Source organism: Rhizobium sp. 1399 (genome assembly GCF_031455475.1).
GTDB lineage: Bacteria > Pseudomonadota > Alphaproteobacteria > Rhizobiales > Rhizobiaceae > Rhizobium.
Genome location: NZ_JAVDSU010000009.1, coordinates 1 through 55,060, shown reverse-complemented (window position 1 = coordinate 55,060; position 55,060 = coordinate 1). Strand labels below are relative to the sequence as shown.

The window sequence follows — 55,060 nt, the reverse complement described above, 5'->3', positions numbered from 1 at the left end:
TTCGACGCCGGCGTCCTGCAGGGCGATCGAGGCTGGGGCCCCGGTATTCAATACAAGTGCGCGTACAGGCCGCTTCGCTTTCAGCAAGGCTTTGGCGACCGATCCGCCCTGACGACCGGTGGCGCCGAAAACGAGAATTGGATGTTTGTCATTGGTCATTGAGAACCCTCGCGTTGAACAACGACCGTCCATATATACGAGTAGAAAATCGCAGGAAGACGGCACATTTTTCAGCGTCAGGCACAAGGATGATACGCTTGGACAATGGTATCGGGCCCGGTTCCCTTCAGGGACCAGAGGACAAACCACAATTCAGGCCGATCCCGTCAAACGGGATTTGCACACGGCTGGGCGATAAGTGGACTGTGCATGTTCTATGGCGGCTGTCTCTGGCAGATGAGCAACGGCTGCGCTTTTCAGCGCTCAGGAAAGAGATCGACGGGATCACCCAGAGAATGCTGACGCTGACACTGCGCAACCTGGAGCGCGATGGCATGGTGATGCGTCATTATTTTCCAGAAGTGCCGCCGCGCGTCGAATATAAACTGACCGATATGGGCGCTGGCGTTCTGCACGCTCTTGAGAGCTTCAACCTGTGGGTCCGGGACAATCTGCCCGTCATCGAAGAGCATCGTCGCTCCTATGACGAAGCCCTGAAGTAATCTCTTGAGTATGTCGCGCAAAATGCGCAACCACTCCGCAGCGCCACCTAGCCATAGACATCATAATCCACCGCCGCCTTCACCCCGGTCCCCGGCCGGTGACGAATCTTCTTGACCACCGGTTGCGCGAATGTCAGCGCCAGCGCATCGCCTTCGTTGGGCGAGGGCAGACCGCGGTCCTTCATGTCTTCCTTGCTTTCCAGCTGAATCTTGCCATCCAGCCGCGCCACGGTCTCCGGCCCGACCAGATCCTGATAGAGAACCTCATTGGCGGGATCGATTGCGCCGCCGGCCTTCAGCCAGCGTTTCATCTGGCCCCAGATATAGGCGCGCATATTGTAATAGCCGGGGTCCAGAACCTTGGTGGAACCGAACCAGACGAGCTGCCAGGAGCGGCCCATGACCGTGCCGGCGCTGACGATGCCGGTGCCATAACCGGCGTCCACGAAGACCGCATCGGCCTCATATTCATCCTCCAGCCGCGCAATGAGATTGGCGACCTCGATATCATTGTCGTTGCGGGCAATGGTCGCGAGCCGCCTGGAATAAAGCCCCTGGCGCAGCATGATCACCGTCGGGTCATCGCCCGTCCAGGCCGGATCGACGCCCAATATGACAGGCGCGAAGGCATATTGCTCGGAGCGAAGATGGGTGCTGCGGGCCCTGTCGGCATCGTCGGCGGAGATGAACTGCATGGCGGACTGGCTCGGAAACTGGCCGCGCACGCGCACCTTGACGATATCGCTATCCTCGCCGTGATCGTCCACGAGACGTTGAAGGAACTGCTTGTTGGTGCCCGGCACCGAGCGGCTGTCGATCTGCCTTCCCACCCAGCGGTGGCGGAAGCGGCGGAAACATTCGCGGAAACGGCCGCTGTTTCTCGTCGGGTTGCCGAAGACGATCCAGATGATGACGGTGTCCTCATCCGTCAATGCGCCCTCGGCCACTTCCCAGACCTTGTCATGGATCTTCGAGGCCTCGTCGAAGAGCAGAAGGATGATCCTGCCCTTGTTGTGCAGGCCGGCGAAGGCTTCCGTATTGTGCTCGCTCCAGGAGATGAAATCCTGCCGCCAGCTTTCGCTGCGCTCCGGGTCGCGCGACTTGATCGACATGGCCTGCACATCGAACCAGTGGGCGGTGATGGAGAGGCGAAACCACTTGCCGATCTCGGGCGCCGTCTTGGTGCGCAGCTGGCCCTCGGTATTGGCTGTCGTGACCACCTTGCAATCGGCAAAGCAGGACATGGCCCAGTTCGAGAGCATGCCCATTTCCGCCGATTTGCCGATGCCGTGGCCGGAGGCGACTGATATCTGCAGCGGCTGGTAGCGGGTCTCGGGGTCGGCCAGATGGGCGCCGATCAGATCGTTGATCTCGTCCTGCCAGGGGCGCGGGCCATCGTAACCTGCGAGTTCGCCCACACCCCAGTCCCAGGCGAGCCGGCTCCAGCGCTTCGGGCTGAAGCGGCAGGCGGCGGCAAGCTCGATGATCTCGTCATTGGGATCGCGGTTTTCGCTGCCGGAGGGCAGGGGCTTTCGAGGCATCATCGGCCTATTCCGCCTCGCCATCATTGCCTTCAGTGCGCCTTTGCGCGCGCTCCAGTCGCTCGGCAAGCGCGCTCAGGCCCTTGTGCTCGACGATCTCCTTGAAGGCATTGATGCGGATATGCTTGCCGATCAGCTCCAGCCGGCGCAGCCGCTCGGCAAATTTCACCTTTTTCACATGGCCGATTTCGCGACGCTCCTTGCCCGTGCCCTCGTAGAGCGCGGAGATTTCCACATCCGTCACCAGCCCCTGGCGCCAGATGGCAGGCCATTCCCGGATCGGCTTGAGATCGCCATTCTCGTCATAGAGATCGCCGAGATCGGCCTCGGCTTCGGCCGCGAGCCGCGTCAGCAGCCAGTCCGCATCGATCCTCGTGCGCTCGGAGCGCTCCGCCTTCGCTCTTGCGATGGCTGCGGCGATATCAGGCTTCTTCAGCAGCTGATAGGCAGTCACCGCCGCTGCGCGCGCCGAATAACCCGCCCTTATCGCCGCCTGCGCGCCGATGGGATCGACGAGATATTCCTCCACAAAGCGCTGCTGCCGCGCCGTCAATTCGCTCATGCCATCACACCTCGGTTTGCCGAGGAGATAACCTGATAATGGTTGGTGCAATGAACGGAAAGGCAACGGAGAATTGTGAACGACAGGCGGGAACCTTTCCGGAGCCTATGCGTTTGGTGCCTCAGCCGCTTTTCGTGCCACGCCATTCCGGAGGAAAATGGATCGATCTGCCTACCTCAAAGCAAGAAATTCCCCGTGGAATACGCTCGTCACACATATCCAAATCTTAACGACCTGATCTTTTGAACGAAAAGCTATTCGTTACGCGAAGCATTGAATTGATTAGGGATTTATTAGAATAGAGGAGCTTGCTGATGCTTGAAAAACTTAAGAATGCTATCGGTGAAAAGGCGCGCCGAGACAGGGAAATCAGCAGAATTGGCTATAGCGAAGAGCCTTCGAGGCTCGTCGTCGAGTTTTCCGACGGCAGCTTGCACACGCATGTCGATGTCATCGAAGGGCACATTGTCGGCCTGCGCATTGCCGAGGACAAGCTGGATTTCTACGAATCCCAGATCGAGCCGTCGAACCGCCCGCTGGAAGCCGAAGGTGCAGGGCGCAGATGAGCCGAACCCATCACGGGCAAGGGGGCGAGCACGGGGGGCGGCATGACTACGCGGAAGGTGCTGCTGCCGCGCCCGGCCAACGCGGGGCTCAGTCTCAAGTGATCTCCGGAGATGCCGGCACCCGCCCGAGGGTGGCGACGCTTGAACTCGCATCGCATCTGATCAGGGAGATCACCTATGATCCTGCGACAAAGGTCCTCGAAGTCGAGCACCGCCTGAAAGGCCGCCGCCGATATTTCGACGTGCCTCCCGCCGTTGTCCTAAACCTGATCACCGCGCCATCGCCCGGCTGGTATTACACGCAGCACATCCGCGATGCCTTCCCCCGCGACGACGACGGAGCCCACAGGCACTTTTCCTTCCCCCGGCTTTTCTCCCGCGGGCATCATCACTGATGTCGATTGGTTAGGTTTTGAAGTTCAAAATATGTGTGGGGAGCCTCCATAACTTTGACTGTTATTGAGGTCGGCCGCATATTACTCCCTCAATAAATCCTTTCCGAGATAATCTCCACATTGTAGTGCGTATCTCACATATCATTGATATGCATCAAGAAATTTTCGTAGAATACAAATTTTATATGCTTTCCGACTGAATAGGGTTTCCTGCGCAATTTCTATCGAGAGCGTCTCTCGAAATGTTATTCTGGTGTGTTCACTGTGAATAAATCTTATTCACTCGACTTTTGCGTGAATTCTGATTTAATAATACAATCGCATTCGTGGAGGGGCAAATGCGGTTGCTATATATCTTTGCGACTTTCTCAGTTTTGCTTTCCGGCTGTGGAACATACACTCCGCGGCAGGTTGCCGAGCCTTCGAATATCTCTCTAAAGGAAGCCGTGTTCGAGGTCGCAGATGCTCTGAACGAAGTGCAGGATCGCGTTCCGCTAGAGCGACGGACTGGCTTGTTGGCAGACGAAGTCACAGTTGTTTTTAACGTCGCGGCGACATCAACCACCACCAATACGGCGGGACTTACGATCTCAAATGTTGCGTTGGCAGGCGTCGGCGGAACGTTGGGCGTCAACGGCCAAACTCAAAATGTCAGTCTGGGCAATCGCGGGAACACCGTCACGATCAAGTTCAAGAATATTGCGACGGCGGACATGAGCAAATCGAACTTCAAGCCAACGCGCGTATGCACGGGCAACGAGACTGTTGGGCCGTGCGTAAAAGCCACCTTGGATGAACCTTCTGGAGGTAGGAAGCGATGAGCAGAACGAGAATTTTTGTTGCCGTAGCTTGGTTCATAGGTCCATCTCTTTTCGGTTCGGAGGTCCAGGCGCAGGAACCTGGCGAGGCAGCCGCGATCACATTCGATTATCGAAGTGGGACTATCAGCCAGGAATTCCTGGGCTGGGTTGCAAAGTATGGGGCGAGGGCTCCCGTCAAGTATGACCCGAATGCGAAGATCAGCGATTACGTGAAAATACTCTGCAGCGATGTCGCCAGCGTGAACATTCAATTGTTCAAGCAAAGCCTTGCCGATCAGGGCGTGGTCGTGGACAGCAACGATCGCGTCCAGCAGGCGGAAGGCGGCAGGCTGCTCTTGCCGCCGTGTTTGCCGGTCCCGTCTACGACGACTGTCGCGCGTGTCGTACTGCGCGACGAAAGGTTCTGGGACTATTACAGACAGAGCGGCACCGCTCCTTCTTTCAAGATCGATGGCATCGATTCCCAGTCGCCGACGGCCGTTGCGGCCGACAAGGGCCTCTCCTCGGCGTTGAACGGGATTGCGGACGCGATTGCGGATGAGATTGCGAAGGGTGGGCTTACGGGCGAAACTACGGATGTCGGCTACTATGTCACGGAGCGGTATCTCAAGCAGCCGGGCAGTTCCGGCAAAGAACAGGGTGAGGTCGCCTGGGATGCGTTTCTTGCGGCGAACGCGTTGAAGCGCGCAGGCTTCGACGACGATCAGATCAAGAAAACGGTATACGCTTCTATCGACACGGCATCGCCAAAACTCAAGGAGGGCGTCGATGCGGCCTTAAAGCGATGGAGCGGTGCAAACCAGCTTTCGTCGGATGAGTGGACGACGCTTCTGGCGGACACCAGCTTCGATCAGAACGCGGATTTTTCAAAGCAGGTCACCTGGTTCGATCCCAGCCCGTCGCCCAAGAAGGATCCGGCTGCCCTGAAAACGGGCGACATCGTGGCGATACCAACCACCACCATGCAGAGCGTGCAGATCCCTGTCGACTACGCTTCACTGTCAATGTCGAATCCTTCGGAGGCCGCGGAATTCCTGAAGAACAATCCGCCGCCAAGCCCGACTAACGATGATTCTGAGAGCAAGGCGGAGGTCACGCTGCTGGATGCCCAGCCGATCGACGACATCAAGGCCGGCACCTGCGATAGCGCCACTTACAGATACTGGGGAACGCAGGCCTTCGCGCGCGAGTTTGCGGCAGCCGCGATGCGCACCCGATGGCTTGCCTTTCGTATGGGTGTCGAGAAATTTGAGGCGACCATCGTCGTGGTGGATTCCGGCTTCGTGCGTGCCAATGAAGAAGGCGCGTTCCGCGGCGCCTTAACGCAGGGGGGCTCACTTCTGCACGAGCAGAATCCGACGACAGCACTCGGCCCCAAGCGGGCGCACGGCACGATCGTTGCAGGCCTGGCATTGGGCGGACCGGATCTGTGGGGCATGGCCCCGGCGCTTGGGCTCGATGTGAGGATCACGCCTGCAACCATCTTCGATGTGCGCATGCAAAACAACGTCGCGACGCCCATTTTTCAAGTGCAATGGCTCAAGAATGCCATCGGCACGGGCGGCGATATTTTCAACATCAGTTTTGCCGGAAAACAACAGGCTCTGACCGACGCATTTCGGGATTATGTCGGCAAGACAAGCAGCAAGTTATTCATCGTCGCGGCCGGCAACAACAATCTGAACGACGACGTGAAAGGCGCCGATATCAACAATACGGAACTCTATCCGCAGAGGCTCGGCGGCAACGACCGCGGACCGAACGTGATTGCGGTCGCCGCCTATGATGGGAAGAAGCTCGCAACATTCTCGAATTACTCGGATCTTTACGTGTCGATCGCCGCCCCGGGATGTGCGGTCGCCAGCTGGGCTCCGAGTGACGACAACTCGAAATACGAGGAACGGCGGGTTACCGGCACGTCATTCTCGACGCCGATCGTAGCGCACGTCGCGGCGATCGTGAAAGCGCTGATGCCGCAGCAATTCTCCGAGCCTCGATATGTGCGGGCGCGGATATTGGCTGGCGCGGATCTTACCAAGGAAGTGACTGGTGTCGAGGACGGCCGGCTGCTCAATCCGATCAAGACGGTCTCGCTGTATGAGGATGTGGTCGAGGTAGAAACGGCGGGATCGCGCCAGCTGTTGATAGGCTCCCTTCAGAGCAACGTGACCATCAACGAACTTTGCGAAGAACTTGGGACGCCTGCGGGAGATGTGCAGCTGCTGAAGTTCGCGCGCGATCCGACGCCGGCAGGTGAGAAGGATTCCATCGTTTACATCATGCGGGACGGAATTCTCGACAATTCGAGAACCTGCAAACATAAGCCGGGCTTTCTGGCGTTCAGGACAGGGACCGGGGAAGATGTCGTGCTCAACCTCGACGACGTTGTCGACATGGTGCTGAAGGTGAAAAAACCATGAATAGAATCCTTGCAGCTTTGGCAATGGCGCTGATCGGCTGGGGCGCATGCCATGCCCAGTCAGCCAATGAACAGGCCGCGCGCCCCGAAGAGGGGGGCAGTCAGGATACCGATACCATCTCGCTGACTGTCGGTGGTATCGGGTACCGCATCAGCTTCCATGAGGGGGATGAGGGAGAGGCGCTTTACCAGGGCGACATAATCCTGGGGCCTATTGAAAAGCTTCGCGATTCCGACAACGTGGCACTCCAGGACCTGGGATCGGAGATCCTGTTCGGTCTTGCAATTCGCAATAAGGACACCCGCTGGCCAAATGGGGAAGTCCTGTATCGGATAAACAAGGATTTACCGGCTCCGGGGCGTGTTCAAAGTGCCATCGCTGCATGGGAGGCGGCGACCCCTATCCGGTTCAAGCAGATAACCACTGCCAAGGGAAATTTTGTCGATTTCGTTGCCGGAGGCGGCTGCAGTTCCGCCGTTGGCATGGTTGGTGGGCGACAAGTCGTCAGGCTCGCGAACGATTGCACTGTCGGCAATACCATTCACGAGATCGGCCATGTCCTTGGACTTCATCATGAGCAGGCAAGGGGGGACCGCAATCAGCATGTCATTGTCTACGGAAATAATATCATAGACGGGGCCGAGGGGAATTTTGAAACCGATCCAACGACTTATAAAGACATAGGCACCTATTGCTATGACTCGATCACGCACTATGGCAAGTATGCTTTTTCTAAGAATCCCGGTGTGTTGAAGACCATCGAAACTGTCCCGGCGAACCTTCCGATAGGCCAGCGTGTCAAGCTGGCACCCTGCGATATCGAAACAATCAGCAAGATATACGGTCTGGCCGCGGATGATCCGGCGAGTCCAGTATTCGAGGGCGAACTTGAGCTGATACCCGATGGATGCAAAGAGCAGGGTGAATGCTTCCTGAAAAATGATCTGACATTTACCGATGCCCGCGGTGTTCGCTGGCGTGCCGGCAAATGGATTCCGGGCTCGCCGGAAAGCATTGAAACCGGGAAGACGGACGGTGCCTCAATACCGGATTGGGCGCGGTTCATTGTCGGTGAACCGTTCAACGATGAATACTTGAAAGCCGCGGTAATACACGATCATTACTGCTACAAAGAAAATCACGTTCGGAGTTGGCGTGAAACTCACCGCATGTTCTACAACGCGATGATTTCACTGAACGTGCCTGATCCCAAAGCCAAATTGATGTATGCGGCCGTCTATCTCGGAGGACCGAGATGGACAAGGCTGGTCCCGGGTGAAAGCTGCGGACCTCTATGCCTTTACGATGCCGTCAAGGGGCTCTCGACTGTAAATAAGGTCGGAAGCGACTTGGTGCTCGTCGAGAAGGATCGGTACAATGATGTTACCTTCAAGAAAGATCTCGAGACAATCCAAGCGAGGCTCGAAGCGGACCCCACCGTTTCTCTTTCTCAAATAGAGGACATGGTAATTCGGATACGTCCCGATGACTCGTTCGACAGAGCCGGGGGCGAGCATGAAGTTTTGGGGCCGAGCGACGTGATTCTTTTCGGCCAATAAGCCCGCATCCTCAAAGGAGCATTTGAATAACCGTCGGTGGCATTCGTGCGGCGCCTTTGCCATACGGCCACCTGCTCCGTATCGAGATCAATAGGATGTTCGTAGACGAGCCCTGCCTGCGCTTTGCTCATCGAGTTGTCGGTTTGGGTGGGAGATTGGCGTCCGAAGGCTTGTCGGGAAGGCTTCGTTATGAGGCAGCGTCGGCCGGCATGACGGCGAGGATGGGCTAAGTCATTGATCCTGAATAAGTGATGCAGGAAAGCGAAAAAACTTTTGTATTTTTTTCCGTCGTCAGGTGCTCTCTCCTGATTTGAATCTCTTTACGCGTATTTTTGGAGGAAAGTGGATCACTTATTCAGGATCAATGACTTAGCGGCATTTTTGGGCGTTTTTGCCGCATTTTTCAAAATTCTTTTTCAGGATCAATGGGTTAGTGGTGGGAGGAAGAAGAATGCGAGCTGGTCGCGGCGCTTTCTGGGGTTCTGCGTGACGCCGAACCCGCCCTCCAGTCATGTCCGAAATGCGTGATATCTATAGTTACGAATGTGCTAATTCAATGATAGATAGCATTGTGTTAAAGTGAAAAGACAGGCTAACAAGGCCGTAAATCTTTATTTCACAGCGTCTTTCTTTGCGCTCGACTGTCGCTCACGGCAGGCGCTCTTTCCTCGTTATTTCAAATATGCTACTATAAAGTGAGTTAGGGAGGGTAACATGCGTATCTTCGTACTACTCATCGCTATCGGCCTCTGCATATCGACCGTCGCTGTCGTTCCGCCTGCTGCAGTGGCGGGCCCGTGCGATCCGAATGTCGGCAACTGCTAGCCAGAGAAATCCGGATACACCGGCACTGACTGCTCCCGCTTGAGAACCTGCGAACGCCACGATTTCTGGAGAGGCGGATGGATAATCCTTGGCCGGCGGATATCCCGTGGTCGCTCTGGAACTACCAGGGCCTGACCCTTAGCGACATGCCGCAACTGCCCATGATGGGCGTCCGGTTCGAGCCCTCTTTCCTTTACGCTTTCGCTTTCGGCTGCTTTTTCGTGGCCTTCTTTTCCTGGCCGCGGTTCAAGGCGAAGGGGCGGAATATCAATGCCACCTCGGAAGCGCTGCGCGATTTCGACCCGACGGATCTCGGCGGCCAGAATTCGCTGCACAGGGCCTATTTCATCTATGCCGGCGCGATGCTCATCCTCTATGTGTCGCTGACCTTTTTCGGCAAGCTGATCTTCCAGGCAACGCAGATGATCCCCGTTGCCGGCATTTCCGTCGATATTGCCGAATTGAAATTCGACAGTCCGCAATGGCCGCTGACCCTTGCCTTTGCCTTTGCGGGGCTTGCGGATCTGCTGCCACCGGTGCGGATCGCCGAGGAGTGGCTGCGCAATCGCGCCTACCGGGCAGCCGGCATCCCCGTGCGCATCGAACAGACCACCCGCAGCCTGATCGCCACACTGGAGGAACCGCCGGCGCGCAACGGCGAGCGCCGGGAGCATTTGCGCAACAGGGGCAGGGGCTCGCTTGCCGAAATGCTGGAGCGCTTTCGCAGGAACTGGTGGGACCAGATCGATGGCAATCCACCCGTCAAACGGCTGCTCGGAAAGCGGACGTCGCGAACCCGCGAGCTGCTCTCGCTGCTGTCGGAACTGGAGCTCTTGATCGTCTGGGCAAAGACCACGCGCGGCAGCTGGCCGGGCGCCGAGGTTTCAGCCCGCGTGCGGGAGGCGGAGACCAAATTCGTCGATAAGGCCGATGCCCTGCTGAACAGCTTTCAGCGCCGGCTACAGGAAACCGGCGATTCCAAGGCCACCGATCCGGCCAATGCCGCCAATCCCGATCTGCATGCAAGCGAAACCCGGTTCGACGATCATATCTCTGAGGTCATGAAGGACGCGACTGACGTCCGTTTCGAACTGGTGACGCTGCTTGCGATCTTCCTCGAGCGCGATCCGGATTTTCGCGGGCCGGCCAGGGCGCCGAAGCCCGGCCAGGCGCACCCGATCGATGCGCTTGCCGATCTGCTGCTGGAAACCGACCGGCCGGATGCCGTCGGCAGTGGGCCGGAGGCGGGCCTGCTGCTCTCGCTCATCCCGGTCTTCATCCTGTTTGCGGCCAGCGCCTGGCAGGGCGCGCAGGAGCTTGTCAGCCAATATGTGGAGACGACGAACCTCGCCGGCGTGTTGCTGACGGCACTGCTTGAAACCTTGAAGATCGCCTCGTTGACCTGGCTGCCGCTTCTGGCGGCCTTTTCGCTGCGTCAATACCGGTGGGATACGAAGGATTGGGTCGGCGCACAGCAGGATTGGGAATATAGAAGCTCCTCGCGCCTGTCGCAGATGATGGGCTGTCTTGCGCTTGCGCTCGCCGCCTCCGTCATCGGGTTGATCGGCGTTGCGATGCTGCGGGCCTTTTCCATCGCTCCGAATGCCAATTATTTCAACGCGCTGCTCTTCGGCGGATCAGCCCCCTTCATGCTCTATTATCCGACCCTTGCCGTCACCCTTCTCCCCATGGTGCCGATATGCCTGGCGGCGGCCGATGCGCGGGCGCATGGAAGGCCGGTCCTTAGTCATGCGGTGCTCTGCGCCGCTTCGGTGCTGGTGCTTTCCATCGCCCATAGCTGGTTCTGGGATCCCGGCTGGCCGGGCGACTGTTTCAGGGCGGAGACAATTGCGACCGCAGCATGCAGCCGGCGGTCGGATACGCTGAGCCGGCTTATCCTGACGGTCCTGGCATTCCTTGCAAGCTGGAACCTCGGCCAGCCCGGCTTCAGCCGAACGCGGCGACGGATCAACCGAAAGCAGGCAGAGCTTGCCTGCGCTGTCATCATGGCCGCCACCTTCGTGCTCAGCACGCCCGTTTTCGCTCGCGACGTGCGCGTCGGCTTCCGCGACAATATCGAGCCGTTTTCCTATCTGGTCGATGATTCCAACGGAAAGGCGCATCATATCGGCTATCTGGCGGACCTCTGCCACGAGATATTCTCGGTCGGCGGATTTACGATCGAGGAAGTGTCGGTCACGACGGCCGAACGCTTCAAGCTGGTGAACGGGGAGCCGGTCGGCGACAAGAAGCCCGTCGAGGTTCTTTGCGATACCGTGACCATGCGCTTTGCCGGGGCGTCACTCAGCGCCAACGGCGATTCAGGCGACGATGCCGATGGCCGGTCCAAACGCGACCGGAAAAGCATCTACTCGCCGATCGTCTTTGCCTCCGGCGTCTCCTATCTCGTCCGATACTCGCGAGATGCGACTGCGTATTCCGGCGATGTCGCGATCGGTTATGTTTCGGCAACGACGGCCGCAGATGTTGCCTTCAAGAGCTGCCAGGTCGACTTCTTCAGGGCGCTGGCGCCGACCCAGAGAAAGGCGATGTACGAGCGGTGCCGTTTCCTCGATGCGGCGGCGGCGGCCAGGAGCAGGATCGAGATGCTGCTGCCAGACAATCCCGGCCCGCGTGCTTCTGCCCCAGCATCGCCTGAAAAGGCGATGCCAAGTGATATCAGCGTATCGCCCGAAAACGCGCCACCAATTGATATCAGGCCATCGCTCGAAAAGGCGCTGCAAAGCGCGCAGACTCTCGCGGACCTTCCGATTCAGCCTGATACGACATCCTTTCGGCCGCTGCCGTCCCAGGAGATGGCGCGCAATCTCATCAGCACGCTGAAGGAATTTTGTCCGCCGGACCCGAAGAAGGCGGACGACCAGGCCGAGCAGCCGATTGTCCTGTGCGACAGGGCGCTGAAGGCTGATCCGGTCAAGCTGATAGCCGCCGTCACCGATCCGCTTTGCCCGTCAGCCAATCCTCCCGAGAAGAAGCCACTCAGCGAGGCTGACAAGAAAAAGAGATCCTGGCGTGAATATCATTTCTGCCCGATGAAGGACTACGGGGATCTCATCCGGTGGTTCTGCAGCCCGAATCCCGGCCTGAGGCCGATCTTCATGGGCGATCGGGAGCTGATCCTCGGCAAGCTCGACAGCTGGAACGCCCGCAATGCTCCCTGCGCGGTGGAACAGCTGATTGGCGCCGAATACCTGACCTACGAACCCTACGCGCTTCTCGTCAGTCGAGACGATCCCGAGCTGGTGAAGTTCGTGCAGACGCGCGTCTACCAGATCTTTTCCCACCGCTCGACGGCAACGGCGCGCTTCGCCTCCTATTTCCCCAAGCGCAGCATGTCTCCGGCGCTCGCCTATCTCTACCTTCTGAACGCGGTCGATCCGGAGGAGGGCTATCTCGTTCCCTGCAATACGCAGGACAAGGCGAAGAGCGACGGACCGGGCCCACCTTCAGCGGTGTCCGGCCAGGCTGACGACGTCAGGTCCTGCGCAGATGACGAGGCCGAAGAGAAGCCCGGTCCTGTCGCCGTGGGAGCCTGGCTGGCGGCTGCCGGTGACCGGGCACGGGCGATGCTGTCTTCGGTGCTGCGCGACACGGGGATCGTGGAGTGACCCGGCTCAAGGTTGCGGGGTTTTCGACCCCAAATAGGCGCGTTCCAATCCCTGCTGCAGAACATAGGGAAACTCGGCTCTGTCGAGCTTGTAATTGTCGGCAGGTGCGTCGGCGACGTTCGACATGATCAGCCGGACCTTCGCATAGGCATAATTGCAGCTGAGACTGTCCTCGATGCCCTGGAATTCCAGCTGCGAGAGGCACTCGATCATATCGAAGTCGGGATTATCGTCGCCGAGAATGGATGCGACCATGCGTGCGATGTTGCTGAGGCCCCTCTCGCGCCCGAGAGGCGTGAAGCGGGTCGGCCCGCTTTTCCTCGCGATATCCTCTATGATCGTCCAGGCGGCGGCGTCATCGATCTTTTGCGGCGGTTGTGTATCATTGCCTGCCATCTGGATGCGGAGGACAGCTCTCCAACAGCTATCGACTTTCTTTCCGACGATCCTGGCGGTGGTGGAACATAGGTAAATTGCTCCGCGATTGCCCGAATATTTATCCAGTGCCTGCTTGAAGGTCAGCGCTTCCTTGCTGAAGCCGACACCCGGAAGCAGGATGATGATCGCAAGAAAGAACAGACGCCACCGGCTGTTATGCATGAAAGCTCCCCAATGCTGGCATTCAGTCATTCGTGACCGCTTGTATATCCGAACTTGCCGCCCGCAATCCATTCATAGGCCTCGGTTGAGACCACGACAGGGCGAGAGCCACCCGTTCCGCGGTCTCAGCTTACTCGATCTGTCCGGCCGATCGTGCCGATGCCAGCGAGGATCAGGTCGATGCCGGCGAGGAATTGCTCGCGGTCGTCATGGTCGCTGAGCTTCGTCGCCAGGTGATGCACGAAGGGATAGCGTGCCGGGTCGAGCTCGGTCCAGCTTGCGGCAATAGTGCCGAGGGCGGCCGTCCTGTCCGTGCCTTGCGGCAGCAGGCGGGCATTGGCGGCATTCTGTCCGGCAACGCCGAGGATATAATTGACGAGCGCCGACCCGGCATTAAACAGCGCCTCTTCGGGAACACCGAGCGCCTGCAGCCTTCCGCCAATCGCTTCGAAGATCTCCAGCATTGCCGCCTGCCACGGCTCGCGAAAAAGATGGGTGCCGACCCAGGGATGGGCGTCGATGGCGTCAAACAGGCCGAGGGCAAAGGTGCGGATCGCCTGGCCCGGTTCGGCATCTTGCGCGACATCGGTCAGCACGCGGCCGATGATGGCGTCGGTGGCGGCGGTCAGCAATTCATTCTTGTCGGCGACATGCCAGTAGATCGCTCCGCTGCCCGTCGAGAGACGTGCTGCGAGGGCGCGGAAGGTCAGGGCATTTTCGCCCTCGGCATCGAGGATATGGATCGCCGCTTCGACGATCCTTTCCTTTGAGAGGGCGTCGGTGCGCCGCTCGCTGCGTTGGGTTCTGTTTGGGCGGGTTCTGGTCCGCCGAGTCTTGATTTGCTGATTCCTGATTTTCATGGGCCGCATCTTGACATGAATGGAACGACGTTCCAATTACTATCTATGGAACGTCGTTCCATTCATCTTCGGGAAGGAACATAATGACTGTAAAAGTCACGATCGTCGGGGCAGGCCTCGGCGGCCTCACGCTTGCCCGCGTCCTCGCCGTCAAAGGCATAGGAGCCACGATCTATGAGGCGGAGCCTTCGGCCGAGGCCCGCATGCAAGGCGGCCAGCTCGATATTCACCCGCATAACGGCCAGCGGGCGCTGGAGGATGCCGGCCTTACCGAGGCGTTCCGCGCCATCATCCATCACGGCGCCCAGGCCGCACGCGCGCTTGACCAGCATGGCGCGGTGCTGCTGGAGAAGGCCGATGACGGCGCGCTGTCGCGTCCGGAAGTGCTGCGCGGCGATCTGCGCCGCATCCTCGTCAGCTCCCTGCCTGCGGGCACGATCCAGTGGGGCAAGAAACTCACCGGCGTTGCGGCACTCGGCGCCGGCCGGCACGCGCTGAGCTTTGCCGACGGGACCAGCGTCGTCAGCGATCTGCTTGTCGGGGCAGATGGTGCGTGGTCGAAGGTGCGGCCGCTGCTTTCGGATGCCAAGCCCGCCTATGTCGGCACGGCCTTCATCGAAACTTATCTCCATGATGCCGATGTCCGCCACACGGGTGCGGCAGAAGTGGTCGGCAGCGGCGCGATGTTTGCGCTTTCGCCGGGCAAGGGCATCGTCGCCCATCGCGAGGCGGGCGGCGTGCTGCACGCCTATATCCAGATGAACCGCTCGCCCGAGTGGATCGCCGGCATCGACTTTTCTGACACCACTGCGGCAAAGGCCAGGATCGCCGCGGAATTTGCAGGCTGGGCGCCGGCGCTCACTGCACTGATCACCGAAAGCGATACGGCGCTCGCCCCGCGCCTGATCCATGCGCTGCCGGATGCGCACCGGTGGCCGCGTCGACCCGGCGTGACGCTTATCGGCGACGCCGCCCATCTGATGGCGCCATCGGGCGAGGGGGCAAACCTGGCTATGTTCGACGGCGCCGAGCTCGCAAAGGCAATCGCCGCACAGCCCGACAATATCGAAGCAGCGCTCGCCGCCTATGAAGAGCCGATGTTTACCCGCAGTGCAACGGAGGCGGAAGGCGCCCGCTTTATCCTGGATCTCTGCGTCGGCGACCGGGCGCCCTATGGGCTGGTGGATTTCTTCACCGGCAAGCTCGGGCAGGGATGAGGCGCCAAGCCTCGATCTTGCCGGCGGGGGTTCCTTCCGTAACGCGTCCGCACTCTTCCCGGCGAAGCGATGACTCTGTAAACTGGCCGGACGTGTGTCAGACCATCTCACCCGGAGGTTCCCTATGGCCGAGGTCTTGTTGTTCCACCACGCACAGGGGTTGACCCCGGGCGTGCGCGCCTTCGCCGACGACATCAGGGCCGCCGGTCACATCGTGCACACGCCTGACCTCTTCGACGGACGCACGTTCCAGAGCATCGATGCGGGTCTCGCCTATATCGGTGAGACCGGATTCGACGACATGCGGGAGCGGGGCGTCCGCTTGGCCGACAAACTGCCTGCCGGGATCGTCTATGCCGGGTTCTCGTTCGGCGTGCTGCCGGCGCAGAAGCTCGCGCAGACACGGCTAGGAGCCCGCGGAGCCCTGCTTTTCTACTCCTGCCTGCCGATCAGTGGCACGTGGGCCTTCGGGCCCTGGCCGGACGGCGTCCCGGTGCAGATTCACGGCATGGACAACGACCCGGTCTTCGTCGGCGAGGGCGACATCGACGCGGCCCGCGAGATCGTGGCGAAGGTCGAGGACGCGGAGCTTTTCCTGTATCCCGGCGACCAGCACTATTTCGCCGACAGTTCGCTCCCATCCTATGACGCGGATGCAACCGCGTTGCTCACTACCAGGGTGCTTAAGTTCCTGGATCGGGTTTGATCCATTCCGGCGTCCCGGCAACCGGAACGATCGGCCGGCCTTCGCGAGAGGGTGCATCTGGCCAATAGAGGCAGCGATTGACCTGCCAAGGCGAAGATGTAGCCTGTGTCCATGCATGACGCGCTGCTCGACTATGCCGATCTCATTTCGCTGCTGACGGCCGTCGGCACCTTCGTCGCGATCGTCGCCGGCGTCGTCGAGCTCATCAAGGCGCGCCGCGCCCATCTGAAGGAGAAGGAACAGGAGTTCAACAGCTCCTATCTGACGATCAGCGATGCCTATCACCGGCTGCTCGAACTCTCCGTCGAACATCCCCACCTCGGCATCTTCCCCTGGCAGGAGGAACCCGCCGACCTCTCACCCGACGACCTCGTCAGGCGCGACATTTTCTACGAGATGATGATCTCGATCTTCGAGCGCGCCTTTCTGGAACGGCACAAGACGCCTGAAATAACAGAGCATTTCTGGCCCGGCTGGGAGACGTTTCTCAAGCGGCAGATCGAGAAGCCGTCGTTCCGGAAATATTGGGGGATATTCGATGGGGAAGGGGCGTTCGGGGCTTATGATGCGCGGTTTGAGGCGTTTGCGCGGGGGCTGGATGGCGGGCAGGGCGCGGGTGGTCAGGATGGAGCGTGACGGCGGGGTGAGCTCGGCCTCTCGATGAGGAGGGCAAGTGGTGTGCCGCTCGCCGCTGGGTAAAAGTCTCAGATTAGATGACAAAGACCAGCGGTCTTGGCAGCTATCTCAACCGTGCACCAAGAGCAGCCATTGAAGCTGCCCGCCTTTAAAGTTGACTGTAAAAATCAACTAGCATAGCGAAGACGTCATCTTCCCAGGCTGGAGTCGATCATGACAGTCGCAAACTCTGCGATCGTGCCGATCTTGCGTTCGCTCATTGCTCAGTATTTCCGGCAGGCTCACACCACCACGGCGCTTGTCGTTCTCGCTACCATGATAGGGGCGGTCGCTTCTATCGCCTCTCCCTATCTCTTTTCCCGCGCCGTCGATGACCTGTTGAAAGTCGGGGATCATGGCGGTGCGCTTGGAACGTTGCTTCTGTACGCGCTCCATTTCGCCATCGCGACCGGGTTTGGCCAGGCGTCCCGTTTCCTGATTTTTCTTTGCGCCGAGCGGCTTTGCTTTATCGCGAATTCTACATTTTTTGCCCGCATCCTTCGGAAGAAACCTGCATTCTTCCTCGACCACAATGCAGCCGAGATCGGAAGGGCGCAGCAGCAAGGGGCCGAGACCCTCAACATCATCACGCAGTTGAGCATTGGCGGTTTGCTGCCCGGTTTCGTCCAGATTATTTTCAGTGCAGGCCTTCTCGGCCATTTCATAGGCTGGGAAATCGCTCTGATCGTCGTGATCTATGGAGCGGTGGTGATTGGCCTTGATTATGTCAGGGTCGGGCGGGTGACGCCGTTCCTCGACAAGGCAATGGAACGGAGCCAGCAGAACGCGCAGCTTATCGGCAATGCCGTTGCCATCGTCGACACGTTGCGTCAGACACGCGGCGAAAGGTGGATGGCGGAGCGGTTTGCCGCAAGCGCAAGCGATGCCTTCGCGAACTGGCGGCACTATGCGCTCGCAAGCAGCAGCTTCTCCGTCGTGCTTGGCATTGCGGCCGGGTTCCAGCTTGCAATCACGTTTCTGATCCTCGTTCCCCGCGTCGATGCCGGGCTGCTGTCTGTCGGCGCAGTGGTGCTTTTCAACACGCTGCTCATCCAGCTCAATGAACCCTTCCATCTCGTCGGAATGGCGATCAAGGAAACGGTGGAGGCTGCGGCCCGATTTCGCCCGCTTGCCGCCATGTGGCATGCGCCGGAAGAGGAAGACCCTGCAGATCCAATCTCCTATCGCCCATCGCAGGGGGTGGTCGCGTTCGACGATGTGACGTTCCGCTATGAGAATGGGCGTGGCGTTACGAAAACATCATTCGGCATACAAAGGGGAACACCAACTTTCATCGTAGGCGAGACGGGCTCGGGCAAGTCCACCATCCTTCGCCTGCTTCTCAAGGCGCTGCAACCTTCCGAGGGGCGCATTCTGGCTGACGGGATCGATCTGGCCCGGATTGCCAGCGAAGATTGGTTCGCGCATGTCGGCGTGGTGCCGCAGGACGTGGCGCTTCTCAACGATACGCTTCTGTCGAACATCGTTCTCGGTCGCCCCTTTGATGCCGAACGCCTGCGCGAGGCGGCGCGGCAAGCCTCTATCCTTGAACGGATCGAAGGCATGCCTGATGGTTTCGAAACGGTGGTTGGCGAGCGAGGGCTGAAATTATCGGGCGGCGAACGCCAGCGCATAGCAATCGCAAGGGCACTCTACGGCAAGCCGGCGATCCTCGTCCTCGACGAAGCAAGTTCTGCGCTCGACGAGGAGACTGAACGGCAAATCATGGATGGCCTGCGTGATCTTGCCGACGATCTTACCATCGTGGCCGTCACACATCGGATGTCATCCATTCGCCCAGGCGATCAGATCGTGCGTCTGCCTGTCGTGACGTCAGCGAAATAAAGTGCGCGTTGGGCCGCTTTCGGACCGGCGCGCTCAAACGCCGGCCACGCAGTTGGCTCATTGTAGACTTTGCCGGATAGCCATCCTGCAGGGATTTGACAGACACGGCAGTACGGCCCATACCCGAACCACCCTTCTGCGGAGCAGAATGCATGATGGACAGGATTTTCATTGTCGGGAATGGCGGAAGCGGCAAAACTTGGCTGTCCAAACAGTTAGCCGAAAGACTTCATGCCCCGCTTATTCATCTCGACGATCTCCACTGGTTGCCGAATTTTGCGGGAGAACGTCCGCGCCAGGAGCGTGATCGGCTGGTGACCGAGGCCGCGGACGGTAGCAATTGGATCATTGAAGGCCTCTACGGGTCGATCCTCAGGCAAGTCTTCTCGCGTGTAACCACGCTTATCTGGCTCGACGTCTCCGACGACGAGTGCATTTCTAACCTCGTGCAACGAGGCCAAACCGAGGGTGGAACACAGGAACAGTTCGAGGAACTGTTGGAATATACCCGTGGTTACCGCCTCAGAAAGAACCACTTAAATTCCTTCGAAGGCCATCAATGGTTCTTCGAGCAGCATCCGTTTCAAAAGTTTAGGCTGTCGAGCAGGCCAGATATCGCTGCCTTCTTGGCCGAGGTCTGAAGTCGTCGAAATTCAGGATTTTTGTAAATGTGCAAGCGGCGCACCGCTCTTACGATAGCAGCGAGCGTCCGCCGATCCAGAAGCAAACGCGGGCGGGAGGGTGACAGCAAGCTCAGTCCGCCATCTGCACAAAATGCCTCTCGGTCAAATAGCGCCCATCCGCCACCGCATCCCTCACCACCGATGGCCGCAGGTCTGCGCTTGCTAGCGTCGATATCGGCAGCCAATGCTGCTTCAGATGCGTCTCGCGGCTCACGACATCATGCCGGTCCAGCGACACGAGGAAATAATGTTCGGCCTGCTGGATGAGCTGGCCGCGATAGCGAAAATGGTTTTCGACGCAGAAGAGGTATCGCGCCTCTCTCACCCTGGCGTTCGTCTCTTCCTCGAATTCCTTGCGCAGCCGCGTCTCGAACGTATCGCCGGTCTCATATTCGCCGCCGATGAAGGCGTAGCAGGAGGATGGGTCGTCGGCGGGCTGCTGGACCAACACCTTTCCATCCTCCACCACGATGCCCGCAACCCTGATCCTCGGTATCTGCCTCATCGCTACGGCCTGAAAGAACCGGTCCTGACTGGTTTCCACGATTTCCCCTCCAGGCCGGTCGAGCCCATCTCAGCAGGCATCGCGCACCATCAAATCCATGACATAAATCCATTATAAGCTACTGTGCCATTCCCGCGCAGGCCAAGTTGCATACCAGTGAAACTCCCCGGCAGGATAGCCCGAATGATGGCATCCTCAAGATAAAATCTACCTGAACGGCTTAGCCCAATTCTTGCAATCATCAGGGGTGGTGCGGGCATTATTGTCGCGATAATATCAACCAGATCTGCGGGTGGGCCGGACCTGTAACCTCGACTTGGAACTTGTTGAAGGCCCAACGTATTGTTTAGCGTTGTTCTATCGATCGAGGAATAAAAAATGTCTTCTGAGTCCACGCGTCTCACATCCGAGGCAATGACACTATCGGCCGCCGCCGTTCTGAACTCACTCATCTCCGTGCTTGGCAATAAGGGTCTGCTTTCTCCCGAAGAAGAGCGGGAAGTCTATCGCACCGCCGCTGAGATGATCGACGAAGCCTCCGGCGACGACGAGGATGGAACCTACGAACTGGCGCGTGAGCTGATCGAACTCAGGCTTGCCGATACCTAGAGCAAGTCCGTTTTCTCCGGGCCGTGGAGATGCTCTACTCCTCCTGATCATGCGAGCGCTTGAGCAGTCGAAGCATTGCATGGTGAAAGACGGCGCGCTCCTCGGCCTTCCAGTCATTCGTCAGTTGCTCGAACACCTCTTCCGTAAACGCTGTGCGCTCACGCCTGGGCGGAATAACTTCGGATTCGGTAACAAATGCCATCCAGCCGTACAGCACTATGGCAACGATGCGCCAGCACCGGTCATTGAAAATCTGACGTCGTTACCGTTAGAAGGACTTTTGTATGGCAGGGACATCAAAAAGTACGGTTTTCAAATGGGTCGGCTTCGAATTGCGTTTCTTGCGTCAAACAACGGCTCTTCCTTCCGTGCCGTTAATGAGGCCATTCAATCGAAGCTTCTGGACGCAAAGCCGGTCGTATTGATTAGCAACAAGGCTGACACGTCCGCACTCGATTACGCCCAGGAGAACGGCATCCCATCCGTTTACATCCCGACGAAGGACATTGAAGACGCGGCCGACAGGCGACTTCGGGAAACGCTTCTTGAGCACCACGCTGAACTAATTGTTTTATCTGGCTATCTCAGAAAACTAGGCCCGCTCACGTTAGATGCCTTCGATGGAAGAATATTGAATGTCCATCCTGGTCTGCTGCCTAAATATGGCGGATTGGGAATGTACGGACGCAAGGTCCACCAAGCTGTTCTCGACAACGAAGAGGCTTCAACAGGTGCGACGATTCACCTTGTGGATGGCGAGTACGATCACGGTCGAACCATTGCCGCCACAATTGTTCCAATCGGTCCATCGGACGATGTGACCTCACTGGAGCGACGTGTTATGAGCGCGGAATGCGACCTCTTTATAGACATCGTACGTCGCATAATTCAGGGCGAACTGCATCTCCCGCTATAGCTCATTCCTCCACTTCGAACCGTCGGCAGTCATTGGTGACGTTTGCTGAGATATGGACCGGAAGTCCTATGGCATCGCGCTGAGATCAGGCTCCAGCGATCCCTGCGGCCCTGGAGTAAGGTTGATCGAGCGTTAGTGTTCATGCGCATTCCCGAAACCGATTGCGATTTAAAACCGGTCGAGCTATCCTTCCCCTGAATGCGCGATGCAACCAGAAGCACGCGCGCGGTGCCCAGGAGGAGGAAGAGGAAATGGCCAAGCTTGTATTCGGATTGAACGTGTCGCTGGACGGTTACATAGACCATGACGCATTCATGCCCGGTCCCGTGCTCTTCCGTCACTTCATCGAGAGCGTGCGCGGCGCGGCAGCCATCGTCTACGGTCGCCGCATGTACGAGCTCATGCGCTATTGGGACGAAGATCATGCGGACTGGGAGCCAGCGGGAGGTGAGTTCGCGGCGGCGTGGCGGGGCCAGCAGAAGTGGGTCGTATCGCGCTCGCTGACATCAGTCGGCCCCAATGCCACGCTTGTCGAGGGCGACCTCGAAACTGTCATACGCGGGCTGAAGGACACGCTTACCGGGGAGGTCGGCGTTGGCGGATCGGACCTGGCGCGTAGCCTGACGGAGCTTGGTCTCATCGATGAATATCAGCTCTACTTCCATCCCGTCGTGCTCGGCCACGGCACGCCATTCTTCACAGCGCCCCGGCCGCGGCTTCGCCTGGTGGCCAGCGATCGTATCGACGAGGACGTGATCAGGCTGACCTACGTTCCGGCCTGAGGCTAGGCGCGCGCCTGTCGCCGCAGTCTCCTGGCACGTCATCGAAAAGCCCGTCCTGTCGCTGAGGCGCTTTGCGCTGGCGGGCAGGGTGCCCGGCGCCGGGGAAGGCCGGGCGACGATGGCGTCGGCGGCGGCCCTGGAAGGGCGAGCCGGTAGCGGCGGCCACAGGGGCACGCTGGGCCTACGGGCATGCGGCTCCCGAGCGATTCCGCGCAACAGCCCTCCCGAACCTGTACCTCCTCTCAACCTTCACAGGCGAACCGGCTGCCATGCCAGTCGGGCATGCCGAGGGGTCATCATATGGGCGTAGGGGGCACCACCCGCATACCGCGGATTGCTGTCGTTCGTTCCCGTGCGAAAGCTGCCAGAATGCATGTCTTGAAATGCTGCTTCATGGGGCCGGTTGAGGGGCAGGTCCAGGAGGCGGGTGGACGGGAAGGGGGATGCCGCTTATGCGGAGAATTCGCGTTAGTAACCTTGAGTATCTGAGTACATTTGGTGGAGCGTTGAGTATCTGTCGTGCACCCTCAGCCTGGAGCGCAGTGCTGGGAACCGCGACGGTTGTGTCATCAGCGAGTACCGATGGTTCCCTAAGCTTTGCCAGTCAGCGCAGCTTCGCCACTCCCGACGGCGCCGCCGTCCCGTCCTCCTTCGCAAGTCCGTCTTCCTTTCTCGGGAATATCATGCAGCCTGCCGCGCTGATCTCATCGGGCGGCGTGCAGACTGCCTCGATACCGCCGACGGCGATATCAGCGCCTTCGGGCGACGGCGGCACGCAGGATACGTCCACCAAGACGGCGTCGATCCTCCCGGCGCTGCAGACGACGACCACGACAACAGAGCGGACCGTGCTCGGCCCGGACCCGTACCAGGAAGCCGCGACGCTGCCGTCGGCGCCCGTGCTGACGGGCATTACCAGCGATGCCGGCACGGCAGGCCCTACCACGTCTCCGACCGATCCTGCCGCCGGTTCCGGCACGACGTCGTTACTCCTTCAGACCTCGATAGCCTCCATCTCCGTGCAGCCGAGCGAGAGCGTTTCCGCCGAGACCCCCGTGGGATCGGTGGCGCTCGCAGCGCCGGCCGCTGCGGCTGCTGCTGCGCCGACGCTCAACAAGATCGCGCTCGAGAACATGAAGCAGGGCAACCCCATCAGCGAATGGGGACTGGAGGGCGATGGCAACGGCACCATCCAGGGCTTTGCCACCGAAATCAGCACCAATATCGGCCAGACGGTCGATTTCAAGATCGCCACGGATTCCACCCATTACCGCATCGATATCTATCGCATGGGCTATTATGGCGGGGCCGGCGCGCGCAAGGTGGACTCGATCGAGAATTCGCTGACCACGGCGCAGATCCAGCCGCACCCGATCGTCGACATGTCGCTCGGTCTCATCGATTGCGGCAACTGGTCGGTATCGGCCAGCTGGCAGATCCCTGGCGATGCCGTCTCGGGCGTCTATTTCGCCAAGCTGGTGCGCGAGGACGGCACCGAGGATGCAAGCATCATCCCGTTCGTCGTGCGCGACGATGCCTCGACCAGCAATATCGTCTTCCAGACCTCGGATACGACATGGCAGGCCTATAATGCCTGGGGCGGCGCCAGCCTCTATTATGGCGAAGTGCCGGTCGATCCCGCCGACATGATCGGCTACCTGCCGCCAAACTGCAGCTGCGGCCTGCAGGCCATCGGCCGCGCCTCGGCGGTCAGCTATAACAGGCCGATCATCACCAATACGAGCCCGATCGGCGGTTCGCACGATTACATTTTCGGCGTCGAATCCTCCGCCATCTCGTGGCTGGAGCAGAACGGCTACGACGTGTCCTATATCTCGGGCGTCGATGCGACGCGCAACGGCGCGCTGCTGCTCAACCACGATGCCTATCTCTCCGTCGGCCATGACGAATACTGGTCTGCCGAACAGCGCGCCAATGTCGAGGCAGCCCGCGACTCCGGCGTCAACCTCGCCTTCTGGAGCGGCAACGAATGCTACTGGAAGGTTCGCTGGGAGAGCAGCATCGACGGCAGCGGCCAAGCCTACCGCACCATGGTCTGCTACAAGGAAACCTGGGGCACGAGCTCGGATCCGAGCGGTGTCGGCACCGGCACCTGGCGCGATCCGCGCTATGCCGATCCGGGGCAGGAGCCGGAAAATTCGCTGACGGGCACGATGTTCCAGGTGGACAGCTACCGCCAGGATACGATCTCCATCCCCTACGACTATTCGAACCTGCGCTTCTGGCGCAATACCGATGTCTCGCAGCTGAATGAAGGCGATACCTACAATCTGGTGCAGAACCTGCTCGGCTACGAGTGGGATTCCGATGTCGAGAACGGTTTCCGGCCGGATGGTCTCGTCAACCTGTCGCTCTCGTCCATCTCGGTGGAAACCTATCTGCGCGATTACGGCGCGACGGTCGGTTCCGCCGTCGCCACCCACAGCCTCACCATGTACCGGGCCGCAAGCGGCGCGCTCGTCTTCGGCGCCGGCACCGTCTTCTGGTCCTGGGGGCTCAGTGACAACCACCAGGGCCCGACTACCTCGACCGATCGCAACGTCCAGCAGGCGATGGTCAACATGTTCGCCGACATGGGCATCCAGCCGACCACGCTCGATGCGAGCCTGATCCTCGCGACCCAATCGACCGACATACTGAAGCCGACCTCGTCGATCTCGTCGCCCATCATCGGAGCAAGCTTCCTCGAAGGCCAGCACGTCACGATCACGGGCACGGCGCAGGATTTCGGCGGCGGCATCATTGCCGGCGTGGAAGTCTCCACCGATGGCGGCCAGCACTGGTTCAAGGCCACCGGCCGGGAGAGCTGGAGCTATAACTGGGTCGTCCAGGCAAGCGGCACTTACACCGTCATGTCACGCGCCGTCGATGACAGCGTCAATCTGGAGGCGCCATCGGCCGGCAAGCAGGTCACCGTCACGCTGCCCGGCACGCAGGGCCTGTGGACGCTGGCGGAAAAGCCGGCGACCGAAGTGGCGATCGATCGCGATCCGGTCGAACTCGGCCTGCGCTTCCAGGCAACGACCGCAGGTTCCGTGCAGGGCATCCGCTTCTACAAGGGCTTCTACAATATCGGCGATCATGTCGTCAGCCTCTGGTCCAGCGACGGGACGCTGCTGGCAACGGGCGTATCGACGAATGAATCGCTCTCCGGCTGGCAGACGGTGATGTTCTCCTCGCCGATCCAGATTGCGGCCGGCACGACCTATGTGGCCTCCTATCACAGCAACGGCTTCTACTCCGTCACCGACAATTATTTCGGTAGCGGCAGCACCTATGCCAGCGGCGCGCTGAAAGCCGTCGATGGCGGCGGGGTCTATGCCTATAGCGACAATGCCGGCACATTCCCCGGCCTCAGCCCCGGCGGGTCCAACTATTGGGTGGACGTGGTCTTCGATGCCGGGCCGAACAGCATACCGGTTGCCGGCGACGACAGCGGCCTGACGATTTCGCGCAACGGCACGCTGACGATCTCCATCGCCACGCTTCTGGCAAACGATACCGATGCCAATGGCGATGCGCTGACGATCAACGCCGTCGGCAATGCGCTCAACGGCACTGTTACCCTCAACAAGCAGAACGGCACGATCATCTTCACGCCGGCTGCCAATTATTCCGGTCCGGCAAGCTTCAGCTATACGCTGTCGGATGGACGCGGCGGCACGGATCAGGCCAATGTCAGCCTCACCGTCGATCCGGGCCCGGCCGGCCAGTCGCTGTTTGCCGCCAATGAGGGGCCGACGGGCGGCAGCATCCAGGAAAATTCGCCGCTCGAACTCGGCATGAAATTCACGGCCTCGGTGAGCGGCACAATCACCGGTATCCGCTTCTACAAGGCTGCCGGCGATACCGGGCCGCATACCGGCTCGATCTGGTCGGCGAGCGGCACGCTGCTTGCGACGATCAGCTTTGCGGATGAATCGGCCTCCGGCTGGCAGACCGCGGCATTCTCCAACCCGCTGCAGATCACGGCTGGCACGACCTATGTCGCCTCCTACCACACGACCGGCAGCTATGTGGCGACATCGGGCTATTTCAACTCGGCCCATACCAACGGCGCGCTGACGGGCCTTGCAGGCGCCAACGGCGTCTATTCCTACGGATCGGGCACGACATTCCCGACGTCCAGCTACCAGTCGTCGAACTATTGGGTGGATGTTGTCTTCAATCAGTCGACGACCAACACGGCGCCGGTCGCCGCCAATGACAATGGCTATACGACCTATTCCAACACCGCGCTTTCGATTGCCGCAGCAAGCCTGCTTGCCAACGACCATGATGCCGATGGCGATCCACTCTCGATCACCGGTGCCAGCGGCGGGGTGAACGGCACGGTCACCTTCAACAGCCAGACGAACAGCGTCACCTTCACGCCTGTTACCGGCTATACGGGTGTCGCAAGCTTCACCTATTCGATCTCGGACGGGCATGGCGGCACGTCGTCCGCCACCGTCAACCTCACGGTCAATTCGCAGCCCGGCGGCGGCACGACGACGAGCCTGTTTACCGGCGCCGATACGTCGGGTGTTACTGCCGCCAATGACGCCAACTCGGTCGAACTCGGCGTCAAGTTCATCGCTTCCGCCAATGGCCAGATCACCGGGCTCACCTATTACAAGAGCGCCCAGGATACCGGCACGCATGTCGGCTCGCTCTGGACGGCGAGCGGCCAACTCCTTGGGCAGGCAACTTTCATCAACGAGACGGCGAGTGGCTGGCAGACGGTTTCCTTCACCCAGCCGATCAACATCACCGCCGGCACCACCTATGTGGCGAGCTACCATTCCAACGGCTTCTATTCGGCAACCGCGAACTACTTCACGACAGACTATACGAGCGGTGCTCTGACGGCGCCAGCAAGCACGGTCAGCGGCGGCAACGGCGTCTATGCCTATGGCACGGGCAGCCTGTTCCCGACCTCTTCCTACAATGCCAGCAATTACTGGGTCGACGTGCTTTATAAGCAGGGCGCGCAGAATACGGCTCCGGTCGCCGCCAATGACAGCGGCTTTACGACAAACACAGGCACGCCTGTTACCATCCAGGCCTCGGCACTCACTGCCAATGACAGCGATGCCGATGGCAATACGATCTCGATCACCGGGGTCAGCGGTGCGGTCAACGGCACGGTTTCCTTCGACAGCCAGGCGCAGACCGTCACTTTCACGCCGACGGCGGGATATTCGGGGCCGGCGAGCTTCAGCTATGCCATTGCCGACGGGCAGGGCGGCACGGCATCAGCTGAAGTTTCGCTCGCTGTCAACAACCCGGCTGCAGGACCGGAGCAGAACGTCTTTGCCGCCAATGCGACACCCTCGGTCATCTCTGTCAACGACAATCAGCCGGTCAATCTCGGCATGAAATTCCAGGCCGATACGGCAGGCTGGATCACCGGCATCCGCTTCTACAAGGGGGCCGACAATACAGGCCCGCACAACGGCTATCTGTGGACGGCATCGGGCACTCTGCTCGGCAGCGTCACCTTCAACAACGAGACGGCCAGCGGCTGGCAGACCGCGCAGCTTACCCAGCAGGTCGCGATCCAGGCGGATACGACCTACGTCGTTTCCTACTCGACCAACGGCAACTACTCGGCAACAGGCAATTACTTCGGCAGCGAGGTGACGAACGGCGACCTCAAGGCGCTTGCCGGCAATAACGGCGTCTATGCCTACGGATCGGGCGGGCTGTTCCCGACGAGCAGTTACAACAGCACAAACTACTATGTGGACGTGGCGTTCAAACCGCAGCTCGCGGCGTAAAGCCTGCGAGGATGTAAGGCCAAGCACCGTAAAGGATGATCATATCGATGATGCGTGCAGACAACAGATTGCCGGTTACGGTTCTCGCCGGGTTTCTCGGCGCCGGCAAGACGACTGTCCTCAATCATGTACTGAGTAATCGTGAGGGTCGTCGGGTTGCTGTCATCGTCAACGATATGAGCGAGGTCAACATCGATGCGGACCTCGTGCGCGAGGGGGGTGCAGACCTCTCGCGCACGGACGAGACGCTGGTGGAGCTCACCAATGGATGCATCTGTTGCACGCTCCGCGACGATCTCCTGAGCGAGGTACGCCGGCTCTCCGCCGCCGGCCGTTTCGATTATCTGATGATCGAGGGCACCGGCATTGCCGAGCCGCTGCCGGTCGCAGCCACCTTCTCCTTCCGCAACGAGAGCGGGGCAGCACTCTGCGACGTGGCAAGGCTCGACACGATGGTCTGCGTCGTCGATGCGGTCAATCTTCTCGCCGATTACCAGAGCGCCGAGTTCCTTGCCGATCGCGGCGAAAGGCGTGACGGGGACGATGAGCGCAAGCTCGTCGAACTTCTCGTCGAGCAGATCGAATTTTCCGACGTCGTCATCATCAACAAGGCAGGCGAGGTGCCGCCCGCAATGCTCGCCGAGGTTCGCCAGGTCGTGGCGGCGCTCAATCCGGATGCCCGCGTCATCGAGGCGGTCTTCGGCCAGGTGCCGCTTGGCGCGATCATGGATACCGGCCTCTTCAGCGAGGCGAAGGCTGCTCGCCATCCGCTCTGGCACAAGGAGCTCTTCGGCTGGGGCGACCATGTGCCGGAGACCGAGGAATACGGCATTGCAAGCTTCGTCTATCGCAGCCGCCGGCCTTTCGATCCCGCGCGGCTCAGCGATTTCCTCGACAGGAAATGGCCAGGCCTCATCCGCGCAAAGGGCCATTTCTGGCTGGCGACAAGGCCTGATGAGATCGGCCTGCTGTCCATTGCCGGCACGCAATGCCGCATCGATACCAGGGGTTTCTGGTGGGCATCCGTGCCGAGGGCGCAATGGCCGCGTTATCCGCAGTTCCGCCAGCTGATCGACCGGCATTGGGACGATGTCTGGGGCGACCGCCGCCAAGAGCTCGTGTTCATCGGTTCCGGCTTCGACAGGCACGCCATCTGCAGCGCGCTCGACGATTGCCTGGCCGGGGAGGAGACGGGTTTCGACCCGGAGATTGCCACCGGGCTTCGGGATCCGTTTCCGCCATGGCAGCACGCACATATGCATGCGCATTCAAAGAGTTAGAGCGTCCTAATGGACGTAAGACGCCCTAAGGTGAACGTGTTTTGATTATCAACCAGAGGAGAGAACAATGAGCAGCGAACTTTATGCAGACGGTATCGGCGAAATCACCATCACGGGCACGATCGTGCGCATCGACCTGATGTCGCTGTCGGCGACCGACCGCGATGCCAACAACAATCCGAAGCCGGTCTTCCGCCAGCGCATCATCATGCCGGTCGACGCCTTCGCCAATGCGGTCGATCTCATGCAGAAGGCGCTTGGCGGCCTGGTCGAGGCGGGTGCGGTTCGCCGGATCGGCGATATGTCGGCTGCCGCGGCCGCCGATATCCAGGCGGCGCAGGCCGGCGCTTCGAACGCTTCGCCGAACTTCAACTGATCAACAAATATCGCCTCGGTCTCGTATTGTTTCGGGTGGGCCATGAGTGGTTTTCTGCATACCAACCTGCATTGTCTTGCGCTCGTCGCACGTCATCACGGCGTCGATCTTTCTCCTGAGCGGCTGCAGCACGATTATGCTGTCGGCAACGATCCCGTTGCCGTGCGGCAGCTCTTGCGCATGGCAAAGGATGCGGGCCTGAGGGCCAAGCATCTCGATCTCAACTGGCGAAGCCTGTTCCAGCTCGGCGAGGCCTTCCCGGTGCTGGCCGAACTCAACAACGGCAACTGGGTGGTCATCGCCGGCGCTGTCGGGGAGGGCGAGGAGGAGAGAATCCGGGTTCTCGACCCACTTTCCTCGCGCGCCGAGGTGATCATGCTCAGCGAAGAGCAATTCGCCAGGGCCTGGCTCGGATCGGCGATCCTGCTGAAGCGTAATTATCGCATGTCCGATGAGGACCGGCCCTTCGGCTTCCGCTGGTTCGTCCCTGAGATCATCAAGCAGCGAAGCTTCTTCCGCGATGTCGCGCTCGCCGCCTTCGTGCTCTACGGCCTGGGGCTGATGACGCCGATCTTCTTCCAGCTCGTCATCGACAAGGTGCTCGTGCACCAGAGCTATGCGACGCTGACGGTTCTGACCGTCGGTATCGGGATCGCGCTGATCTTCGATGCGACCTTCAGCTTCCTGCGCCGCTATCTGCTGCTCTACGCCACGAACAGGATCGACATCCGCGTCGCCACCCGCACTTTCGGCCATCTGCTCAACCTGCCGATCGCGCTCTTCGAGCAGGCCTCGGCCGGCGTTCTCGTCAAGCATATGCAGCAGACGGGGCGCATCCGCGAATTCCTGACCGGCCGGCTGTTCCTGACGCTTCTCGATGGTGTCTCGCTCTTCGTCTTCGTGCCGATCCTGCTTCTCTACAGCGTCAAGCTGACGCTCGTGGTGCTCGGTTTCGCAGCCCTTGTCGGCATCGTGGTGATGATGCTCGTCGGGCCGTTCCAGCGCCGCCTGAAGGCGCTCTACCAGGCCGAAGGCGACCGGCAGGCCCTACTGGTGGAAACCGTGCATGGCATGCGCACCGTCAAGTCGTTGGCGCTGGAGCCGCGCCAGCGCAAGGTATGGGACGATTATTCGGCCCAGTCGATCTCCGTGCGTTTCCGCGTCGAGAAGATCTCGACCATCGCCCAGTCGCTGACGGGACTTCTGGAAAAGCTGATGAGCGTTGCGATCATCGGTCTTGGCGCGCTCGATGTCTTCAGCGGCGCGATGACGATCGGTGCGCTGGTTGCCTTCAACATGCTCGCCGGCCGCGTCTCGGGGCCGCTCGTGCAGATCGTCACCATGGTGCATGAATATCAGGAAGTGGCTCTCTCCGTGCGCATGCTCGGCGAGATCATGAACCAGCGGCCGGAGCAGGCGGGCCGCGGGCGTGGCGTCAGGCCGCATCTGCATGGCCGCATCGAATTCGACAGGGTCAGCTTCCGCTATGCGCCTGATGCGGCGCCGGCGCTCGACAATGTCTCCTTCGCCATTCCGGCAGGCTGCGTCTTCGGCGTGGTCGGCAAGAGCGGCTCGGGCAAGACGACGATCACAAGGCTCATCCAGGGGCTCTACCAGAGCCAGGAGGGGCTGGTGCGCATGGACGGCTATGACAGCCGCGAGATCGACCTCGTGCATCTTCGAACCAGCATCGGCGTCGTGCTGCAGGATAATTTCCTGTTCCGCGGCTCGGTACGCGACAATATTGCCGCCGCCAAGCCCGATGCCAGCATCGAGGAGATCATGGAGGTCGCCCGCATTGCCGGCGCCGAAGAGTTCATCGAGCGCCTGCCGCGCGGCTTCGACACGATGCTGGAGGAAAATGGCTCCAACCTCTCGGGCGGCCAGAAGCAGCGGCTTGCCATTGCCCGCGCGCTGATCACCGATCCGAGGCTGCTGATCTTCGATGAGGCCACAAGCGCGCTCGACCCGGACAGCGAGGCGATCATCCGCGACAATCTCAGCCGCATCGCTGCCGGCCGCACTGTTATCATCGTCTCGCACCGGCTTTCGACGCTCGTCGATGCCGATGCCATTCTCGTCATCGATCGCGGCAAGGTCGCCGATATCGGCCGGCACGATCAGCTCGTGTCGCGCTGCATGACCTACCGCCACCTCTGGGCACAGCAGATGAGGCAGGTCGCATGAACGCGCACGTCAGAAAATCCGACGAAAACATGCCAGTTCCTTCAGACAAGGGCCCTTCAGGCAAGGGGCCATCAGACAAGGGCCCGGAGAAGGGCAGGGAACTCACTGCTCGCCCGCCGCTGCCGCCGGCAATTGCCGAATTCCAGTCCGACGCCGTCGAGCTTGAAGAACGCGCGCCGCCGCGCGTTGCCCGCATGACGCTCTACTGCGTCACGGCGCTGCTTGCCGCAGCGATCACCTGGGCCTCGGTCTCCTCCATCGACGAGGTGGTGATTGCGCCGGGCAAGCTCGTCACCACGCAGCCGACCATCGTCGTCCAGCCGCTCGAAACCTCGATCATCCGCACGATCGACGTGAAGGCCGGCGAGGTGGTGCGTGCCGGCCAGACGCTGGCGACGCTCGACGCCACCTTCAGCCAGGCCGATGTCGGGCAGCTGAGGGCGAAATTTTCCGCCCTCGACGCCCAGGTGAAGCGCCTGGAGGCCGAGCTTGCCGGCGAGGATTATTCGAAGATTGCCGGCAACACGAAGGATGAGCAGCTGCAAGTGCAGCTCTTCGGCCAGCGGCGGGCCTTCTACATGGCGCAGCTGCAGAATTTCGAACAGCAGATCGCCGGCCAGTCGTCCGTGCTTGCGGCAAACCGCAATCAGGAGGCCGTGCTGAACGACCGGCGCGACAATCTCTCGCAGATCGAGGCCACGCGAAAGAAACTCTATGACAAGGAAAGCGGCTCGCTTCTCACCATGCTCGGCTCGCGCGACGCCCGCCTCGATGTCGAGGCCGATATCACCGCCGTGCGCGGCAAGGCCGACGAGGCAGTCCACGCCTATGCGAAACTGCGCGCCGACCGCCAGGCCTTCATCGAGGATTTCCGCCGCGCCGCGATGGAGCAGCTGGTGGACCTGCGCGGCCAGCGTGACATGGCGGGCGAAGAGCAGAAGAAGATGGAGCTTCGCCGCAACATGGTGGCGCTGACCGCACCGGCAGACGCCGTCGTGCTCGATCTCGCCCAGCGCTCGGTCGGTTCCGTCGTGCGCGAGGCCGAGCCGGTGGTGACGCTGGTGCCGATCAACGTGCCGCTCGAAGCCGAAGTCTCGATCAATACCCGCGACATCGGCCGCATCGCCGTCGGCAAGGAAGCCCGCATCAAGCTCGACGCCTATCCCTTCCAGAAATACGGCACAGCAACGGGCGAAGTGCGAACGATCAGCGAGGACACCTTCCTCACCGGCCAGCCGGAACAGACCGCCACCCCGAGCCAGCCATCCGCCCCCTTCTTCAAGGCGCGCATTCTGCTGGCCGATACAAGGCTGAATGCTGCCGGAGCGCCGGTAAGATTGCTGCCGGGCATGACCGTGTCGACGGAGATCAAGGTCGGCCAACGGACGGTGATCTCCTATTTCCTCTATCCGCTGCTGCGCGGGCTGGATGATGCGATACGCGAACCGAATTGAGGGGTCCGCCGGCGAGGTGTAGGCGAGGGGCCTCCTACGCACGCCAGGGGATGGGGGTGGCGCCGAGGCTTTCGGCGGCCGCCCCCAGACCTTTTTTGTGGGGGCCGGTATTTAGATCCGCGAGGTTGGAGGGAGAAGCGGCGTTATCCATCTCCGTCATCGCTGTGGGAATCTGTCACGACGACGTTTAAGGCGGGCTCGCCGACAGCCGTGGCCGCTTCTGCGCGCAAGCGGATATTGTCGAAGGATAAGGCTGCTTTGCGCCCCCAGAGTGTCATAGGGAGCTAGCTAGCCCAGCCCCGAAAGCGGACAAGCAGATCATCGCATGGGGCTTTATGCATCAGCAAACAGATCAATCTTGTCCGACACGGCGACGCCCGGTGAGAAGGGCGTCGTCATCTCATAGGTCTGTGCGGAAGCCGTCGTATCGGCGGATAAGATGACCAAGCCTGGCAATACCGCGGCGGTGGCGCAAAGTAGTTTCGTCGTGGTGGTCGTCGCTCTCTTCTCATTCACATCCGGTACCGCGCACCAGCATGGTCGGGACAATTACTGCGCCACGACGGCCGGCGGCTGCCACGTTCCTTCGCCGGCCGGCAATATGGACGGCGCTTCGGTCTTCGGCCAATACAGGCGCATGACGAGATAGATCGTGTCATTGGGCGCAGGCAGCCAGTTTGCTTCCTTGTCCGCGCCGGGGTTGTCCTTCTGGATATAAAGTGTGAGCGAACCATCCTCGTTCTTTTTCATGCCCGGCAACATTGGCGAGTTGATGAGGTAGCGATCGATCGGATTCTTGATCAGGAGCTGGCTCTTGCCGTCATACATCGTGACCGACCAGAAGGAGTTCACCGGCGGCAGTTGGCCGGAGGGGAAGGTCAGTATGTAATTGTGCTTGCTTCCGTCGAGCGTCTGGCCTTGGCTATCGACGCGCGTGAACGGATAGGTCGCTTCCTCCGGGTCATTGCCATAGATGCCGGCCTGAGCAGCGACGGCGCGTTTCAACCAGTCACCATTGTAGTGCGCACTGTCTCCTGCAAGACCGCTAACCCGCCAGCCATTGATCGCCTTGCCGGCATTGTCGACGGCCTCGTCGACCTTCCGCTGGCCCTCCTTCATGCCGAGGCCAATCTCCAGCTTGTGCTCCAGTGGCAGATCCTTGAAGTCAAAGGACTTACCCAGCCCGATGCCGAGGCGTGCCAGCTTGGCCCTTATCTCCTTCTCATTGCCCTGCGCCGGCGCGAATTGCAGAGCGAAGTCGAGATAGTCGAAGAAGTTGGTCTTCGCGAGTTCTTTGTCGATCTTGGGGAAGTCGATGGTTGGCGCGGCCGCTGGGGGCGTCTGCTTCAGAAAGGCCGACAGCATCTGCACCTTGTAGCCAGCCTGCACCTTCTTGACGTTGTCGAGATCATCCGGGCCAAAAAGCTGGGTGCGATAACCTGCGAGGGAAAACTGCGTGCTCGAACGAAAAACCTGCTTGATGCCCGCCGGGGTGTCACCCTCCCAGTCAGGTCCGACCACCATGTAGTCGCCGGCATCGCTCCCCGTGGCTCGGGTGCCGATATAGCCGTAATTGTAGGTATTGCCGTCACAGAGCATGACAGAGTAGTAGCGCTTCGGGTCGATCGCCGGCACCGAAAGCACCACCGGTTCAGCTCGCAAATCCAGCCAGACGAAGGAATACGGCGTGTCGCTGTTGGGCGTGACGATTGCCGTGTCCTTGTAAGTGTAAACGTTGGGCTCGTTCTTGATTTGGTTGAACGGCGCCTTGAACTGCCCTGAATTGCGGTCTACCGCGTACTCGTACATGATGGCATAGTTCATCACGAGCGGCAGGCCGTAGATCAAGCCTTCCTCGGCAATGTCTTTGGCCTCGACAATATCTGGATAGCTTTGCGCCATCAGCAGGCTTGGCTTCACAATCGCGGCGCCAGCAGCGATCGCCGCGGCCGAGCGAAGTAGATCTCGCTTCGTCAACATTTGCCTTACTCCTCTTAGGTCGTGTCGAAGTCGGTTGCCTCGCTTCAGGCTGAGGCTAGTAAAGAACAGCGCGTCGGAAGCCACGCCTTGCCACGCCCGCATATGAAAGCGGCGTCAGCGGCATGCCGATGATGTCGATGAACACGGAAACCTTCGAGCCCTTCTCCGGCATCTCGCCGCCAACCACCTTCAACGTGTAGGTCAAGTTCTGGCCGTTCAGTTCCGGATTCTCCAGGACGACGACGACCTGTTGGAGCTTGTTTGCTTCGAGGATGGACAGGTCTGCATTCGGCGGATCAGAGAGGAAGCTGTCCTTGCCCTTGCTCCAGAAAGGCACAAACGCTGTCGTATCCATATTCCCGGCAATGCGCTCGGGGCGGTCAGAGAAAAACAATGTTGTAGCGCCAATGCCTTCGAGCGTCAGCTTGTTCGCCGCTTTGTCGAAGATCATCGCGCTTGCGGTCTGGACGAACAGGAAGTCAGCTACGTCATCGGCTGCTCCCGCCAGTCGGGGCCTAAGCGGCACCGCTGTCGCCGCAACGGCTGTGGCTGCGATCAGCAAGTTTCGTCTGGTCGTCATGGTCTTCCCTCCGGTTGATACAGCAGAAATTCTTTCGGAAGCAGGCTTCTTTGCTTGCGCGACACGCACGTTTTACTGCACTAATCACTATTCCTAATTTTGAAACCACTCATTTTACGCCACGGTTGCAATATTTCTGGAGCAATGCATGCATGGCTGAGATTCCCGTTATCTCCAACCGCATATTGCATGGCATGCCGGCCTTCATACGCCATGAAATGGGACCAAAGGCACTACTCCAGGCCAATCGCGCCGTAGGCTTTGATCTCGAACTGATTGAGGGCGAGAACTGCTTCATCCCGCACGCGGCGGTGATCGGCTTTGTCGAAGCGGCTGCACGCGCTGCCGGTGAGGCCAACTTTGGGGTTCTGATTGCCCCGATGATGAACGTCGCTAACTACGGCAGCTACGGACGCTACGTGATGGGTGCCGGCACCCTGGGGAAGGCCATCGAGCGCGCCATCTCCGGTCTTTGCTTTCATAGTACGGATGACAGGATGTCGGTCGCGATCGTCGGCAACGAGGTACGATACAGCTATGTCTTTGCGCTAGCCGGCCGTACCGGGTGGGGCAACACCGCGTGCGCGGCGGCGGGCGTCCTGCTTAGCCTCTTCAGGGCTTATTTGCCCCCTGACTGGCGACCGCTGCGCGTCGAGCTTGATACCGATAGGCCAAGCCAGACGAGACTTTTTGAAGACGTCTTCCATTGCCCGGTCCATTTCAACGCACCCGCGGTGACCATCGTCACGGAACGCCATCATCTGTCCGCCATGGCGAGGAGCACTTCATGGCCGATCGTCACCATCGAGGATGTGGCGCGAGACCGGCGGGGCGGTGCTCCAAGGGATTTGCTCAACGTGATCTTGGAGCAGATCCGGACCCAGGTTCTCACCGGCAGCATATCGATCGATAGCACGGCACTATTGATGGACACCAGTGTCCGAACACTGCAACGTGAGCTGAATCGGGCCGGCACCGATTTTCGCAGCTTGGCGAACGTAGTCAGGGCACAGCGAGCCACGGAATTACTCCGGCATACAAACGATTCGATCACGCGCGTATCGGCGGAACTGGGATATTCGTCCCCAGCCAATTTCGCTCGCGCTTTCCGAAAGGCAACCGGCAATGGGCCGAGGGAATTTCGCTCCGAAGGAGAACTCAAATAGGTATTGCACAACACGATCCTGCAGTTACTAGGCCGTCCTGCATGGAACGCTGGCCGAAAGGTCAGCGTCAAGAAACCACTGAAGCAGCGCGAGATCTGGGCGATCCGCTTCTTCCTCGACCGAGAGGCGCCTGAGAGATCGCGCGCTGTTTGATCTCGCGATCGACAGTAAGCTCCGAGGCTGCGGTCTTGTTAAGGTCAAGATCGGAACCCTCGTCACAGGTCAAGAAATTCGAATCCGCGCCATGGTCGTCCAGCAAAAGGCTCATGTACTCTGATCCTCGGGGACTAAACCTGTGGAACTCGATTGCACACGGCACTCTTGAGCGCGGTATGATCAATGCAGTGATCTCGTGATCCATTCTTTGCTTGTACTTGGCCTGTGGGGATCAACTGGCCGACCACCGGAAGAAGAAGGCGGCTGGAGGCTGAGGGAGGTGGGAACCTGCCCGAACTGTCGTACGCGTTGTCGTCGAAGCTCCGTGACCAGTTGAAGGCGGCTTTTCCAGCGTGACTTCCCAGAGCCCGCCAGTCTGCTTCCGGCCCCAAAGCGGACAAACGCTCAAATCGAAATCACCACCACACCAACCAAGCCAACAAACACACCAAGCCCCGGCAGATGCCGATAGTCGCGGTGTGCCGAAGCCGATACGAGATCGGAACTACGAGCCGGTTTTGAGGCCTTGGCGGCAGCGGTATCCCCGTTTTGCGCCGATGCGGAAATCGTGACGGAAACCTTCTGGGCGGCCCTTCACGGGCTTGTCGCGCTCGAACGTTCCGGCCGCATCAGGCCCGGCATGCGCGACCAGCGTATCGCGCTCGTCATCAAGGCGATCGCGGACGAGGGAGGCAACCCAACCTGACCGACGCCGAGGTCCGCTGTGTAGGATGAAGGCGGCTGCGCGACACACTATCGCGCCTCCAGCAGCCCCCTCAAACTACGGCGAAATCCATGTCACAATCCTGTTGGAATTGACGACTAGACGGGCGAAAAATCGGCAGCGAGGATCAGCACATGGCAGAAGAGAAGCCCCTGGATTTAACAGGAGAAATCGTCGACTTCGATGCCGGGCACGGAGAGGCCGCCACCGTCGAGATGGACGACTATTCCAAGAGCCTGGCGCAGGCGAAGGCAAAGTCCGTCAAGCTGGTGGACGCGATCACAGGCCACACACTGAAGAAGAAGGACGCCTTCCATTTTGACGATCTGCGTCCCGCGCTTGCAGATTTCGTGCGGCAGAAACACCCTGGCATCCGCTCGGACGACTATATCAGCCGCAAGATGGTCGATGACTATCGCGGCCAGTACATTGCCGAATTGCTGCGCGACGAACGCGGCGAGCTCTCCAACCTCGAAGACGAGGTCGTCGAGAGCCTGAAGACCCACGACACGCTCGCCGAAAACATCGAAGAGGATTACGAGGAACACCGTTCGCTCGGCGATCGTGTCGCCGATGTCGTCGCGACCTTCGGCGGAAGCTGGACCTTCATCATCTCCTTCTGCTTCTTCCTCGCCGTCTGGATGGGCATCAACCTGCTGCTTGGCGAGAAGGCTGCCTTCGATGTCTATCCCTTCATCCTGCTGAACCTTATCCTTTCGACCATTGCCGCCCTGCAGGCGCCGATCATCATGATGAGCCAGCGCCGCCAGGAAGCGAAGGACCGGTTGCGGGCGCTCAACGACTACAAGGTCAATCTCAAGGCCGAGCTGGAAATCCGCCATCTGCATGAAAAGGTCGATCACCTGTTGAACCGGCAGTGGGAACGGCTGACGGAGATCCAGCAGATCCAGATCGAAATGATGCTGGAACAGGCCAAGGCCGCCAATCGGGCACTGAAGTTGAGCAAGGCGCAAAAATCCAAGACCAATGCGCTCAAGAGCCTCTTCAGCACCAAGCCCACGGCGGACGAGACCGACGAAAAGGGGGAATAGCCGGTCCAGCCGGTTCGGCGATCACCATGAGTTGAGGCCGAGATCGCGCTTGCCGTTCATGACGCGCACGGAGTTCGGGCCGGTCTTGTTCCAGGTCTCGCAGATTTCCTTTCCGGCGTCCCGGCCGCCCTTCCAGGTTCGGCAAAACTTGTTGCCGGCGATGTGCCAATTGCCTTCGATCGGGATCACATCGCCGTTGTCGAGCTTGACCTGACCCTTGGCGGTCCCGTCCTTCGATATGGACAGCGTGCCGCTATATCCTTCCTTCGACCCACCAAGGGTGAGTTCCTTGCCGTTTGACAACAGGGCCGTCAGTTCCTTGCCGGTCATCGCGGTCGCGGCGATTGCGGGGAATGCGCCGAAAACAAGGATCGTTGCGAGAGCTGCGATGAGCTTCATGGTTCTTCCTCCACCTGGATATTGATGATCTTCGACTGCGTGGCCCCAACCTGCCGGGGGAATGATGCACTCCAGGTGCCGATAACAACAATTAGCCATTGCTGATTATGGTATGAAAGATCATTGGCGCCCGGAAAATGTTCTAACAGATGTTGTGCTATCCTGAATTGTGCAACCATGTTAATCCCGTCAGGGTATATGCCCATGGTGCTCAGGATGAGATCGTGGCAAGAGCGATCAGGCTGACGAAGACACTCAGCGGCGGAAGGTGCTGAGTGTTGCGGTGGCGCAGAACAGTGAAGATCGCGGCTGCGATGACGACCGCCCCAAGCGCCAGGCCGGGAATGCGGCTGACGGGAAGCGCAATCAGGGCGGCGCTCGATATTTCAAGTCCGCCCGTCAAAATACCCCACCAGCGCGGATAGCCCCACCGGGCAAAATCGCTTCGCGTGCCTGATGTGCCGATCGCATTGACGATCCCCGCGCCTGACAATGCGACGGCCAGGAACCAGAGTGAGAGAACATGAACCATCTCAGTGCGCACCTGTGATCATGGGAATGGCAGCCAGGAGCATGATTGCGGCCGTGAGGCCATGAATGCCGAAGGCGCTCTTGGCGGAGCCTTTCGCTGCGAGAATGACCAGCATGTCGCCGACGGGGATCATTGCCTCGATCAGCAGGACTATGCCGATCTCGCGTTGGACACCCCACAGCATGAAGGCAAGCACGAGCAATCCCGCCACGATGTCGCGAACGCCCTTGAGGCGAAGCCACGAGGGGATGTCAGGGTCATCTCCAGGAAGCGGCAGGCCAAAACTGCGCACCATGGTCGTCGGGCTCGCAATATAGCCGGTGCCGATCGCGATAATTGCGAGGGCCACAAGCAGTCCGATCCCATTCAGAAGCCAATCCATCACGCCATCCTTCTAGCGGTTTGAAATAATCTAGCAGTGCTAGATGTAAGCTAGCGTTGCTAGATATTCAAGCCGTGATATGATCCTAATGTCGGCGGGCGGGGCATGGAGGTTGGGAATGGGTATCGCAGAGCGAAAAAGCCGGGAACGCGCCGATCGCGAAGATCGTATCGTCGCGGCAGCCCGTGCAATTGCGGAGACCGAGGGATGGGATGCCGTCACGATCCGCCGCCTGGCCAAGGAGATCGAATACAGCCAGCCGGTTCTCTATTCACATTTCGAGAACAGGGACGCGATCGTAGCGGCAGTCGCAGTCGAGGGCTTCAGGGAGCTCACGGCCGTTCTTCGGGCGGCAGTGGACGGGGCGAACGACCGACGAGATGTCCTCACGGATGTCGCCATGGCCTATTTTGCCTTCGCGCATAGCCGCCCGTCGCTCTACCAGGCCATGTTTATCCTCCCGACCCAATTGCGGTTCGCGGAAGCCGACACGCGAGTGGAACTTCGGGCCGGTTTCGAGGTGCTGGCAGCAGCGGTCTCTCCGTTTTGCGCCGATGCGGAGATCGTGACCGAGACCTTCTGGGCAGCCATTCACGGGCTTGCTGAGCTCGAACGGTCGGGCCGCATTCGGCCCGGCATGCGTGACGAACGCATCGCGCTCGTCGTTCGGGCGATCGTGGATGGAGGAGGCAACCCGCCGAGCCGTGGTCCACTTCATCAGGGCGAATGACTGCTGGTGCCGGCCAGGGCGGAGGAAGCTTGAACTACCCCTGCAATTCCCCCTTCAGATGATCCGCCAATCGCAGCGCCAGCGCCACCGCCGGCAAGGTCGGGTTGGCCTGTCCGGAGACCGGGAAGACCGAGCTGCCGGCGACATAGAGGTTTTCGAGGTCGTGGCAGCGGCAGTTGCCATCGACGACGCTCGAACGGGGCGAGGCGCCCATTCTGGTGAGCCCGATCTGGTGGTAGCCGTCGAGCGCCTGGCGGCGGACGGCGGTTTGCAGGCCGTCTTCGGGATGGAGCCATTCGAAGGTGCCGATCCGCCGTTTGCCGATCCATTCCGCCAGGGCATGGTGGCACCTGATCAGCGAGGCGAGATCTTCCTCGTCGAAGTCGAAACTGACGGCCAGGCGCTTGAGGCCGGTTTCATCGACCTCGGAGCTCAGCCGCACGCGGTTGGAGGCGACCGGTCGCTGTTCGCCATGATAGGCGAGCCAGTAGAGATGTTCGCCGTTCTTCACGAAGAAATTCGGCTGCCGTTCGGATTTCAGCGCTGCCGTCGTCAGCTGCAGGGCGGCGTTGAAGCTCTGCATGGGGTTTGCGACCATAGCGGACAGCGAAGCAGTGTCGGATACGCTCGCCTTGAAGGACAGCCGGCGCATCTTGCGCCTGCCGGTGATCGCCCTGAACATGTTCAGCGTGGCGCGGGCGCCCGCCGTCGCGTAGACCTCTTCCAGCGGCGGGCTGCGCAGCCAGAAGACGCTGTTTAAAAGATCGTGCTCGTTCTGCAGGGCGATGCTCGGTATCAGCCGCGAGCGGAACCAGGCGCCGGTGCCGTTGCGCCGGAAGAACATCTTTTCCATGAAGCTGCGATCGGTGAAGCGGATGCGGGCAAGCTCGCCGGCCAGATGCCCCATGTAATAGCGCCCGAGCGGGCCATCGACGCCGCCGAAAAGCCGCGGCGCGATTTCCTGTGCTGCCAGTAGCAGGCGGGCATTTTCGCGCCCGCCGCAGGCCAGCACGAAGATCGTTGCCCCCACGGAATGCAGCTTGCCGCGATGCCACACCATGAGCCGTTTCGTGCGGGCGCCTTCGCGATCGAGATCGAGCCCGATCACGGTAGCCTGGGTGACGAGGTGCAGGTTCGGCAGGCTTTCGATCAGCGCCCCATGCGCCTTGGCCATATCGGGCTCGCGGGCCCAGCTCTCGATCGAGGGTTCGAACTCACCTTCCATGTCAGGCATCTCGACGTCAGGTAGTTCGGCGCCGAGAAAGGTGCGGGCATCGTCATAATAGGCCCTGAAGGCGCTGTGCTCGATCGGCCAGCGGGCATCGCCGCGCGCCGGCCTGCCATCGAAATCGCTGTCGTCGAACTCCACGCACCGGCCGCCCCAGGCTTTCGAGGTGCCGCCGACTGCACGGCGGATCGTCAGGCTCGCTTCGGCATGGTGGGCGGTGCTGATGGAGGCCGCAGCCGCCAGCCGGTTCGTCTTTTCCGAGATGGCCTTGCCACCGGATTCCAGGAGCGCGACCGAAAGCCCCGACCGGGCAAGCGCGATGCCCAGCGCCAGACCGACAGGCCCGGAGCCGACGACGCAAACATCGACGCGCCCCGCGAGCAGGTTTTGAAGCGACGAAATCATTTCACCACCCCGGCTTATGATGGCGGGATCATAGCCGGATTTCACGAAGCGGTATAATGCAATCTTGCGAAATTCAGCCTTTGGTTGTCACGAGGCGCTGCCTGGGGGTGGGCGCGCCTTTCCGGGTGTGTTTGCGTTGCGCTTCAAGCGGCACTTTCCGTCATGCGGCCTTTTGCCCTGCGTTTTCAGCGGGAGAGAGGTACTCCCGGCACGGTGGCGCCGGGAGCAATATCGTCAGTTCGTGAGCGCGGCCTTTTCAATGACCGAAGCGACTTCCTCGGCATGGACGACGAGGGAGGCGTGGCTGCCAGCCACCTCCGTGGTCTCAGCCTTGATCCTGGCCGCGAACAGTTTCTGGGTCTCCGGTGCGATTACCTTGTCCTTCGTGCTGATCACATAGAACGTCGGCTTGTCGTGCCAAGCCGCGATATCGACCGGAGCCTCGTAGGCTGTGTGGTTCAGCGGAAGCTGCGAGTTTGCCAGGGATTCGGCAATCTTCAGCGGAAGGTCCGCCGCGACCGCCGTCGGAAACACTTTGGGATCGATATAGAGGTTGCCCTTGTCGTCGGGATGAATTGCATTGGTGCCTTCGGTTGCCGGGCCGTTCTTGGCCAGAGCCGCCAGAGATTCTCCAACGTCAGGCGCGAAGGCGGAGACATAGACGAGCGCGGAGACCTTGGGATCGTCACCGGCTTGCGTGATGACCACGCCGGCCCAGGAGTGACCAACGAGGACGGTCTTGCCGTTCTGCTTCGCCAGTGCCTGCTTGGTGGCATCGACATCCGCAGCCAGCGACGTGAGCGGATTTTCGACCAGCGTTACGTTATAGCCCTTCTTCGTGAGGATATCGGCAACGGGCTTCCAGCTTGTCTGGTCGACGAAAGCGCCATGGACGAGCACGATATTGTGCGCCGCCCCCTTGGGTAGACCAGCCGATTGGGCGGGCGCGGCAAACGCTGCCCCGGCGACGAGAACTGTGGTGGCTAAGAGTAGTATATTTCGCATTGCTTGCTCCTGTTTGGATGCCGACAACCCCGACCCACGAAAAGGGGCAGGCACTTGGGTACGTGTTGCGGCAGTTAGCCAGATTGCTTGCTGGGTGACCTGTTGGCTCACGTCGACACGGAATAATACGAAGGGTTCCGGGACGTTAGGCCCCGATCGTCCGGATATTGTGTCCGACCGTACGGCGGACTAACATCAGGGGCATGGACATCCTCGCCGAAGTGCTCGATCGCGTTCGACTGAGCGGCACCCTGCTCTTTCACTTCGAGCTCGGTCATCCCTGGAACCTGGCCTTGCCGGAGCGCCCCTACGCCCTGTTCCATTATCTCAGTCGTGGCACAGCCACCCTCGCGCTCGAACATGGGCAAGAGCTCCGCATGGCGGAGGGCGATCTCGTCGTCATCACACGCGGCGAGCCCCATTTGATTTACTCGGATAGTCGGACGAAGCCATTCCTGGTTACGGACCTCGATCGACCCGCACATCTTGGCGTCGTGCGTCACGGAGGCAGCGCGCAGCCGCTCTCGACGATGATCTGTGGCAATTTCATTCTCTCGTGGCCCGCGCGCGGTAGCGTGATGGAACTGCTTCCGCCCGTACTTCTCCTGAAGCCGGCGATAGACGGTGACTGGCTTGAGGCGATTCTGCGCCGCATGGTGAGCGAGTCGGCGCTTGAACGTCCCGGCCAACGCGTCGCGCTCTCGCGAATGACAGAGGTGCTCTTCGTCGAGGTGTTGCGAAGCTGGATCAAATCTCTCCGGCCAGGAGAAGGCGGATGGCTTGGGGCGATGGCCGACCCCTATATTGGACGAGCGCTTGAGTTGATCCACGAACGACCGGATCGGCCCTGGACACTTCGCGACCTCGCACATCGCGTGGGGCTCGGCCGCTCGGTGTTTTCGGCTCGCTTCACCAAGCTCGTCGGCCAGTCCATGCAGCGCTATCTGATTGCGCGCCGGATGTCGGAAGCTGCGTTCCTACTGGAAACAAGCGATGAGGGGATTGCCCGGATCGCAAGCCGCGTCGGCTACGAAACCGTCGCGGCGTTCTCGAAGTTGTTCCATCGGCACCACGGCCTGTCACCCGGCCGCTATCGAGCAACTCGGCGCACTGACGGCCGCCCAAGGCCAGGGGAATTTCCTGATCAGGAGTCGCTGACCGATCTTGACCAAGCTGACGTCCAAGCCGTCGCTAAGGCCGTATAAGAACCTCAGCTTCAATCTCGACGGGAAGATCAAATGGCAGGCCTGCCACGCCTATCGCGGAGCGGGCGTGGGATCCGCGTTCGCCGCCGTAAACCTCTGCGATAAGGTCGCTGAACCCATTGATAACGAGTGGATATGAGTTGAAGGAGGAATCTGTATTCACCATGCCAAAGACGCGAAGCCAGCTGTCCACCCGGTCCAGATCACCCAACGCAACTTTCAGGCTGGCTAACATTGCCAGTGCGGTCAGGCGAGCGGCATGGTAGCCTTCTTCCAACGACAGATCTTTCCCGACCTTTCCGAGCGGTCCAGCAATCGACCCGTCTAAATTGAGCGGTCCGTGTCCGGAAATATAAGCCCTTGACCCTGAAATGCGGACCCAGGGGAAGGAGAGTTTCACGCCAGGCGGAAGGGCGATCGGCGCCGGAAGTTCTAGTCCCAACCGTTGTAGCTGGCTTTCGATATGCGACATTGGGTGATTGGCTCCTGTTGTTGTTTGGGAAGTTCCAACGAGACGCGTGGCGCCGGATCGGCATATCTCATGTAGATAGCGACTTCACCTGGCGGGTTGTATGGCTGGACCAGCACGGACATTGACGAACTGGTCAATGCCCGCAGCCCGGCTAACCATCCAGCCCATGCAATGTGGGCAGAAATGATGTCTGCTGGCGCAGAAGTGATGTGTGCTGGCGCAGAAGTGATGACTCGTCGAGCCCGTTGTCCTGTTTTGCAAGGGACTTGGCCGGCAGCAGATGCTAAAGCTTTTCCAGAGCCTTCAAGGCGGCAAAGGAGCAGGGAACCATGACCAGCGCACTCCTTATCATCGACATGCAGATGGTCATGCAGGAGCGGCTCGATGCCGGGCGCGAGCGGGTAAATGGCGAGGCGGGAGAGAATATCGCAGCCCTTGCCGCAGCCTTCCGCGCCGCCCGCAGGCCGGTCATCCATATCCGTCATCGCGAGGCCGACGAGAGTTCGGCGCTCCATGAAAATGCACCGGGATACCAGCCGATGCCCTGCGCGAAGGCGCGGGAGAACGAGCCCGTCTTCGTCAAGTCCACGTCGTCGGCCTTTGCCTCCACCGAGCTCGAGGGCTATCTGCACGAGGTCGGCATCACGCATCTGGTGGTGGTGGGCGCGGTTGCCGGTTTCTGCGTCAATACCACCGTGCGCGCCGGCTCCGATCTCGGCTTCAAGATGAGCGTCGTCAGCGACGCCGTGCTCGGCTTCGACCTGCCGGATGCGCATCTATCGGCCCGAGCGATCTTCGACGTGACGATGGCGCATCTGAAATCCGATTTCGCCGAGATCGTCGAGACGCGGCAGCTGACGGCCATGCAGCCTGCTTGATGGGGCGGGCCTGAGTTCATCGCCTAGCCCTGTTTCTCGCCCACCAGTCCGAGGATCGGCCCGTAGCCGCCGTGCCAGGATGTATCGTTGCGGCCGAGCGCCGGATTATAGAGCCCTGTGCCGTTTCCGCCGTCGAGGAAGAGCGCGTCGGGGCATTTGAGTTCGTCGCGGAAGAAGCTCGCGAAATCGTGGAAATTCACGTCGCCTTCGCTGATGACGAAGCGGAGCGTGCCGTCGGCTGAGAGCCCGACACCGTTGCGGCGCGTGCGGTCGCTCGAGCCGGGTATGAAGATCGGATTGATCTTGCCCGCGATGACGAGCATCGGGCCGGATTGGGTGGCGAGGCGCACCTTGCGCTCCTGCTTCAGGAAATCCTCGGTAGGAATGATGTGCGGGCCGGCCTCGTCGAGAAAGAAGATGCCGTTCGGTGTCTTGTAGAAATTCGGCACCGGGCCGGAAACCTTGGGTGGCGCCTCCGTATTGGCCGGGATCAGCTCCCTGCCATCCTCGACATAAAGCCCCATCGGCGTGAAATCCTCGCGGTACATCCCGGCATTCATGGCAAAGAGGAGCCGATGTCCTTCACTGCTGACAGTATCGGCAACGCCCGAAAACCTGCGATAGGGCTTGCCCCCGGCATCCTTCCAGAACAGGCGCAGATCCGCCTTTGCGGGATCGACATCGCAGACGATATAGGCGGCGCCTTCGAAGCTTTGGCGCGTGCAGGGGTCAGCAGGGGCCGGCGCGCCGCCTGCATCGGAAGTCTCGGCCCTGGCGGCAAACGCGCCGGCAAGGAACAGGGCAAAGGCGAACATGGTGCGAAGCATGGCATCTCCTGACTCGTAACCCGTGACTCGTAGCTGATGACGGGGAAAGAAGGCGAGAGCGAGGATCAAATTAACGTCTGCCTGCGAAGCTTGCCGCATGCACATGCTGACCGACCTGCTGCCATGGATATTGGCCCTGCCGCCCGCCCTTTGGGAGACCGGACGGGTCCGGAAGACCTATGGCGCAGCGCTCGGCGCAGTTGCCGGTATCATCGTCTTCGGCGGCATTTTCCTCTGGGTGGTGGCACTGGCATTGGTCATCTCCGACCTCGATATGCGGTTGGGTCCTGTCGTGGTGCTGCAGGCGCTCTGCCTGCTGGTCGCACCGCCGGCGGTCACCTGGTGGGTCGGGCGGAAGTCGAGCCTTGCCGCCGGCATTTTCGCAGGCATCGCCGCGGGCTTTTGCCTCCTCTTCGTCACGAGCGTCATCTGGCTTGCCGTGGAGGGCGTCTGAGCAGCAGTGCGGGAGAGGCCGGTTGGTCAGCGCCAAACCCAGCGGTCAATTCAAGCCCCATTTGACCAGCCGCACCCGCGGTGTATCCTGCCCACAGGCCAGTGACATAACCGCAAAGGGTGCGCTCATGGAGACGATCAGGATCGGCGGTTTGGCGCTGGAATTCCTGCACAGCAAGGATGATACGGCCGGCAGCGTCGATCTTTTCCGCATGACGGTCGCGCCGCAGGCAAAAGTGCCGGCGCCGCATTATCATGAGAGCTGGGATGAAGTGGTCTATGGTCTCTCGGGTACGCTCACCTTCCGCATCGACGGCGCCGATCATGTGATCGGTCCGGGCGGATCGGCCTTCGTTGGCCGCGGCGTGGTGCATTCCTTCCGCAATGACAGCCAAGAGCCGGCAACCGTCTTGAACGTCCTGACCCCCGGCGTGCTCGGCCCTGCCTATTTCCGCGAAATTGCCGATCTCATGGCCGCCGGCGGGCCGCCCGATCTGGAGAAGGTGAAGGCGATCATGAGCCGCTACGGGCTGGTGCCGGTAGCGGGCTAGGCGGCGGCCACAGCATCGGCCCGAAAATCGGAATCGATTTTCGGAAAGCCTGATGCGTCGGTTCAAAGGTCAGCGTCCTCCAGCGAGGATGGCCACCGCAGTCCGTCATGCCGCGAGCGTTCCCACGAAATCCGCATAGGCTGCCTTGCGGATATCGGTCTTGAACTGGCCCCACATGCCCTCCAGCGCCGTGTTGGTCAGCGTCAGCACGGTCAGCCCGTTGGCGGGATCGATGAACCAGTTGTGGCCATAGGCGCCGCCCCATTGCAGCGTGCCCGGCGCCTGTGGCGAGGCATCGGCCGCCGGATCTGCGAGCACTGCCCAGCCGAGGCCGAAACCCCAGCCGGGGCCATCGGACTGGGCGGATGCGCCGATGCGGTCGCGCCGCATTTCGGCAAGGGTCTCCGGTTTCAGGATGCCGCCGCCATCGGTGCGCATCGCCTCGAAGAAGCGCAGCATGTTGTCTGCCGTGCCGACCATGCCCGCACCACCCGAGGGATAGGCGGAAGGCGCAAGCGCGCGCGACGGCGAGAAGATGGCATTGCCCGTGGTGCTGCCATCACGCATGGCCTCCGGCTCAGGCGTGCCGTCCAGATAGGGTTTGACCAGACGTTCCGGCGCGCGGGCCAGAAAGCCGGTATCGGCCATGCCGAGCGGGCCGGTGACATGCCTTGCGACGATCTCCTGCAGCGGCGCATCCGCCACGCGCTCCAGAACCGCGCCGATCACATCGATGCCGAGCGAATAGCGCCAGGCGCTGCCGGGCGCAAAGGCGAGCGGGGCTTCACCCAGCCGGCGGATATTCTCGTCCAGGTCGAAATCCACGAGGTCGAGCCCGTCGGAAATGCCGAGCCTGCGATAGGCGCCCTCCGGCCCCTCGATGAAGCCGTAGCCGAGGCCGGATGTGTGGGTCAGCAGATGTTCCAGCGTGATGACCGGCCGGCTGCCATCGGCAAGGGCCGGGCGGAAATCCGGCAGGGTGGCGGTGACGGGATCGGAGAGCCTGATCGCGCCCGTCTCGACGAAATGCATGGCGGCAGCGGTGACGACCGGCTTGGTGAGCGAAGCGAGCCGGAAGACCAGCGAGGCTTCCATCGGGCGGCCGGCTTCGCGGTCGGCAAGGCCGGCGGCGCGGCGATAGACCATCTCGCCGTCCTTCAGCACGGTCACGACGGTGCCGACGATGCGCCGCTCGGCGATGGCGCTGTCGATCGCCCGATCCAGCGCCGGCGATCTTTTTTTCGCCTCCGATCTTTGCTCTGGACCCGATATTTTCTCTGGAATAGACATCACGATCCTCCTATTATCACAATGACCACTCCAGAATAACGGAGCGCCCAAGGATTTCAAGAGTGATCACTGTGATAAATGAGGAAAAGCGCCGCCGCGGCCGTCCACCGGCTTTCGACCGCGCCGAGGTGCTTAGCAGGGCAGCCATCCTCTTCTGGCAGCGCGGTTATGAGGGCACCTCGATTTCGGACCTGACGGAGGCCATGGGCATCACGCCGCAAAGCCTCTATGCCGCCTTCGGCTCCAAGGCGGAGCTCTACCGCGATGCGGTGAGCTGGTATCTGCACAATGTCGGCGAAAGCGGCTGGCAGGAAGCAGAAGACGTGGTCGATGCCTTCCGCACGCTGCTCGAGGACACGGCCGTCAATTTCACCCGACCCGGCTATCCGCCCGGCTGCATGATCTCGACTGCGGTGCTGACGGCCGCCGTCGAGAATATCGATGTCGCCGCCCATATGAGCCAGCTGCGCGAGGCCAATGTCGGCCGCTTCGTGGAGCGTTTGCGGCGCGCCATCAGTGAAGGGCAATTGCGCCCGGATGCCGATGTGACCGCGCTCGCCCGCTTCCTCGGCGCGATCATCCAGGGCATGGCGGTGCAGGCGCGGGATGGCGCGGATACGGCGACCTTGCGGGATATTGCCGACATGGCGATTGCGCAGCTGGAGCACTGGCGGGTGTGATGGTGGAGGCGGCGGGTTCCTTTCCGCTGTCGTTGACCGCAGCTTACCCTAGGGGAAGCGGGACGGATTCCACCCAGACGAGCTTCACGTAACGGAATACACCCTTGAATCCGTTCAGTTTTCTCGAAAATCTTCGCAATCCCGCAAAACATCACCCGATTGGGGGTGGCGATTGCCCAGCTAACGGCTAGGGTGAGGTCGGCCTTGTGGAGCTGGGCCGACTTGACGCGACTTGGAGGCCGTCCTTCCCGACGAGCCTCCTTTTTTATGTGCCATCGCCCGGCCGTGCGCGGGCGCACAAAAACTACCGGGCGTGAACGCCCAGCAGCTCGAACTCGTCGATCAGGCCGACCACCTTTTCGCCATCGAATGTCTCAGCGCCGATGATGCTTTTTCCGTCATATTTCTCGGCCTGCAGGATGATGACGTATTTGTCTTCCTGCCGGAAATAGCCGTATTGCGGGATTTCGATGTCGATCGGCTTTCCATAGCTGCGGTCATCCTGCCCGGTGGCAAAGATCGCGGTTCCGTTATCGACATCTTCGGGTGCGGCACCCCGGCCGATCAAAAAGCCCGAGCTCGGCAGGGCCGGCCACTTGGCGGCGCCACTGAAAAGCATGGCGGCGCTGAGTGCTACGGCGAGCGCCCTGATGGTCTTGAACTCAGTTGCCTTTGCCATGGTCCACTCCTGCCATGCGAAGAAGGGCGAGGGGGCTTCATTCTATGAATTCGCCCTGCAGCCGGAAGTTCCCAAAAACCGCCAACCGGCGGCAAGGGCAAGACAGAAGAGCCGCACTGCACAATTTTATTCGCGATGGCGCATATAGGGCACAGCGGCTCGGCCGCCGGCATCTGGTAGCCGGATACCGGTTGCTGAATACCGGTTGCGGGGCAGAGCGCTTCAAACCGGCTCTCACTCTTTGTTTCATGCAATTCCGGACGCAAAACCGCTACACATTTTTGCCGGAATTGCTTTAGTCGTCCTGATCCGCTTCGCGTGTCATCTCTACCATTGTCGGGCGAAAGCCCATGGCGGCGAATAGGCTGCGGGCGGTCTCGTTGCGGTAGGCGGTGGAGAGCACGAAGCGTTCGGCGCCGAGGGATTTCAAGCCGGCCATCGCCGCTTCCAGCAGCATGCGGCCGAGGCCTTCGCGCCGCCGCGCCGGATCGACGAAGAGATCGTGGATGACGCCCGCCGGCCCGCGCAGCGACATGTAGTCGAAACCTTCCGATGCGGCATAGGCATAGCCGAGCAGCGCGCCGTCCTCTTCGGCGACGATCACGATGACGTCGGGTTGTGCGAGCTGGCTTTTGAGGAACTGCCCGTATCGCATCGGGGTGCTTTTGGCCGCTTCGATGAAGCGCTTGGCGTCCAGTTCGTGGTGCAGCGCGACGAGCAGGGCGCCGAAGCCGCCGAGAATGTCCATATCGCCTGGTGTGGCGGGGCGGATCTTTACAGCATGTTCAACCGGCTTGGTCGCCATATGTGATTCCATTGGGCTTGGCTCGCGGCGCTCGGGATGCGCGGAGATCCTTCCTACATCGCGGCTGGTTCCAAGGCCATATCTTCCACGCGTGATGAAGCCTTAGGCTGCCAGACGCCGGCTATCCGGCGATGGCCGGGCCGGGCACATATTCCGGAAACTCGGCCGCGCCCCGGCTCAGCGCCTTCACCATCAACAGCCCGTCGTCGAAATATCCGTTTCTCTGATAGAACTGATGCGTGCGCTCACGGCCGAGGATCATGGCGAGGCGGATGACGGCGCATTCCGTGCGCTCTGCTTCCGCCTCCATCCAGGCCATCATCGCCGCACCGATGCCGCGGCTGCGCAGTTCCTCGTCGACGGAGAAATTGTCCACCTCCATATATTTGCCGCACCAGAGCTGCGTGCCGATCCAGAAGCCTGAGATGCCCACCATGCGCTCGCCCATATAGGCAGCGATGCAGCGGTAATTGCCCTGCGCGATCATCGCCGACATGCGATCGCGGAAGACGGCCTCGCTCAAATGGCCGACCTGGCTGTTGAGCGGAAAGATCGTCGCGATTTCATCCATGCCGAAAAGCTCGCGGATGATGATGTCCCCGGACATGACACGCCCCCTTGTCACTATCGTCAGACTGCATCCGATCGGTGTCGTCGTCCAGGGCGGAGCCGGTGTTCCCAGCGAATCTCCACCACCTGTGGGGGAGGTGGCCGGCAGGACAGAGGGATGGCCACACGGCATACGGTCAGCTTTTTCGACGTTCCGCAGCCCTCCAGCAGCAAGAACGCGAGCAAATATTCCGGCGCTAAATCAGCCGTTTACAGCCGGAACTTGCCAGCGATTTTAAGTTTTTCTGCTGATTTCTGTTGCCAAATTTAAATTTGACCTTATATTGCCTTCATCGACCATTGCTTGTGACGTCGTTGAAGAGCCTATGCGCTCTCGTCAGATTTCCTTCCAAATAATCGACCCAATCCCGCAGGGTATCGCGGGGAACTTCAACGGTTGCTTTGAAAGGAGATCGTTATGAATACAGGTACAGTCAAGTGGTTCAACGCCACCAAGGGTTTCGGTTTTATCCAGCCGGATAACGGCGGCACCGACGTTTTCGTCCACATTTCTGCAGTTGAACGCGCAGGTCTGCGCTCGCTCGCCGATGGACAGAAGGTCACCTACGACATCGTGCAGGACCGTCGCTCGGGCAAGAGCTCTGCTGACAACCTCCGCGCTGCCTAAGAATTTGTCACGACTTCGCGCGACCACGGATGTACTGGCGCGCGGAGACGATGACAGAGGCCAGAAACTGGCCGGGGAAGGTCGGGAGTAGTCCCGGCCTTTTATTTTGATTTCATGTGGAGAACGATATGGTAAACCGTCGTTACCGGCCGGGTGACACCATCATGCTCAAGCATGGCGTTCTCGGCAGCGTCCAGCCCGCGGGCTCGGGCAACATTCTATCCGTCCTGCCGGCCGCGCAGGGCTTCGTCCATTATCGCGTCCGGTTCCAGAGTGAGAATTTCGAGCGCAGCATCCGCCAGGATGATATAGACGTCGCGGCATCGCCCTCGGCGCCCCTGCCTACCGAAGTGCGGGCGGCTTCCGAAAGTTCAAAATCGAGCTGGATCAATTCGAATTCGATCCGCATCAGGAAATAACAGCAGCAAAGCTGATTAAGGAGAAATCTTGCAGGTACTCGTCCGAGACAACAATGTCGATCAGGCCCTTCGTGTGCTCAAGAAGAAGCTGCAGCGCGAAGGTGTGTTCCGCGAAATGAAGGAACGCAGCGCCTATGAAAAGCCGTCGGAAAAGCGCGCCCGCGAAAAGGGCGAAGCGATCCGCCGCGCCCGCAAGCTCGCCCGCAAGCAGGCGCAGCGCGAAGGCCTGCTGCCGGCACCGAAGAAGAAGGTGATGCCCGCTCGCGGCGGTCGCTGATCTTTTCGCGGTCTCCCGATCCATCGAGAAGGAGGAAACATGACCGACACGAAGGACACGTTCTTCAAGCCCGAAAAGCTTTCGCCGCAGGCGAAGGCCGAGCAGACGACGTCTGTCGCCAGGGACATCCTCGAAAGCGAAGCTGCCGCAAGGCAGAAGAAAACGGAAAAGCTGCGCGCGCTGAGGCTAGCCCAGCCAGCCCCCGAGGCGCCGGCAAAGAAGACCAGGGCGCCGAAGAAGGGGTAGGGGCTTTTGGGCCTCGCCTTGCTACGGCTTTGGTATGATTGATGATTTTGAAGCGGTGCTCTTTTGGGCGCCGCTTTTTGTGTTTGACTTGCTGCCAGGCCGAAATGGGTAGCCGAAGGACTGGCTGAACACCTTCGGCACGACCCGGACTTCGGCGGGGCAGACAAGGCACTCCAAAGCTGACCGGGCTGCACGTCCTAACTGTTCATTTACCACAGCGCAAACTTCGCGGCTCGATGCTCGCATAAATTGATATCACCACGCGATACTGTCAAAACAATCAGCAAACTTCGGGGGAATGTTATGCTGTGGAGACTATTCGCAGTGGCGCTTTGTCTCTTGCTCCTGAATTGCGTCTATCTTCTCTACAGCGATGAGCCCTCGGTCGAGATGTTTGTCGCCGGCGTCATGCAGCTTTTGGGCGCTGCGGCCGTGCTCAGCTATGGCTTTGACCTTGAGATCATAGACCGGCGATATTGGAGCCACTTTTCCAAGATCTATGCCGCCTATATCGCCTATTGTATCGTCCAGCCGCTGTGGACTCTTTGGGGCATATCGACGTCCCACGACGATTCCGCTACCCTCTCCTTGCTATGGACGGCCGCTGGAGTGGCACTCGTGCTCATTGCTACGCTCGGCTATTTCCAATGGCTCGCCATGTTGCGTTGTTCGCGGGGAGAAGCCGCAGGCCGGCGGTAATTGCACCCGCCGGCACCCCAACTTCCCTCATCAAGTCAGTTGCTGACAGGATCGTTGAGTGCTCTCAGTCTTGCATTGGCGACGACGATGATGTGTCGCATGACGGCATTGATGGCGAGGCGTTTTGGCTTTCCGGCCTTGACGAGGTTTTTGAAGATATCGGCAAAGCGGTTGTTGCCGCGTATGGCCGCAAGCGCTGCCGTGAAGAGAGCCGGCCTGATGTGGCGGCGTCCTCCAGTGATGGTTCTGTAGCCGTTGCGTGTTCCGCTGTCGCGTGGATGGGGAGCGCAGGCCGCCAGGCTTGCAGCCTTGCGCCGGTTGATCTGTCCGAGTTCGGGCATGCTGGTGATCAGCATCGTCGACAGGACGGCACCTATACCGGGAATGGCGCGCAGGATGGCCTGACGCGCCTTCAGCTGCCGGCTGCTTGCGACGATGGCCTCGATCTCCGGCCTTGGTGCCGAAGGACCGGATGAAGGCCTTGACCTTGGCGGCATCGGCACGATGGGTGGGAATGGCGAGGCTTTCGAGGACCTTTATCAGCA

Annotated in this window: 56 protein-coding genes and 2 pseudogenes (1 of these 58 cut by a window edge); 36 read left to right on the top strand and 22 right to left on the bottom strand. The window is 60.4% G+C overall.

The features are described from left to right. Nucleotides 1-159, bottom strand: partial view of an NmrA/HSCARG family protein gene (locus J2X71_RS25055; RefSeq protein WP_310386287.1) — the 5' portion only. The gene continues 741 nt to the left of window position 1, outside the view; only the first 159 of its 900 coding nucleotides appear in the window; it begins with the start codon at nt 157-159; its stop codon lies off the left edge, out of view. 89 nt (nt 160-248) lie between these two features. Here J2X71_RS25055 and J2X71_RS25050 point away from each other — a divergent pair, with 89 nt between their 5' ends. After that, complete coding sequence (locus J2X71_RS25050) at nt 249-662, top strand: helix-turn-helix domain-containing protein (RefSeq protein ID WP_007827481.1); 414 nt, start codon at nt 249-251, stop codon at nt 660-662. A gap of 47 nt (nt 663-709) precedes the next feature. Here the strand turns inward: J2X71_RS25050 and J2X71_RS25045 are convergent, their stop codons facing one another. Continuing rightward, on the bottom strand, nt 710-2,206 hold the full coding sequence (locus J2X71_RS25045; RefSeq protein ID WP_310386285.1) for a terminase: 1,497 nt from the start codon (nt 2,204-2,206) through the stop codon (nt 710-712). A gap of 4 nt (nt 2,207-2,210) precedes the next feature. Then, nucleotides 2,211-2,765: a terminase small subunit gene (locus J2X71_RS25040; RefSeq protein WP_310386284.1), complete on the bottom strand. Its 555-nt coding sequence runs from the start codon at nt 2,763-2,765 to the stop codon at nt 2,211-2,213. A 314-nt stretch (nt 2,766-3,079) separates the two neighbouring features. Between J2X71_RS25040 and J2X71_RS25035 the strand changes: the two genes are divergently transcribed. From J2X71_RS25035 to J2X71_RS25010, 6 genes are all read left to right on the top strand, one after another. Continuing rightward, complete coding sequence (locus J2X71_RS25035; protein ID WP_310386282.1) at nt 3,080-3,331, top strand: KTSC domain-containing protein; 252 nt, start codon at nt 3,080-3,082, stop codon at nt 3,329-3,331. Further along, complete coding sequence (locus J2X71_RS25030) at nt 3,328-3,726, top strand: KTSC domain-containing protein (RefSeq protein ID WP_310386279.1); 399 nt, start codon at nt 3,328-3,330, stop codon at nt 3,724-3,726. Before J2X71_RS25035 ends, J2X71_RS25030 begins: the two co-directional genes overlap by 4 nt. A 338-nt stretch (nt 3,727-4,064) precedes the next feature. Then, complete coding sequence (locus tag J2X71_RS25025) at nt 4,065-4,547, top strand: hypothetical protein (protein ID WP_310386277.1); 483 nt, start codon at nt 4,065-4,067, stop codon at nt 4,545-4,547. Next, nucleotides 4,544-6,967, top strand: coding sequence for a S8/S53 family peptidase (locus tag J2X71_RS25020; protein ID WP_310386276.1), 2,424 nt, complete (start codon nt 4,544-4,546; stop codon nt 6,965-6,967). The genes J2X71_RS25025 and J2X71_RS25020 overlap by 4 nt, the downstream gene beginning before the upstream one ends. Next, a complete protein-coding gene (locus tag J2X71_RS25015) occupies nt 6,964-8,526 on the top strand; it encodes a M12 family metallopeptidase (protein WP_310386274.1) in 1,563 nt (520 codons plus the stop codon). The genes J2X71_RS25020 and J2X71_RS25015 overlap by 4 nt, the downstream gene beginning before the upstream one ends. Before the next feature lie 902 nt (nt 8,527-9,428). Beyond that, nucleotides 9,429-12,980: a hypothetical protein gene (locus J2X71_RS25010; RefSeq protein WP_310386271.1), complete on the top strand. Its 3,552-nt coding sequence runs from the start codon at nt 9,429-9,431 to the stop codon at nt 12,978-12,980. Between the two features lie 6 nt (nt 12,981-12,986). On the opposite strand, the gene J2X71_RS25005 is transcribed toward J2X71_RS25010, so the two are convergent. Beyond that, complete coding sequence (locus J2X71_RS25005) at nt 12,987-13,580, bottom strand: hypothetical protein (RefSeq protein ID WP_310386269.1); 594 nt, start codon at nt 13,578-13,580, stop codon at nt 12,987-12,989. Nucleotides 13,581-13,705: 125 nt separating this feature from the next. Further along, the gene (locus J2X71_RS25000) at nt 13,706-14,440 is read right to left on the bottom strand and encodes a TetR/AcrR family transcriptional regulator C-terminal domain-containing protein (RefSeq protein WP_310386267.1); all 735 of its coding nucleotides are present in this window, start codon (nt 14,438-14,440) and stop codon (nt 13,706-13,708) included. An 83-nt stretch (nt 14,441-14,523) separates the two neighbouring features. Here J2X71_RS25000 and J2X71_RS24995 point away from each other — a divergent pair, with 83 nt between their 5' ends. From J2X71_RS24995 to J2X71_RS24975, 5 genes are all read left to right on the top strand, one after another. Beyond that, on the top strand, nt 14,524-15,657 hold the full coding sequence (locus tag J2X71_RS24995) for an NAD(P)/FAD-dependent oxidoreductase (RefSeq protein ID WP_310386265.1): 1,134 nt from the start codon (nt 14,524-14,526) through the stop codon (nt 15,655-15,657). 124 nt (nt 15,658-15,781) lie between these two features. Then, entirely contained in the window at nt 15,782-16,363 is a 582-nt protein-coding gene (locus J2X71_RS24990) for a dienelactone hydrolase family protein (RefSeq protein WP_310386263.1), read from the top strand. A 111-nt stretch (nt 16,364-16,474) separates the two neighbouring features. After that, complete coding sequence (locus J2X71_RS24985) at nt 16,475-16,999, top strand: hypothetical protein (RefSeq protein ID WP_310386682.1); 525 nt, start codon at nt 16,475-16,477, stop codon at nt 16,997-16,999. A gap of 213 nt (nt 17,000-17,212) precedes the next feature. Then, nucleotides 17,213-18,883, top strand: coding sequence for an ABC transporter ATP-binding protein (locus J2X71_RS24980; protein WP_310386261.1), 1,671 nt, complete (start codon nt 17,213-17,215; stop codon nt 18,881-18,883). A gap of 152 nt (nt 18,884-19,035) precedes the next feature. Further along, on the top strand, nt 19,036-19,524 hold the full coding sequence (locus J2X71_RS24975) for an AAA family ATPase (protein WP_310386259.1): 489 nt from the start codon (nt 19,036-19,038) through the stop codon (nt 19,522-19,524). 112 nt (nt 19,525-19,636) lie between these two features. On the opposite strand, the gene J2X71_RS24970 is transcribed toward J2X71_RS24975, so the two are convergent. Then, nucleotides 19,637-20,110: an NUDIX domain-containing protein gene (locus J2X71_RS24970; protein ID WP_310386257.1), complete on the bottom strand. Its 474-nt coding sequence runs from the start codon at nt 20,108-20,110 to the stop codon at nt 19,637-19,639. Between the two features lie 339 nt (nt 20,111-20,449). Between J2X71_RS24970 and J2X71_RS24965 the strand changes: the two genes are divergently transcribed. From J2X71_RS24965 to J2X71_RS24930, 8 genes are all read left to right on the top strand, one after another. Continuing rightward, nucleotides 20,450-20,680, top strand: coding sequence for a hypothetical protein (locus tag J2X71_RS24965; protein ID WP_113325709.1), 231 nt, complete (start codon nt 20,450-20,452; stop codon nt 20,678-20,680). A gap of 79 nt (nt 20,681-20,759) precedes the next feature. Next, nucleotides 20,760-21,596 carry a phosphoribosylglycinamide formyltransferase gene (locus tag J2X71_RS24960; RefSeq protein ID WP_310386255.1) on the top strand — a complete coding sequence of 279 codons (837 nt, stop codon included), beginning with the start codon at nt 20,760-20,762 and terminating at the stop codon, nt 21,594-21,596. Between the two features lie 251 nt (nt 21,597-21,847). Further along, a complete protein-coding gene (locus J2X71_RS24955; protein ID WP_310386253.1) occupies nt 21,848-22,378 on the top strand; it encodes a dihydrofolate reductase family protein in 531 nt (176 codons plus the stop codon). A gap of 443 nt (nt 22,379-22,821) precedes the next feature. Continuing rightward, nucleotides 22,822-28,161, top strand: coding sequence for a DUF4082 domain-containing protein (locus J2X71_RS24950; RefSeq protein ID WP_310386251.1), 5,340 nt, complete (start codon nt 22,822-22,824; stop codon nt 28,159-28,161). A gap of 47 nt (nt 28,162-28,208) precedes the next feature. Continuing rightward, a complete protein-coding gene (locus J2X71_RS24945; protein WP_310386249.1) occupies nt 28,209-29,441 on the top strand; it encodes a GTP-binding protein in 1,233 nt (410 codons plus the stop codon). A gap of 67 nt (nt 29,442-29,508) precedes the next feature. Beyond that, a complete protein-coding gene (locus J2X71_RS24940; RefSeq protein WP_220336956.1) occupies nt 29,509-29,817 on the top strand; it encodes a hypothetical protein in 309 nt (102 codons plus the stop codon). Between the two features lie 42 nt (nt 29,818-29,859). Next, the gene (locus tag J2X71_RS24935; RefSeq protein ID WP_310386245.1) at nt 29,860-32,004 is read left to right on the top strand and encodes a peptidase domain-containing ABC transporter; all 2,145 of its coding nucleotides are present in this window, start codon (nt 29,860-29,862) and stop codon (nt 32,002-32,004) included. After that, nucleotides 32,001-33,458 carry an HlyD family type I secretion periplasmic adaptor subunit gene (locus J2X71_RS24930; RefSeq protein WP_310386243.1) on the top strand — a complete coding sequence of 486 codons (1,458 nt, stop codon included), beginning with the start codon at nt 32,001-32,003 and terminating at the stop codon, nt 33,456-33,458. Before J2X71_RS24935 ends, J2X71_RS24930 begins: the two co-directional genes overlap by 4 nt. A gap of 333 nt (nt 33,459-33,791) precedes the next feature. On the opposite strand, the gene J2X71_RS24925 is transcribed toward J2X71_RS24930, so the two are convergent. The 3 genes from J2X71_RS24925 to J2X71_RS24915 are packed head-to-tail and all read right to left on the bottom strand — an operon-like array spanning nt 33,792 to nt 36,018. Then, nucleotides 33,792-33,974: a hypothetical protein gene (locus J2X71_RS24925; RefSeq protein WP_310386241.1), complete on the bottom strand. Its 183-nt coding sequence runs from the start codon at nt 33,972-33,974 to the stop codon at nt 33,792-33,794. 33 nt (nt 33,975-34,007) lie between these two features. Beyond that, nucleotides 34,008-35,438, bottom strand: coding sequence for a DUF1254 domain-containing protein (locus J2X71_RS24920; RefSeq protein ID WP_310386681.1), 1,431 nt, complete (start codon nt 35,436-35,438; stop codon nt 34,008-34,010). 55 nt (nt 35,439-35,493) lie between these two features. After that, nucleotides 35,494-36,018: a hypothetical protein gene (locus J2X71_RS24915; RefSeq protein WP_310386239.1), complete on the bottom strand. Its 525-nt coding sequence runs from the start codon at nt 36,016-36,018 to the stop codon at nt 35,494-35,496. Nucleotides 36,019-36,170: 152 nt separating this feature from the next. On the opposite strand from J2X71_RS24915, the gene J2X71_RS24910 reads away from it, so the two are divergent. The 5 genes and pseudogenes from J2X71_RS24910 to J2X71_RS24895 all read left to right on the top strand — a co-directional run bounded on the left by J2X71_RS24910 (nt 36,171) and on the right by J2X71_RS24895 (nt 39,116). Then, a complete protein-coding gene (locus J2X71_RS24910; protein ID WP_310386237.1) occupies nt 36,171-37,184 on the top strand; it encodes an AraC family transcriptional regulator ligand-binding domain-containing protein in 1,014 nt (337 codons plus the stop codon). Next, nucleotides 37,181-37,446, top strand: a pseudogene (locus J2X71_RS24905) (integrase); the annotation flags it as partial. The gene J2X71_RS24910 and the pseudogene J2X71_RS24905, both read left to right, overlap by 4 nt. 4 nt (nt 37,447-37,450) lie before the next feature. Beyond that, nucleotides 37,451-37,540 (top strand): hypothetical protein, encoded by a 90-nt coding sequence (locus tag J2X71_RS38155; protein WP_405049750.1) that lies wholly within the window; start codon nt 37,451-37,453, stop codon nt 37,538-37,540. Nucleotides 37,541-37,821: 281 nt separating this feature from the next. Continuing rightward, nucleotides 37,822-38,046: pseudogene (locus J2X71_RS24900) on the top strand (TetR family transcriptional regulator); the annotation flags it as partial. A 152-nt stretch (nt 38,047-38,198) separates the two neighbouring features. Continuing rightward, nucleotides 38,199-39,116, top strand: coding sequence for a DUF1003 domain-containing protein (locus tag J2X71_RS24895; RefSeq protein WP_115034727.1), 918 nt, complete (start codon nt 38,199-38,201; stop codon nt 39,114-39,116). A gap of 21 nt (nt 39,117-39,137) precedes the next feature. Here the strand turns inward: J2X71_RS24895 and J2X71_RS24890 are convergent, their stop codons facing one another. The 4 genes from J2X71_RS24890 to J2X71_RS24875 are packed head-to-tail and all read right to left on the bottom strand — an operon-like array spanning nt 39,138 to nt 40,429. After that, nucleotides 39,138-39,515 (bottom strand): hypothetical protein, encoded by a 378-nt coding sequence (locus tag J2X71_RS24890; protein ID WP_310386234.1) that lies wholly within the window; start codon nt 39,513-39,515, stop codon nt 39,138-39,140. After that, nucleotides 39,512-39,694, bottom strand: a complete 183-nt coding sequence (locus tag J2X71_RS24885; RefSeq protein WP_310386232.1) for a hypothetical protein — start codon at nt 39,692-39,694, stop codon at nt 39,512-39,514. The genes J2X71_RS24890 and J2X71_RS24885 overlap by 4 nt, the downstream gene beginning before the upstream one ends. A gap of 32 nt (nt 39,695-39,726) precedes the next feature. Beyond that, complete coding sequence (locus J2X71_RS24880; protein ID WP_310386230.1) at nt 39,727-40,047, bottom strand: DoxX family protein; 321 nt, start codon at nt 40,045-40,047, stop codon at nt 39,727-39,729. A gap of 1 nt (nt 40,048) precedes the next feature. Further along, a complete protein-coding gene (locus J2X71_RS24875) occupies nt 40,049-40,429 on the bottom strand; it encodes a DUF4267 domain-containing protein (protein ID WP_310386228.1) in 381 nt (126 codons plus the stop codon). A 118-nt stretch (nt 40,430-40,547) separates the two neighbouring features. On the opposite strand from J2X71_RS24875, the gene J2X71_RS24870 reads away from it, so the two are divergent. After that, nucleotides 40,548-41,159, top strand: a complete 612-nt coding sequence (locus J2X71_RS24870; protein ID WP_310386226.1) for a TetR/AcrR family transcriptional regulator — start codon at nt 40,548-40,550, stop codon at nt 41,157-41,159. Between the two features lie 34 nt (nt 41,160-41,193). On the opposite strand, the gene J2X71_RS24865 is transcribed toward J2X71_RS24870, so the two are convergent. Next, a complete protein-coding gene (locus J2X71_RS24865; protein ID WP_310386225.1) occupies nt 41,194-42,792 on the bottom strand; it encodes a GMC oxidoreductase in 1,599 nt (532 codons plus the stop codon). 234 nt (nt 42,793-43,026) lie between these two features. After that, nucleotides 43,027-43,797 carry an alpha/beta hydrolase gene (locus J2X71_RS24860; protein ID WP_310386223.1) on the bottom strand — a complete coding sequence of 257 codons (771 nt, stop codon included), beginning with the start codon at nt 43,795-43,797 and terminating at the stop codon, nt 43,027-43,029. 203 nt (nt 43,798-44,000) lie between these two features. Here J2X71_RS24860 and J2X71_RS24855 point away from each other — a divergent pair, with 203 nt between their 5' ends. Continuing rightward, complete coding sequence (locus tag J2X71_RS24855) at nt 44,001-45,002, top strand: AraC family transcriptional regulator (protein ID WP_310386220.1); 1,002 nt, start codon at nt 44,001-44,003, stop codon at nt 45,000-45,002. On the opposite strand, the gene J2X71_RS24850 is transcribed toward J2X71_RS24855, so the two are convergent. Beyond that, entirely contained in the window at nt 44,989-45,474 is a 486-nt protein-coding gene (locus J2X71_RS24850) for a RidA family protein (RefSeq protein ID WP_310386218.1), read from the bottom strand. The two genes, J2X71_RS24855 and J2X71_RS24850, sit on opposite strands and share 14 nt — an antisense overlap. A 329-nt stretch (nt 45,475-45,803) precedes the next feature. Here J2X71_RS24850 and J2X71_RS24845 point away from each other — a divergent pair, with 329 nt between their 5' ends. After that, nucleotides 45,804-46,352, top strand: coding sequence for an isochorismatase family protein (locus tag J2X71_RS24845; protein ID WP_310386216.1), 549 nt, complete (start codon nt 45,804-45,806; stop codon nt 46,350-46,352). A gap of 23 nt (nt 46,353-46,375) precedes the next feature. Here J2X71_RS24845 and J2X71_RS24840 read toward each other — a convergent pair whose 3' ends face one another. Next, nucleotides 46,376-47,179, bottom strand: a complete 804-nt coding sequence (locus J2X71_RS24840) for a phosphodiester glycosidase family protein (protein WP_310386214.1) — start codon at nt 47,177-47,179, stop codon at nt 46,376-46,378. 97 nt (nt 47,180-47,276) lie between these two features. Here J2X71_RS24840 and J2X71_RS24835 point away from each other — a divergent pair, with 97 nt between their 5' ends. Both J2X71_RS24835 and J2X71_RS24830 read left to right on the top strand, forming a co-directional pair. Then, entirely contained in the window at nt 47,277-47,633 is a 357-nt protein-coding gene (locus tag J2X71_RS24835; RefSeq protein WP_310386212.1) for a hypothetical protein, read from the top strand. Between the two features lie 127 nt (nt 47,634-47,760). After that, a complete protein-coding gene (locus tag J2X71_RS24830; protein WP_310386210.1) occupies nt 47,761-48,183 on the top strand; it encodes a cupin domain-containing protein in 423 nt (140 codons plus the stop codon). A 105-nt stretch (nt 48,184-48,288) separates the two neighbouring features. On the opposite strand, the gene J2X71_RS24825 is transcribed toward J2X71_RS24830, so the two are convergent. Then, a complete protein-coding gene (locus J2X71_RS24825; protein ID WP_310386208.1) occupies nt 48,289-49,473 on the bottom strand; it encodes a serine hydrolase domain-containing protein in 1,185 nt (394 codons plus the stop codon). Between the two features lie 62 nt (nt 49,474-49,535). Between J2X71_RS24825 and J2X71_RS24820 the strand changes: the two genes are divergently transcribed. Next, nucleotides 49,536-50,153 carry a TetR/AcrR family transcriptional regulator gene (locus tag J2X71_RS24820; RefSeq protein WP_310386206.1) on the top strand — a complete coding sequence of 206 codons (618 nt, stop codon included), beginning with the start codon at nt 49,536-49,538 and terminating at the stop codon, nt 50,151-50,153. A gap of 304 nt (nt 50,154-50,457) precedes the next feature. On the opposite strand, the gene J2X71_RS24815 is transcribed toward J2X71_RS24820, so the two are convergent. The 3 genes from J2X71_RS24815 to J2X71_RS24805 form a co-directional block, all read right to left on the bottom strand. Next, nucleotides 50,458-50,832, bottom strand: coding sequence for a hypothetical protein (locus tag J2X71_RS24815; protein WP_310386204.1), 375 nt, complete (start codon nt 50,830-50,832; stop codon nt 50,458-50,460). A gap of 295 nt (nt 50,833-51,127) precedes the next feature. Beyond that, nucleotides 51,128-51,637: a GNAT family N-acetyltransferase gene (locus J2X71_RS24810; RefSeq protein WP_310386202.1), complete on the bottom strand. Its 510-nt coding sequence runs from the start codon at nt 51,635-51,637 to the stop codon at nt 51,128-51,130. A 121-nt stretch (nt 51,638-51,758) separates the two neighbouring features. After that, complete coding sequence (locus J2X71_RS24805; protein ID WP_310386200.1) at nt 51,759-52,244, bottom strand: GNAT family N-acetyltransferase; 486 nt, start codon at nt 52,242-52,244, stop codon at nt 51,759-51,761. 420 nt (nt 52,245-52,664) lie between these two features. Here J2X71_RS24805 and J2X71_RS24800 point away from each other — a divergent pair, with 420 nt between their 5' ends. The 5 genes from J2X71_RS24800 to J2X71_RS24780 all read left to right on the top strand — a co-directional run bounded on the left by J2X71_RS24800 (nt 52,665) and on the right by J2X71_RS24780 (nt 54,515). Further along, the gene (locus tag J2X71_RS24800; protein WP_007819041.1) at nt 52,665-52,874 is read left to right on the top strand and encodes a cold-shock protein; all 210 of its coding nucleotides are present in this window, start codon (nt 52,665-52,667) and stop codon (nt 52,872-52,874) included. A gap of 128 nt (nt 52,875-53,002) precedes the next feature. Next, nucleotides 53,003-53,293 (top strand): cold-shock protein, encoded by a 291-nt coding sequence (locus J2X71_RS24795; protein ID WP_310386198.1) that lies wholly within the window; start codon nt 53,003-53,005, stop codon nt 53,291-53,293. A 28-nt stretch (nt 53,294-53,321) separates the two neighbouring features. After that, nucleotides 53,322-53,570, top strand: coding sequence for a 30S ribosomal protein S21 (gene rpsU / locus J2X71_RS24790; RefSeq protein WP_007819039.1), 249 nt, complete (start codon nt 53,322-53,324; stop codon nt 53,568-53,570). Between the two features lie 39 nt (nt 53,571-53,609). Then, a complete protein-coding gene (locus J2X71_RS24785) occupies nt 53,610-53,816 on the top strand; it encodes a hypothetical protein (protein ID WP_310386195.1) in 207 nt (68 codons plus the stop codon). Nucleotides 53,817-54,119: 303 nt separating this feature from the next. After that, the gene (locus tag J2X71_RS24780) at nt 54,120-54,515 is read left to right on the top strand and encodes a hypothetical protein (RefSeq protein WP_310386193.1); all 396 of its coding nucleotides are present in this window, start codon (nt 54,120-54,122) and stop codon (nt 54,513-54,515) included. Between the two features lie 35 nt (nt 54,516-54,550). Here the strand turns inward: J2X71_RS24780 and J2X71_RS24775 are convergent, their stop codons facing one another. Next, complete coding sequence (locus J2X71_RS24775; protein ID WP_405049749.1) at nt 54,551-55,012, bottom strand: transposase; 462 nt, start codon at nt 55,010-55,012, stop codon at nt 54,551-54,553. Nucleotides 55,013-55,060: the final 48 nt, after the last annotated feature.

Coding starts and splice junctions, on each gene's coding strand:
- J2X71_RS25050 (WP_007827481.1), top strand. CDS start 249: ATGATACGCTTGGACAATGGTATCGGGCCCGGTTCCCTTCAGGGACCA.
- J2X71_RS25045 (WP_310386285.1), bottom strand. CDS start 2,206: ATGATGCCTCGAAAGCCCCTGCCCTCCGGCAGCGAAAACCGCGATCCC.
- J2X71_RS25040 (WP_310386284.1), bottom strand. CDS start 2,765: ATGAGCGAATTGACGGCGCGGCAGCAGCGCTTTGTGGAGGAATATCTC.
- J2X71_RS25035 (WP_310386282.1), top strand. CDS start 3,080: ATGCTTGAAAAACTTAAGAATGCTATCGGTGAAAAGGCGCGCCGAGAC.
- J2X71_RS25030 (WP_310386279.1), top strand. CDS start 3,328: ATGAGCCGAACCCATCACGGGCAAGGGGGCGAGCACGGGGGGCGGCAT.
- J2X71_RS25025 (WP_310386277.1), top strand. CDS start 4,065: ATGCGGTTGCTATATATCTTTGCGACTTTCTCAGTTTTGCTTTCCGGC.
- J2X71_RS25020 (WP_310386276.1), top strand. CDS start 4,544: ATGAGCAGAACGAGAATTTTTGTTGCCGTAGCTTGGTTCATAGGTCCA.
- J2X71_RS25015 (WP_310386274.1), top strand. CDS start 6,964: ATGAATAGAATCCTTGCAGCTTTGGCAATGGCGCTGATCGGCTGGGGC.
- J2X71_RS25010 (WP_310386271.1), top strand. CDS start 9,429: ATGGATAATCCTTGGCCGGCGGATATCCCGTGGTCGCTCTGGAACTAC.
- J2X71_RS25005 (WP_310386269.1), bottom strand. CDS start 13,580: ATGCATAACAGCCGGTGGCGTCTGTTCTTTCTTGCGATCATCATCCTG.
- J2X71_RS25000 (WP_310386267.1), bottom strand. CDS start 14,440: ATGAAAATCAGGAATCAGCAAATCAAGACTCGGCGGACCAGAACCCGC.
- J2X71_RS24995 (WP_310386265.1), top strand. CDS start 14,524: ATGACTGTAAAAGTCACGATCGTCGGGGCAGGCCTCGGCGGCCTCACG.
- J2X71_RS24990 (WP_310386263.1), top strand. CDS start 15,782: ATGGCCGAGGTCTTGTTGTTCCACCACGCACAGGGGTTGACCCCGGGC.
- J2X71_RS24985 (WP_310386682.1), top strand. CDS start 16,475: ATGCATGACGCGCTGCTCGACTATGCCGATCTCATTTCGCTGCTGACG.
- J2X71_RS24980 (WP_310386261.1), top strand. CDS start 17,213: ATGACAGTCGCAAACTCTGCGATCGTGCCGATCTTGCGTTCGCTCATT.
- J2X71_RS24975 (WP_310386259.1), top strand. CDS start 19,036: ATGATGGACAGGATTTTCATTGTCGGGAATGGCGGAAGCGGCAAAACT.
- J2X71_RS24965 (WP_113325709.1), top strand. CDS start 20,450: ATGTCTTCTGAGTCCACGCGTCTCACATCCGAGGCAATGACACTATCG.
- J2X71_RS24960 (WP_310386255.1), top strand. CDS start 20,760: ATGGTGAAAGACGGCGCGCTCCTCGGCCTTCCAGTCATTCGTCAGTTG.
- J2X71_RS24955 (WP_310386253.1), top strand. CDS start 21,848: ATGGCCAAGCTTGTATTCGGATTGAACGTGTCGCTGGACGGTTACATA.
- J2X71_RS24950 (WP_310386251.1), top strand. CDS start 22,822: ATGCCGCTTATGCGGAGAATTCGCGTTAGTAACCTTGAGTATCTGAGT.
- J2X71_RS24945 (WP_310386249.1), top strand. CDS start 28,209: ATGATGCGTGCAGACAACAGATTGCCGGTTACGGTTCTCGCCGGGTTT.
- J2X71_RS24940 (WP_220336956.1), top strand. CDS start 29,509: ATGAGCAGCGAACTTTATGCAGACGGTATCGGCGAAATCACCATCACG.
- J2X71_RS24935 (WP_310386245.1), top strand. CDS start 29,860: ATGAGTGGTTTTCTGCATACCAACCTGCATTGTCTTGCGCTCGTCGCA.
- J2X71_RS24930 (WP_310386243.1), top strand. CDS start 32,001: ATGAACGCGCACGTCAGAAAATCCGACGAAAACATGCCAGTTCCTTCA.
- J2X71_RS24920 (WP_310386681.1), bottom strand. CDS start 35,438: ATGTTGACGAAGCGAGATCTACTTCGCTCGGCCGCGGCGATCGCTGCT.
- J2X71_RS24915 (WP_310386239.1), bottom strand. CDS start 36,018: ATGACGACCAGACGAAACTTGCTGATCGCAGCCACAGCCGTTGCGGCG.
- J2X71_RS24910 (WP_310386237.1), top strand. CDS start 36,171: ATGGCTGAGATTCCCGTTATCTCCAACCGCATATTGCATGGCATGCCG.
- J2X71_RS38155 (WP_405049750.1), top strand. CDS start 37,451: ATGTACTCTGATCCTCGGGGACTAAACCTGTGGAACTCGATTGCACAC.
- J2X71_RS24895 (WP_115034727.1), top strand. CDS start 38,199: ATGGCAGAAGAGAAGCCCCTGGATTTAACAGGAGAAATCGTCGACTTC.
- J2X71_RS24890 (WP_310386234.1), bottom strand. CDS start 39,515: ATGAAGCTCATCGCAGCTCTCGCAACGATCCTTGTTTTCGGCGCATTC.
- J2X71_RS24885 (WP_310386232.1), bottom strand. CDS start 39,694: ATGGTTGCACAATTCAGGATAGCACAACATCTGTTAGAACATTTTCCG.
- J2X71_RS24880 (WP_310386230.1), bottom strand. CDS start 40,047: ATGGTTCATGTTCTCTCACTCTGGTTCCTGGCCGTCGCATTGTCAGGC.
- J2X71_RS24875 (WP_310386228.1), bottom strand. CDS start 40,429: ATGGATTGGCTTCTGAATGGGATCGGACTGCTTGTGGCCCTCGCAATT.
- J2X71_RS24870 (WP_310386226.1), top strand. CDS start 40,548: ATGGGTATCGCAGAGCGAAAAAGCCGGGAACGCGCCGATCGCGAAGAT.
- J2X71_RS24865 (WP_310386225.1), bottom strand. CDS start 42,792: ATGATTTCGTCGCTTCAAAACCTGCTCGCGGGGCGCGTCGATGTTTGC.
- J2X71_RS24860 (WP_310386223.1), bottom strand. CDS start 43,797: ATGCGAAATATACTACTCTTAGCCACCACAGTTCTCGTCGCCGGGGCA.
- J2X71_RS24855 (WP_310386220.1), top strand. CDS start 44,001: ATGGACATCCTCGCCGAAGTGCTCGATCGCGTTCGACTGAGCGGCACC.
- J2X71_RS24850 (WP_310386218.1), bottom strand. CDS start 45,474: ATGTCGCATATCGAAAGCCAGCTACAACGGTTGGGACTAGAACTTCCG.
- J2X71_RS24845 (WP_310386216.1), top strand. CDS start 45,804: ATGACCAGCGCACTCCTTATCATCGACATGCAGATGGTCATGCAGGAG.
- J2X71_RS24840 (WP_310386214.1), bottom strand. CDS start 47,179: ATGCTTCGCACCATGTTCGCCTTTGCCCTGTTCCTTGCCGGCGCGTTT.
- J2X71_RS24835 (WP_310386212.1), top strand. CDS start 47,277: ATGCACATGCTGACCGACCTGCTGCCATGGATATTGGCCCTGCCGCCC.
- J2X71_RS24830 (WP_310386210.1), top strand. CDS start 47,761: ATGGAGACGATCAGGATCGGCGGTTTGGCGCTGGAATTCCTGCACAGC.
- J2X71_RS24825 (WP_310386208.1), bottom strand. CDS start 49,473: ATGTCTATTCCAGAGAAAATATCGGGTCCAGAGCAAAGATCGGAGGCG.
- J2X71_RS24815 (WP_310386204.1), bottom strand. CDS start 50,832: ATGGCAAAGGCAACTGAGTTCAAGACCATCAGGGCGCTCGCCGTAGCA.
- J2X71_RS24810 (WP_310386202.1), bottom strand. CDS start 51,637: ATGGCGACCAAGCCGGTTGAACATGCTGTAAAGATCCGCCCCGCCACA.
- J2X71_RS24805 (WP_310386200.1), bottom strand. CDS start 52,244: ATGTCCGGGGACATCATCATCCGCGAGCTTTTCGGCATGGATGAAATC.
- J2X71_RS24800 (WP_007819041.1), top strand. CDS start 52,665: ATGAATACAGGTACAGTCAAGTGGTTCAACGCCACCAAGGGTTTCGGT.
- J2X71_RS24795 (WP_310386198.1), top strand. CDS start 53,003: ATGGTAAACCGTCGTTACCGGCCGGGTGACACCATCATGCTCAAGCAT.
- J2X71_RS24785 (WP_310386195.1), top strand. CDS start 53,610: ATGACCGACACGAAGGACACGTTCTTCAAGCCCGAAAAGCTTTCGCCG.
- J2X71_RS24780 (WP_310386193.1), top strand. CDS start 54,120: ATGCTGTGGAGACTATTCGCAGTGGCGCTTTGTCTCTTGCTCCTGAAT.
- J2X71_RS24775 (WP_405049749.1), bottom strand. CDS start 55,012: ATGCCGCCAAGGTCAAGGCCTTCATCCGGTCCTTCGGCACCAAGGCCG.